General features: G+C 63.0%; 55 protein-coding genes (1 of these 55 only partly in view). 32 read left to right on the top strand and 23 right to left on the bottom strand.

Annotated features, from left to right (window positions below):
- Together FJ434_RS15425 and FJ434_RS15420 are read right to left on the bottom strand one after the other, a co-directional pair.
- Positions 1-408 carry the 5' portion of a DNA polymerase III subunit chi gene (locus FJ434_RS15425; protein ID WP_140749330.1) on the bottom strand. 42 nt of this gene lie to the left of the window's left edge, so 408 of the gene's 450 nt are visible here — the first part of the coding sequence; the start codon lies at positions 406-408; its stop codon lies beyond the left edge, outside the window.
- Positions 409-417: 9 nt separating this feature from the next.
- Positions 418-1,950, bottom strand: coding sequence for a leucyl aminopeptidase (locus FJ434_RS15420; RefSeq protein ID WP_140749333.1), 1,533 nt, complete (start codon positions 1,948-1,950; stop codon positions 418-420).
- Positions 1,951-2,313: 363 nt separating this feature from the next.
- On the opposite strand from FJ434_RS15420, the gene lptF reads away from it, so the two are divergent.
- The 7 genes from lptF (at position 2,314) to FJ434_RS15385 (ending at position 10,289) form a co-directional block, all read left to right on the top strand.
- On the top strand, positions 2,314-3,516 hold the full coding sequence (gene lptF, locus FJ434_RS15415) for an LPS export ABC transporter permease LptF (protein WP_140714033.1): 1,203 nt from the start codon (positions 2,314-2,316) through the stop codon (positions 3,514-3,516).
- Entirely contained in the window at positions 3,513-4,598 is a 1,086-nt protein-coding gene (lptG, locus tag FJ434_RS15410; RefSeq protein WP_181165975.1) for an LPS export ABC transporter permease LptG, read from the top strand. The genes lptF and lptG overlap by 4 nt, the downstream gene beginning before the upstream one ends.
- The gene (locus tag FJ434_RS15405) at positions 4,598-7,018 is read left to right on the top strand and encodes an LPS-assembly protein LptD (protein WP_181165967.1); all 2,421 of its coding nucleotides are present in this window, start codon (positions 4,598-4,600) and stop codon (positions 7,016-7,018) included. The genes lptG and FJ434_RS15405 overlap by 1 nt, the downstream gene beginning before the upstream one ends.
- 88 nt (positions 7,019-7,106) lie before the next feature.
- Positions 7,107-8,039, top strand: a complete 933-nt coding sequence (locus FJ434_RS15400) for a peptidylprolyl isomerase (RefSeq protein ID WP_181165968.1) — start codon at positions 7,107-7,109, stop codon at positions 8,037-8,039.
- A 13-nt stretch (positions 8,040-8,052) separates the two neighbouring features.
- The gene (pdxA, locus tag FJ434_RS15395) at positions 8,053-9,069 is read left to right on the top strand and encodes a 4-hydroxythreonine-4-phosphate dehydrogenase PdxA (protein ID WP_181165976.1); all 1,017 of its coding nucleotides are present in this window, start codon (positions 8,053-8,055) and stop codon (positions 9,067-9,069) included.
- 25 nt (positions 9,070-9,094) lie between these two features.
- A complete protein-coding gene (rsmA, locus tag FJ434_RS15390) occupies positions 9,095-9,928 on the top strand; it encodes a 16S rRNA (adenine(1518)-N(6)/adenine(1519)-N(6))-dimethyltransferase RsmA (RefSeq protein WP_140749342.1) in 834 nt (277 codons plus the stop codon).
- Positions 9,929-9,995: 67 nt separating this feature from the next.
- Positions 9,996-10,289 (top strand): DUF1330 domain-containing protein, encoded by a 294-nt coding sequence (locus FJ434_RS15385; RefSeq protein WP_027144114.1) that lies wholly within the window; start codon positions 9,996-9,998, stop codon positions 10,287-10,289.
- Positions 10,290-10,295: 6 nt separating this feature from the next.
- On the opposite strand, the gene gmk is transcribed toward FJ434_RS15385, so the two are convergent.
- The 7 genes from gmk to fabD form a co-directional block, all read right to left on the bottom strand.
- Positions 10,296-10,952, bottom strand: a complete 657-nt coding sequence (gene gmk / locus FJ434_RS15380; RefSeq protein ID WP_140509905.1) for a guanylate kinase — start codon at positions 10,950-10,952, stop codon at positions 10,296-10,298.
- Between the two features lie 21 nt (positions 10,953-10,973).
- Positions 10,974-11,864, bottom strand: a complete 891-nt coding sequence (locus FJ434_RS15375) for a YicC/YloC family endoribonuclease (protein ID WP_140509852.1) — start codon at positions 11,862-11,864, stop codon at positions 10,974-10,976.
- Positions 11,865-12,019: 155 nt separating this feature from the next.
- Positions 12,020-13,303 carry an endolytic transglycosylase MltG gene (gene mltG / locus FJ434_RS15370; protein WP_140749345.1) on the bottom strand — a complete coding sequence of 428 codons (1,284 nt, stop codon included), beginning with the start codon at positions 13,301-13,303 and terminating at the stop codon, positions 12,020-12,022.
- A gap of 101 nt (positions 13,304-13,404) precedes the next feature.
- On the bottom strand, positions 13,405-14,667 hold the full coding sequence (gene fabF / locus FJ434_RS15365) for a beta-ketoacyl-ACP synthase II (protein ID WP_140509849.1): 1,263 nt from the start codon (positions 14,665-14,667) through the stop codon (positions 13,405-13,407).
- A 34-nt stretch (positions 14,668-14,701) separates the two neighbouring features.
- Positions 14,702-14,938 carry an acyl carrier protein gene (locus FJ434_RS15360; protein ID WP_006203723.1) on the bottom strand — a complete coding sequence of 79 codons (237 nt, stop codon included), beginning with the start codon at positions 14,936-14,938 and terminating at the stop codon, positions 14,702-14,704.
- A gap of 222 nt (positions 14,939-15,160) precedes the next feature.
- Positions 15,161-15,898, bottom strand: a complete 738-nt coding sequence (gene fabG / locus FJ434_RS15355; protein WP_140509847.1) for a 3-oxoacyl-[acyl-carrier-protein] reductase — start codon at positions 15,896-15,898, stop codon at positions 15,161-15,163.
- Between the two features lie 57 nt (positions 15,899-15,955).
- A complete protein-coding gene (fabD, locus tag FJ434_RS15350) occupies positions 15,956-16,909 on the bottom strand; it encodes an ACP S-malonyltransferase (protein WP_140749348.1) in 954 nt (317 codons plus the stop codon).
- Positions 16,910-17,154: 245 nt separating this feature from the next.
- Between fabD and FJ434_RS15345 the strand changes: the two genes are divergently transcribed.
- Positions 17,155-19,116: an LTA synthase family protein gene (locus FJ434_RS15345; RefSeq protein WP_181165969.1), complete on the top strand. Its 1,962-nt coding sequence runs from the start codon at positions 17,155-17,157 to the stop codon at positions 19,114-19,116.
- Positions 19,117-19,158: 42 nt separating this feature from the next.
- Here the strand turns inward: FJ434_RS15345 and FJ434_RS15340 are convergent, their stop codons facing one another.
- Complete coding sequence (locus tag FJ434_RS15340; RefSeq protein ID WP_140749351.1) at positions 19,159-20,799, bottom strand: pilus assembly protein; 1,641 nt, start codon at positions 20,797-20,799, stop codon at positions 19,159-19,161.
- A 464-nt stretch (positions 20,800-21,263) separates the two neighbouring features.
- Between FJ434_RS15340 and rpsF the strand changes: the two genes are divergently transcribed.
- From rpsF to FJ434_RS15280, 12 genes are all read left to right on the top strand, one after another.
- Complete coding sequence (rpsF, locus tag FJ434_RS15335) at positions 21,264-21,752, top strand: 30S ribosomal protein S6 (protein ID WP_027144123.1); 489 nt, start codon at positions 21,264-21,266, stop codon at positions 21,750-21,752.
- Entirely contained in the window at positions 21,752-22,000 is a 249-nt protein-coding gene (rpsR, locus tag FJ434_RS15330; RefSeq protein ID WP_006203718.1) for a 30S ribosomal protein S18, read from the top strand. Before rpsF ends, rpsR begins: the two co-directional genes overlap by 1 nt.
- Before the next feature lie 214 nt (positions 22,001-22,214).
- Positions 22,215-22,799 carry a 50S ribosomal protein L9 gene (gene rplI / locus FJ434_RS15325; protein ID WP_015318509.1) on the top strand — a complete coding sequence of 195 codons (585 nt, stop codon included), beginning with the start codon at positions 22,215-22,217 and terminating at the stop codon, positions 22,797-22,799.
- Positions 22,800-22,960: 161 nt separating this feature from the next.
- Complete coding sequence (locus FJ434_RS15320; RefSeq protein WP_140749354.1) at positions 22,961-24,289, top strand: cyclopropane-fatty-acyl-phospholipid synthase family protein; 1,329 nt, start codon at positions 22,961-22,963, stop codon at positions 24,287-24,289.
- Positions 24,290-24,378: 89 nt separating this feature from the next.
- Positions 24,379-24,702, top strand: a complete 324-nt coding sequence (locus tag FJ434_RS15315; protein ID WP_140749357.1) for a YnfA family protein — start codon at positions 24,379-24,381, stop codon at positions 24,700-24,702.
- A 3-nt stretch (positions 24,703-24,705) separates the two neighbouring features.
- The gene (locus FJ434_RS15310) at positions 24,706-25,671 is read left to right on the top strand and encodes a small ribosomal subunit Rsm22 family protein (RefSeq protein WP_140749360.1); all 966 of its coding nucleotides are present in this window, start codon (positions 24,706-24,708) and stop codon (positions 25,669-25,671) included.
- A gap of 241 nt (positions 25,672-25,912) precedes the next feature.
- Positions 25,913-27,403 (top strand): replicative DNA helicase, encoded by a 1,491-nt coding sequence (locus FJ434_RS15305; protein ID WP_027144128.1) that lies wholly within the window; start codon positions 25,913-25,915, stop codon positions 27,401-27,403.
- A gap of 125 nt (positions 27,404-27,528) precedes the next feature.
- Positions 27,529-28,932, top strand: coding sequence for a DNA repair protein RadA (radA, locus tag FJ434_RS15300; protein WP_027144129.1), 1,404 nt, complete (start codon positions 27,529-27,531; stop codon positions 28,930-28,932).
- Between the two features lie 47 nt (positions 28,933-28,979).
- A complete protein-coding gene (locus tag FJ434_RS15295; protein ID WP_140509835.1) occupies positions 28,980-29,639 on the top strand; it encodes a CvpA family protein in 660 nt (219 codons plus the stop codon).
- 105 nt (positions 29,640-29,744) lie between these two features.
- Positions 29,745-31,214 carry an amidophosphoribosyltransferase gene (purF, locus tag FJ434_RS15290; protein WP_140749363.1) on the top strand — a complete coding sequence of 490 codons (1,470 nt, stop codon included), beginning with the start codon at positions 29,745-29,747 and terminating at the stop codon, positions 31,212-31,214.
- Between the two features lie 48 nt (positions 31,215-31,262).
- A complete protein-coding gene (locus FJ434_RS15285) occupies positions 31,263-32,003 on the top strand; it encodes an SDR family NAD(P)-dependent oxidoreductase (protein WP_140509832.1) in 741 nt (246 codons plus the stop codon).
- Positions 32,004-32,259: 256 nt separating this feature from the next.
- Positions 32,260-32,478, top strand: coding sequence for a hypothetical protein (locus tag FJ434_RS15280; RefSeq protein WP_015318519.1), 219 nt, complete (start codon positions 32,260-32,262; stop codon positions 32,476-32,478).
- A gap of 49 nt (positions 32,479-32,527) precedes the next feature.
- On the opposite strand, the gene FJ434_RS15275 is transcribed toward FJ434_RS15280, so the two are convergent.
- On the bottom strand, positions 32,528-33,031 hold the full coding sequence (locus FJ434_RS15275; protein WP_140509830.1) for an OsmC family protein: 504 nt from the start codon (positions 33,029-33,031) through the stop codon (positions 32,528-32,530).
- 192 nt (positions 33,032-33,223) lie between these two features.
- Between FJ434_RS15275 and FJ434_RS15270 the strand changes: the two genes are divergently transcribed.
- From FJ434_RS15270 to FJ434_RS30230, 4 genes are all read left to right on the top strand, one after another.
- Positions 33,224-34,741: an alpha/beta hydrolase gene (locus tag FJ434_RS15270; RefSeq protein ID WP_140749366.1), complete on the top strand. Its 1,518-nt coding sequence runs from the start codon at positions 33,224-33,226 to the stop codon at positions 34,739-34,741.
- 183 nt (positions 34,742-34,924) lie between these two features.
- Positions 34,925-36,031, top strand: a complete 1,107-nt coding sequence (gene aguA / locus FJ434_RS15265; RefSeq protein WP_140749369.1) for an agmatine deiminase — start codon at positions 34,925-34,927, stop codon at positions 36,029-36,031.
- A 69-nt stretch (positions 36,032-36,100) separates the two neighbouring features.
- Positions 36,101-37,063 (top strand): extracellular solute-binding protein, encoded by a 963-nt coding sequence (locus FJ434_RS15260; RefSeq protein ID WP_246678308.1) that lies wholly within the window; start codon positions 36,101-36,103, stop codon positions 37,061-37,063.
- Entirely contained in the window at positions 37,063-37,203 is a 141-nt protein-coding gene (locus FJ434_RS30230; protein WP_246678309.1) for a hypothetical protein, read from the top strand. Before FJ434_RS15260 ends, FJ434_RS30230 begins: the two co-directional genes overlap by 1 nt.
- 18 nt (positions 37,204-37,221) lie before the next feature.
- Here FJ434_RS30230 and FJ434_RS15255 read toward each other — a convergent pair whose 3' ends face one another.
- The 3 genes from FJ434_RS15255 to FJ434_RS15245 form a co-directional block, all read right to left on the bottom strand.
- Positions 37,222-37,977, bottom strand: a complete 756-nt coding sequence (locus FJ434_RS15255; RefSeq protein WP_140509823.1) for a LuxR C-terminal-related transcriptional regulator — start codon at positions 37,975-37,977, stop codon at positions 37,222-37,224.
- A gap of 118 nt (positions 37,978-38,095) precedes the next feature.
- Complete coding sequence (locus tag FJ434_RS15250) at positions 38,096-38,950, bottom strand: glutathione S-transferase family protein (RefSeq protein ID WP_140749372.1); 855 nt, start codon at positions 38,948-38,950, stop codon at positions 38,096-38,098.
- 26 nt (positions 38,951-38,976) lie between these two features.
- On the bottom strand, positions 38,977-39,558 hold the full coding sequence (locus FJ434_RS15245) for a VOC family protein (RefSeq protein ID WP_140714006.1): 582 nt from the start codon (positions 39,556-39,558) through the stop codon (positions 38,977-38,979).
- 335 nt (positions 39,559-39,893) lie between these two features.
- Here FJ434_RS15245 and FJ434_RS15240 point away from each other — a divergent pair, with 335 nt between their 5' ends.
- Positions 39,894-40,781, top strand: coding sequence for a DMT family transporter (locus FJ434_RS15240; RefSeq protein WP_140749375.1), 888 nt, complete (start codon positions 39,894-39,896; stop codon positions 40,779-40,781).
- A gap of 53 nt (positions 40,782-40,834) precedes the next feature.
- Positions 40,835-41,743: a DMT family transporter gene (locus FJ434_RS15235; RefSeq protein WP_140749378.1), complete on the top strand. Its 909-nt coding sequence runs from the start codon at positions 40,835-40,837 to the stop codon at positions 41,741-41,743.
- A gap of 244 nt (positions 41,744-41,987) precedes the next feature.
- Here the strand turns inward: FJ434_RS15235 and FJ434_RS15230 are convergent, their stop codons facing one another.
- Positions 41,988-42,851, bottom strand: a complete 864-nt coding sequence (locus FJ434_RS15230) for a LysR substrate-binding domain-containing protein (RefSeq protein ID WP_140749381.1) — start codon at positions 42,849-42,851, stop codon at positions 41,988-41,990.
- 111 nt (positions 42,852-42,962) lie between these two features.
- On the opposite strand from FJ434_RS15230, the gene FJ434_RS15225 reads away from it, so the two are divergent.
- From FJ434_RS15225 to FJ434_RS15210, 4 genes are all read left to right on the top strand, one after another.
- Entirely contained in the window at positions 42,963-43,370 is a 408-nt protein-coding gene (locus tag FJ434_RS15225) for a 4-oxalocrotonate tautomerase family protein (protein ID WP_140749384.1), read from the top strand.
- A 103-nt stretch (positions 43,371-43,473) separates the two neighbouring features.
- Positions 43,474-45,696: an AMP-binding protein gene (locus FJ434_RS15220; RefSeq protein WP_140749387.1), complete on the top strand. Its 2,223-nt coding sequence runs from the start codon at positions 43,474-43,476 to the stop codon at positions 45,694-45,696.
- Between the two features lie 204 nt (positions 45,697-45,900).
- Positions 45,901-46,701 (top strand): NAD(P)H-binding protein, encoded by an 801-nt coding sequence (locus tag FJ434_RS15215; RefSeq protein WP_140749390.1) that lies wholly within the window; start codon positions 45,901-45,903, stop codon positions 46,699-46,701.
- 78 nt (positions 46,702-46,779) lie between these two features.
- On the top strand, positions 46,780-47,373 hold the full coding sequence (locus tag FJ434_RS15210) for a TetR/AcrR family transcriptional regulator (protein WP_140718538.1): 594 nt from the start codon (positions 46,780-46,782) through the stop codon (positions 47,371-47,373).
- Here FJ434_RS15210 and FJ434_RS15205 read toward each other — a convergent pair.
- From FJ434_RS15205 to FJ434_RS15190, 4 genes are all read right to left on the bottom strand, one after another.
- A complete protein-coding gene (locus FJ434_RS15205; protein ID WP_027144146.1) occupies positions 47,370-48,188 on the bottom strand; it encodes a phosphatidylcholine/phosphatidylserine synthase in 819 nt (272 codons plus the stop codon). The two genes, FJ434_RS15210 and FJ434_RS15205, sit on opposite strands and share 4 nt — an antisense overlap.
- A gap of 2 nt (positions 48,189-48,190) precedes the next feature.
- Positions 48,191-48,889, bottom strand: a complete 699-nt coding sequence (locus FJ434_RS15200) for a phosphatidylserine decarboxylase (RefSeq protein WP_140505931.1) — start codon at positions 48,887-48,889, stop codon at positions 48,191-48,193.
- 170 nt (positions 48,890-49,059) lie between these two features.
- Positions 49,060-49,938 carry a hypothetical protein gene (locus FJ434_RS15195; RefSeq protein ID WP_140749396.1) on the bottom strand — a complete coding sequence of 293 codons (879 nt, stop codon included), beginning with the start codon at positions 49,936-49,938 and terminating at the stop codon, positions 49,060-49,062.
- Positions 49,904-50,329, bottom strand: coding sequence for a DUF4375 domain-containing protein (locus FJ434_RS15190; protein ID WP_140505935.1), 426 nt, complete (start codon positions 50,327-50,329; stop codon positions 49,904-49,906). Before FJ434_RS15190 ends, FJ434_RS15195 begins: the two co-directional genes overlap by 35 nt.
- A 237-nt stretch (positions 50,330-50,566) precedes the next feature.
- Between FJ434_RS15190 and FJ434_RS15185 the strand changes: the two genes are divergently transcribed.
- Positions 50,567-51,433, top strand: a complete 867-nt coding sequence (locus FJ434_RS15185) for an SMP-30/gluconolactonase/LRE family protein (protein WP_140749399.1) — start codon at positions 50,567-50,569, stop codon at positions 51,431-51,433.
- On the opposite strand, the gene FJ434_RS15180 is transcribed toward FJ434_RS15185, so the two are convergent.
- From FJ434_RS15180 to FJ434_RS15165, 4 genes are all read right to left on the bottom strand, one after another.
- Complete coding sequence (locus FJ434_RS15180; protein ID WP_181165970.1) at positions 51,430-51,783, bottom strand: antibiotic biosynthesis monooxygenase; 354 nt, start codon at positions 51,781-51,783, stop codon at positions 51,430-51,432. The genes FJ434_RS15185 and FJ434_RS15180 overlap by 4 nt on opposite strands.
- Before the next feature lie 90 nt (positions 51,784-51,873).
- Positions 51,874-53,757, bottom strand: a complete 1,884-nt coding sequence (locus FJ434_RS15175; RefSeq protein WP_140749402.1) for an ABC transporter ATP-binding protein/permease — start codon at positions 53,755-53,757, stop codon at positions 51,874-51,876.
- 25 nt (positions 53,758-53,782) lie between these two features.
- Positions 53,783-54,130: a metalloregulator ArsR/SmtB family transcription factor gene (locus FJ434_RS15170; protein WP_181165971.1), complete on the bottom strand. Its 348-nt coding sequence runs from the start codon at positions 54,128-54,130 to the stop codon at positions 53,783-53,785.
- A gap of 77 nt (positions 54,131-54,207) precedes the next feature.
- Positions 54,208-55,680 carry a LysM peptidoglycan-binding domain-containing protein gene (locus FJ434_RS15165; RefSeq protein ID WP_140749405.1) on the bottom strand — a complete coding sequence of 491 codons (1,473 nt, stop codon included), beginning with the start codon at positions 55,678-55,680 and terminating at the stop codon, positions 54,208-54,210.
- 126 nt (positions 55,681-55,806) lie between these two features.
- Here FJ434_RS15165 and FJ434_RS15160 point away from each other — a divergent pair, with 126 nt between their 5' ends.
- Positions 55,807-56,418: a TIGR00730 family Rossman fold protein gene (locus FJ434_RS15160; protein ID WP_140718533.1), complete on the top strand. Its 612-nt coding sequence runs from the start codon at positions 55,807-55,809 to the stop codon at positions 56,416-56,418.
- The last annotated feature ends 75 nt before the right edge of the window (positions 56,419-56,493 follow it).

Raw genomic sequence — 56,493 nt, 5'->3', positions numbered from 1 at the left:
ATAGGTGACGGCGTGGCCCGCGTCCTTCATCGTCTTCCAATGCGCCCGGGCCATCTCGACCTGGGCCGCGTCATGGCCATCGAACAGGAACACCGCACGCTCGTAGCCGCGAAGGTCGGGCGGCACCGCGCCGTCTACCAGGAACCTGACCCTGGCTTCGTTGGGATTGCCGTCACCAGTGGTCAACAGGATTGGTTGTTCACCGGGATAAGCTTCGCGATCGGTCGCGTGCGCCAGGAAGGAATCGTCGCGGAAAGTCCACAGATGCTGGTCGAGCGCGTCGCGCCGCTCCTCGGTGCCGGTCTGCACCACGGCGCGCCAGCCTCGATCGATGCTGCGCTCGAGCAGGCCGGGCAATGCATCCTCCAGCGTCGATTCGGTCAGATGGTAGAACAGCACATCGGCCATGGATCGACGTCAGCTCTCGTAGTGATCACGTACCAGCCGGTCCAGCAGCCGCACGCCGAAACCCGAACCCCATGACTGGTTGATCTCGTTCAATGGCGAGCCCATCGCGGTACCGGCAATGTCGAGATGCGCCCAGGGCGTGTCCTTGACGAAGCGCTGCAGGAACTGCGCGGCGATGATCGCGCCGCCGTAGCGGCCACCGATGTTCTTCATGTCGGCGTTCTTGGAATCGATCAGCTTGTCGTATTCGGCGCCGAGCGGCATGCGCCATAGCCGTTCCTGCGTTGACTGTCCGGCCGCGGTCAGCCTTTGCGCCAGTTCGTCGTTGTTGGAGAACAGGCCGGCATAATGCAGGCCGAGCGCAACCATGATGGCGCCGGTCAGCGTCGCCAGGTTGACCATGAATTTCGGCTGGAAGCGGTCGTTGCAGTACCACAGCGCGTCGGCCAGAACGAGGCGCCCCTCCGCATCGGTGTTGAGCACCTCGATAGTCTGTCCCGACATCGAGGTGACGATGTCGCCCGGGCGCTGGGCATGACCATCGACGGCGTTTTCGACAAGACCGATGATGCCGACAACATTGGCCTTGGCCTTACGCGAGGCGAGCGCATGCATCAACCCGGTCACGGCGGCAGCGCCGCCCATGTCGCCTTTCATGTCCTCCATGCCGGAGGCCGGCTTGATCGAATTGCCGCCGGTGTCGAACGTGACGCCCTTGCCGACGAAGGCGACCGGGCTGTCCTTGGGCTTGCCGCCGTTCCATTGCATGACCGCCATGCGGGCGCCTCGGGGCGAGCCTTGCGCGACACCCAGCAGCGAACCCATGCCAAGCTTCTTCATCTCCTTCTCGGTCAGGATCTCGACCTTGACGCCGAGCGCCTCGAGGTCCTTGGCGCGGGCGGCGAACTCGACAGGTCCCAGCACGTTTGCCGGTTCGTTGACGAGATCGCGCGCCAGAAGCACACCGTCGATCACCGCCTCGGCATCGGTGAAAGCTTTCTTGGCGCCTGCCGGGTCGGCGGTATGGATGGTCACCTTGACCGGCTTTTTCGGATCGGCCTTGCCGCCCCCCTGGCCGCTCCCCTGGCCGTCGTCCTTATCCTTCCTGGTCTTGTACTTGTCGAAGGAATAGCCGCGCAAAAGAATGCCCGCTGCGAGGTTCGCGGCGTCCTTGCCATCGGGCGAGGCACCGGCCAGGTCGAGGACCACGGCCACGTCGGTTGCCTTGCGCAGCGATGCCGCAATAGTGCCGCCGAGCTTCAGCCAGGCATATTCATCGAGCCCCGACACCCTGCCGGCGCCGATCGCGACCAACCTGTCGAGCGATGTTGCTTCCGGCGCCAGGATTTCGACAGTGCCGGCGAACTTGCCGGTAAACTCGGCGACCGGGAAAGCCCGGTCGAGCGTCTTGCCCGGATCGTAAGCCCTGGCCGCATCGCTCAAGCCATCATCCGCCGACAGCACGAAGACCGTGCCCTTTCTGTTCGCCGCCGACTGGGGCGCGACGAATTTTGCAAAGGCGATCGATGGTCTCGGGTTCATCATGTCCTGCTTTCGGGGGTTGCGCGATGATGCGCGAAGCGGTTTGAAGCGATCCGCGACATTTGGTCGTTTTCCGGCATTTGGCAAGACTTTGCCAAAATGGCTACCCATATGAGACATGGAATCGATGGCGATTCGTCGCGGCACGGCCCGCTTAATGCCGCAACTTGTTGTTAACCATCGATGTTCGTCCTTTCTTATCCATTGCCGCCGACACTCCGGCCTACTGCGGCACGCGACGTGGGACGGGAACCGGCTCGCCTGCCCGACGCAGCCCAACGGAGCCAGTTGTGCGGGCGTCGCCGGACAGCTACCTTTGGCGTGGTGGCATGATGCCGTTCGAGAAAATCGAGTAAAGCCTTCATGAAGGTCGTTGAACGCTACATCATGCGCCGCGCGTGCGTGGTCTTCCTGGCAGCACTGGTCTGGACGCTGGCCATCGTGTGGACGACGCAGGTACTGGCCAAGATCAACCTGGTCACCGACAGCGGTCAGTCAGCCTTGACCTTCTTCGAGGTCGCGTCCCTTATTCTCCCCTCCATCGTCCCGATCGTCGTGCCTTTCGCGCTCGTGGTGGCTGTCGCCCAGACACTCAGTGTGATGAATTCGGATTCGGAACTCGCGGTGGTCAACGCATCGGGCGCCTCGCGCTGGACCATCGTGCGGCCGATCATGCTGCTGGCGCTGGCCGCCAGCGTCTTTTCATTCGCCGTGGACAACGGCATCGACCCCTATGCACGACAGAAGAACCGCGCCCTGGTGGCGGAGTCGCGCGCCGACCTTTTGTCGCTGATCATCCAGGAAGGCACGTTCCGGAAAATCGAGGACGGACTGTTCCTGCAGATTGGCGAGCGGCTTCCCAACAACCGGCTGGGTGGCATCTTCGTCGCCGATTCGCGCGAGGAAGGCGTCAATCTCGTCTATTATGCGAAGACCGGCAGCATCATCGAACGCGGCGGCGAAAAGGTGCTGATGATGAATGACGGCGTCATCCATCGCAAAACGCTGACGGGCGACCTCAGTGTCATCCGGTTCACGTCCTATGCCTTCGACATGTCGGCCTTCATGTCGGCGGCCAACCAGGTGACGCTCCTGCCAAAGGACCAGACGACCCAGTACCTGCTCAATCCAAGCCCTAACGACAAGAACTATCAGCAAAATCCGCAGGAGTACCGGGCCGAGGTCGACCAGCGGTTTTCGGAATGGACATATTCCATGGTTTTCGCCCTGATCGCGCTCGCGGTCGCGGGAGACGCACGTTCGCATCGCGAGGCGCGCGTCAATCCGCTGATCACGGCCATCGCGATATCGCTGTTCGTGCGCTGGCTGGGTTTCTTCGCCGCGAGCAAGGCCGACGAAGTCCCGCAATATTCCTATGTGGTCTATGGCGTGCCGATCGTGGCTTCCGCGGTGGCGATCTGGTTCATCGTGTCGAACCGGACCATGGAACTGCCGGTTGCCTGGGCGGACTGGATGACAAACCTGGCCAGCCGCATCGGTGAGGGCTGGAATGCCCTCAAGTTGCGTCTATCCAGGCGCGACACCTCAGGCCAAGGAGCCGGCTGATGGGCTGGACGCTGGGCCGTTACTTCTTCTTCCGCTACGTCGCGATCACGATCTGGTTCTTCCTCGGCCTTCTGGCGCTGGTATTCCTTATCGATTTCACCGAACTGTCCGGCCGCACCACCGGCCTGCCGGGGTTCACCTATGGCACGGCGATGGCCATTTCAGGCCTTCGCATGCCGATGATCATGCTGCAGACGGTGCCGTTTGTCGGCTTGTTCTCGGCGATGGCGACGCTGGTGTCGCTCAACCGACGTTACGAACTCGTCATCGCGCGCTCCGCGGGCGTTTCCGCCTGGCAGTTCCTTTTGCCATGCTGCATCGGCGCACTGCTGTTCGGCGCCGTATCGGTCGGGATCATCAACCCGCTCGCCGCGCACGCCTTCTCCTTGTCCGAACAGATCGAGACCGAGTTGCGCTCTGGCAAATCCAACACGGTTTCGGCCGATGCCGCTCCCTGGATCCGCCAGAAAACCAGTTCCGGCGACACGATCATCGGCGCGCGCGCCATCCTCGGCCAGGGTCTGGAGATGTCCGACGCGGTTTTTTTCATCCTCGACCAGCAAGGCAATATCGTCGAGCGCAAGGATGCGGCGCGTGCTTACCTGCGCGACGGCTATTGGGAATTGCAGGATGTGAAGATCTTCAGGAACGGCACCATCCAGCCCGTCGCGAACGATCGTGTGCCGACCAATCTGAAGCCGGAATTCGTGCAGGAGCGGCTGGCGCGCCCGGAGACGATTCCCTTCTATGACCTGCCCGGAAAAATCGAGGTTGCCCGTTCCTTCGGCCTCAAGGCAAATGCCTTTGCCATGCAGTTTGATTCGCTGGTGGCGTTGCCATTCCTCCTCGTCGCCATGACGCTGATTGCGGCAACAGTTTCAATGCGATTTGCGCGAATGGGGCAGTCGGCAACGATGATTCTGGGTGGCGTCGTTGCCGGGTTTCTGCTTTATGTCGTTTCGGTTCTGGTGAAGGCGTTCGGCGTGGCGGGGTTCGTGCCGACTGCCATAGCCGCCTGGGTGCCGGTCGTGGTAGCTATGTTCTTCGGGGTGACTTTCCTGCTATACAAGGAAGACGGCTAGTGAGGGAGGCGTTTTTGCCCAGCGACAGGCAGGCCCGTTTGGCGCGCCTTTATGCGGCGAGCGCCTTGGCGTGCCTGGTCGCCTGCGGCGTCCCGCTGCCGGCGTTCGCGCAGGATGTCGGCAACATGGCGACCACGGTTCCGTCCGGCTCGCAGATGCTGCTGGCGGCAGACACCCTGGAATATAACAACGACAACCAGACCGTGACCGCCATCGGCGGCGTGCAGATCGACTATGGCGGCAACCGCCTCGTCGCCCAGAAGGTTGTGTACGACCGCAAGACCAAGCGGATGGTTGCCAGCGGCAATGTCGAGATCGTCAACAGCGACGGCACCAAGATCAATTCGCAGCACATCGACATCACCGACGATTTCGCAGACGGCTTCGTCAACGCGCTGCGCGTTGAAACCGTCGACAAGGCCTATTTCGCCGCCGAAAGCGCCGAACGCATGGGCGGCGTGCTGACCACTTTCCACAATGGTGTCTACACCGCCTGCGAACCGTGCGAGGACAAGCCCGACAAGGCGCCGACATGGCGCGTCAAAGCCAGGAAGATCATCTGGAACGGTGAGAAGAAGACGGTTCGCTTCGAGAGCGCGAATTTCGAGTTCTTCGGCTTTCCGCTGGCCTACCTGCCAGCATTCGAGATCGCAGACCCGACGGTGAAGCGCAAGAGCGGCTTCCTGATCCCCAGCATCGGCTACAACAGCCATCTGGGGTATAGCGTCAAGGTCCCCTACTATTTCGCTCTTTCCCCAACATATGACCTGACGGTGACCGGAAGCGGCTACACCAAGCAGGGCTTCCTCGGCGAAGCCGAATGGCGCCAGCGCTTCAACAATGGCGAATACACTTTTAAGGTCGCCGGGATCCAGCAGCAGAATCCCGACGCCTTCATCGACAGCGCCGGCCGCAACATCGATTCGGGCGCGGCTGGCGATTCCAACAAGTTCCGCGGCATGATGGGCACGCAAGGGCAGTTCGCGATCAACGAACGCTGGAATTTCGGCTGGGACGTGCTGTTGCAGACCGACAAGGATTTCTCGCACACCTACAACATCAACAAGTACAACGAATACGTCCACCAGTCGTCGGTCTACCTGACTGGTCTCAATGACCGTAACTATTTCGACGTGCGTGCCATGCATTTCGAAGTCCAGGAAAATACGCTCAACGACAATGTCGCGGCGAGAAGCGGCCAGCAGCCCTGGGTGCTGCCCTCGCTCGACTATGCCTATATCCCCGACGCATCGGTCGCCGGCGGCCAGTTGTCGCTCAATGTCAATACGCGCGTCATCCGCCGCGAAGATCTCGACGAGACATATTTCACCCCTTACTACCCCCCGTCAGGTACGCAGCGCGTGCGCGGCATCGAAGGCGAGTCCAGCCGTCTTACCGCCGAGGCCGAGTGGAAACGGAGCTTTGTCACCGATGACGGGTTGGTGCTGACACCGTTGCTGGCGCTGCAAGGCGACGTCGACTATGTCAGACCATCATCGGCTTCGCTCGCCGCGATCAACCAGATGGCGACGAATCTGGGCGAGCAGGACGACATGCGCTCGTCCTTTGCCCGCTACATGGCGACCGCCGGGCTCGAGATGAGCTGGCCCCTGTTGTTCTCGCTGGCCAGCGGGTCGAGCCACGTTTTCGAGCCGATGGCTCAGGTGTTCCTGCGCCCGAACGAACAGTATGTCGGCGGCCTCTCCATTCCGAACGAAGACGCGCAGAGCATGGTTTTCGATGCGACCACGCTGTTCGAACGCGACAAGTTCTCCGGCTACGACCGCATCGAGGGCGGCTCGCGTGCCAATGTCGGGCTGCGCTATTCCGGCTCTTATATCAATGGCTGGGGCACCAATGCGATCTTCGGCCAGTCCTATCAGATCGGCGGCGAAAACTCCTTCGCGGCACCTGATCTGGTCAATGTCGGCGCAAATTCGGGGCTCGAGACCACCAAGTCCGACTATGTCGGCCTGTTTGGCATAACCAGCCCCAATGGATTCGCGGCCTCCGTCAGCGGCCGTTTCGACGAACAGAGCTTCGAGATCCGCCGCGCCGAGTTTAAAGCCGCCTATTCCGGCCTACCGGTGTCGTTGAGCGCCAAGTATGCCTTCATCCAGGCCCAGCCGCTCTATGGTTTCACGACCGACCGTCACGAGGTCACGCTCGGCGCATCGACGCATCTTGCCGAGAACTGGCGCGTGTTCGGAACAGGAACCTACGATTTGCAGGAAGGCCTGCTGGTCAAGGACGGGGTGGGCTTCGCCTACAACGATTCCTGCTTCACTTACCTGATGACGTACGCGCAGTCGCGTGACCTGAACACCAGGGAAGTGACGCAGAGCATCGGATTCAACCTGTCGTTCCGTACCCTCGGCGACTTCGGCTCGTCGACCAACGCAGTCGACACCATCCAATAAGCGGCGACATCGTTTCGCCGCATAGGGCTGGCACGGATTCGCGTATCCGGAAGGGGACGGAATTGGGCGGAGCCGGGATAGAATTGGGATGCCAACGATGAGGAAATACCTCTTTTCAGCAGGGTTCGCGTTGCTTGTGGCGGCGACATCCGTGTCGATGACAGTGATGACGCCGCCGGCTTTCGCCAGCGAGATCAAATACGTCGTCAACGACATAGCAATCACCACTGGTGATATCGCCCATCGTGCCGCCTTCCTGAAGCTGCAGCGCAAGAAGGGCGACGCTGCCCAGGAAATGATCGACCAGACGCTGCGCATGGCCGAGGCCAGACGGCTTGGCATCCGTATCAGCGATGCCCAGGTCGAGGCCGCCTACCAGCGCTTTGCCACCAACAACAAGATGCAGCTCGTCCAGCTCAACGGCGTCATGGAAAAATCCGGCGTCGGCAAGGATCATTTCAAGGAGTTCATTCGCGCCCAGATGGCCTGGAACCAGGCCCTGAGCGCCCGTTACCGTTCCGGCGAAGGTGGCAGCGTGACCGAACAGGACGCGGTGCGGCGCATGCTTGACAAGGGCGGAGCCAAGCCGAGTGCCATGGAATACATGCTGCAGCAGGTCATCTTCGTCGTGCCAGCGGCCGAACGCAGCGCGACGCTGGCCAAACGCAAGCGCGAGGCCGACGCCATGCGTGCCCGCTTCAACGGCTGCAACACGACGCGCGAGTTCGCCAAAGGCCTGATCGACGTCACCGTCCGCGACCTCGGACGGATTCTGGCGCCGCAACTGCCGCCGGACTGGGCGGAGCAGATCAAGGCGACCAAGGTCGGTGGCGCCACCGTCACACGCGAGACCGAACGCGGCGTCGAATTCATCGGCATCTGCTCGTCGCGCGAAGTATCCGACGACAAGACGGCCCAGATGGTGTTCCAGAGCGAAGGCTCCAGCGACAAGGCCGCCGACGATCTTAGCAAGAAATATGTCGACGAGCTGAAGGCGAAAGCCCGCATCGTCAAGCGCTGACGTGAGCAGCACGATGACCGCGCTGGCGTTGAGCGTCGGCGATCCGTCCGGTATCGGCCCTGAAATCGCCATCGCCGCCTTCCTTGCGCGGAACGCCGTCGGCTTGCCCGTCTTCTACCTGCTGGCCGACCCGGCCGTGGTCGCATCGCGAGCACGCCACCTTGGCCTCTCGCTGCCTGTCGAGGAAGTGACGCCGGTGCAGGCGATCGAGGTCTTTGGCCGCGCCTTGCCGATCGTTCCCCTGACGGCGCGCTTCATCGACAGCCCCGGGCGACCCGACCCGGCCAATGCAGCCGGCACCATCGAAGCGATTGACCGCGCGGTCGCCGCCTGCCTTGCCGGCGAGGCCGCTGCCGTGGTGACCTGCCCGATAGCCAAGAAACCGCTCTACGATGCCGGCTTCCGTTTTCCCGGCCACACCGAATATCTGGCGCATCTGGCGGCTCGGCACAGCGGCGTCGAGGCGATGCCGGTGATGATGCTGGCAGGCCCCGACCTGCGCACGGTTCCCGTCACCATCCACATCGCTCTGGCCGAGGTGCCGAAGGTCCTAAGCACCAAATTGATCGTCGCGACCGCGCGCATCACGGCGGCCGACCTTGCCAGCCGCTTCGGCATCGCCAGGCCGCGGCTCGCCATTGCGGGCCTCAATCCGCATGCCGGCGAAGGCGGCTCCATGGGCCTGGAAGACGAGCATATCGTGCGCCCGGCGGTCGACATCCTGCGCGCTGAAGGCATCGATGCTTTCGGGCCCTTGCCCGCCGACACGCTGTTCCATGCCCGGGTGCGGGCAGGCTACGACGCTGCACTGTGCATGTATCACGACCAGGCATTGATCCCGGCCAAGGCGCTGGCCTTCGACGAGGCGGTCAACGTCACGCTGGGCCTGCCCTTCATCCGCACCTCGCCCGACCACGGCACCGCCTTCGACATCGCCGGCAAGGGCGTGGCACGACCCGACAGCCTGATCGCGGCGCTGAAGCTCGCCAGAAGACTGGCTGACGTCGACGCAAAGGCTGGCACCGCATGAGCGCTTTCGCTTCCGGTCTTCGCGCATGAGCATCGATGGGCTGCCGCCGCTGCGTGACGTCATCGAGCGCCATGGGCTGCAGGCGAAAAAGGCGCTCGGCCAGAACTTCCTGCTCGATCTCAATTTGACCGGCAAGATCGCACGCAGCGCCGGCGACCTGACGAATGCCATGGTGATCGAGGTTGGGCCCGGGCCTGGAGGGCTGACAAGGGCGCTGCTATCGAACGGCGCCCGCCGGGTCGTCGCCATCGAGCGCGACGAACGCTGCCTGGCGGCGCTTGCCGAGGTGTCCGCTCACTACCCAGGTCGGCTGGAGGTGATTTCAGGCGACGCGCTGAAGATCGACTTCGCCGCCCTCGCCTCGGGAACCGACCACGCTCCGGTCCGGATCGTGGCCAATCTGCCCTACAACATCGGCACCGAACTGCTGATCCGATGGCTGACGGTCGCGGACTGGCCGCCCTTCTATGCCTCGATGACGCTGATGTTCCAGCGTGAGGTGGCGCAGCGCATCGTCGCCGCACCCGACAGCGATGCTTATGGCAGGCTGGGTGTGCTCGCCGGCTGGCGCACGCAGGCCAGGATCGCCTTCGACGTCCCGCCTCAAGCCTTCACGCCACCGCCCAAGGTCACCTCCTCGGTGGTGCATCTGGAACCACGCGCGACGCCCCTGCCCGCCGAGGTGAAGAAACTCGGCCGGGTCACGGAAGCCGCCTTCGGCCAACGCCGAAAGATGCTGCGGCAGAGCGTGAAAAGCCTCGGCGGCGAGGCCTTGCTCGAAAGAGCGGGGATCGACCCGACGCGACGTGCCGAAACGCTCAGCGTCGAGGAGTTCGTGCGGCTGACCAATGCGGTCTAGCGCCGGCAGGTCTGGAATTGTGATGACCGAGGCATAGGTAGTCTGGCAACATGCCGGAGAACCAGGAATGCCCGCCTATGTCATTTCCGATGTCACGGTCCGCGACGAAAAGGCGTTGCAGACATACCGCTCCCGCGCCGCGGCCTCGATCGCCCGGCATGGCGGGCGTTATCTGGTGCGCGGCGGCCAAGTGCAGACGCTGGAGGGTGATTGGCATCCTGGTCCGCTGATCGTCGTCGAATTTCCCGACATCGAGCGGGCAAGGCGCTGGTACGCATCCGCCGAATATGCGGCGGCGCTGGAGGTACGCGATGCCGCGCTCAGCCGACATCTGATCCTGGTCGAGGGCATGGCGCCCTGACGCCAGTCACACGGTCTTTTCGTCCAACAATCCCGACACGAAATCGAAGAGACCGGGCCGGCGGTCGCGCCGCAGCCGCTCGGCCACGACGATGCCGCGAACCTCGGCGAAGGCACGGTCGAGATCGTCATTGACGATGACGAAGTCATATTCCTTCCAGTGCTCGATCTCGTTGCGGGCGTTCTTCAGCCGCGTCTCGATCACCGCTTCCTGGTCCTCGGCGCGCCGCTTCAGCCGCGCCTTCAATTCCTTCATCGACGGAGGCAGGATGAAGATCGAGACGATGTCGGCACGCATCTTCTCCTTGAGCTGCTGGGCGCCCTGCCAGTCGATGTCGAACAGCATATCGCGGCCCTGCGCCAGCGCCAGTTCGGCCGGCTCGCGCGGTGTCGCATAGCAATTGCCGTGCACTTCCGCCCATTCGAGGAGCGCGTCGGAATCTCGCAATCGCTCGAATTCGCGCATCGTGCGGAAGTGGTAGTGAACGCCCTCGATTTCCGAACCACGGCGTGGCCTCGTGGTGACCGAGACCGACAGTTCAAGGCTGGAGTCGCTCTCCAGAAGGTTGCGCGCGATCGTCGACTTGCCGGCACCCGATGGTGACGACAGGACGAGCATCAGCCCCCGGCGGCGGATGCGGGATCCCATATCCCTGGGAACCATCGGTTCCTTGGCGACCATCGGCTACTCCAGATTCTGGACCTGTTCACGAAACTGGTCGACGACCGCCTTCAGTTCCAGCCCGATCGCGGTGACGGCGGCGGCATTCGACTTCGAACACAGCGTATTCGATTCGCGGTTAAATTCCTGTGCCAGAAAATCGAGCTTGCGGCCGACCGCGCCGCCGCCCTCGAGCAAGGCCCGGCCAGACGCGACATGCGTTTTCAGCCGGTCGATCTCTTCGCGAATATCGGCCTTGGTGGCAAGGAACGCCGCCTCCATGTGCAGCCGGCTTGCATCCAGATTGGCGGATGCGTCCATCAGCAGCCGGACCTGCTCGGCAATGCGTTCGCGGATCGCCGCGGTATCGCGTGACGGGTCGGCTTCCGCGCGCAGGGTCAGTGTCTCGATGGTGTCGATATGGCCGGACAAAAGCACGGCCAGCGCGGCGCCCTCGCCTTGCCTGGCCTGTTCCAGGCCGTTCAGCGCCACGTCCAGCGCGGCCATGATGGCGGTATCGAGCGCGGCCCGCACTTCTTCGGTTTCGATGGTTTCGGCAACGTCGAGCACGCCACGCAGCGACAGCAATCCGTCAGCCGTCGCGGGCGCAACGCCGAACTGTTCCTGCAGCCGCTTGGCCAGACCGGCGAGATCTTTCAAAAACGCCTCGTTGACGACAGGTTGCGTCTGCGCGCTGGCGGCGCGGCCGATGGTCAGCGTCGCCTGGAAATTGCCGCGGGCGAAACGCTTCTGCAGCGTTTGCCTGACCACAGGCTCCAGCCGCTCGAATCCCTGAGGCAGCCGCAGGCGAACCTCGACGCTCTTGCCATTGACGGATTTGACTTCCCAGGCAATCGCGGTGCCGTCATACTCGGCGACGACGCGCGCAAAACCGGTCATGCTCTGCAAATTCATGTCGCCCTGTACACCCCTGGCGCCTTGCCCCGAAACGGTTTTCCGGAGGGGCAAGCGCGGCTTAAAATGACCACACCGCGAGTGCGTCGAAATCGGACGCCCGGCGTTCCTTCAAATGTCAGGCCGCCGCCTTCCAGGCAACGCCTTTCTTCACCTTACTGGACCGCGCCCGCATCACCGCCGGCATTGCCGTTGTCGCCACCGGTGCCGTCGCTGTCGTCAGCAGGCTTGTCGGAAGCAGGGTTGTCGGCAGCAGGCTTGTCGGCACTGCCGCTGGTACCGGCGGCAGCGGCGGCCTTGGCTGCTTCATCGGTCTGCTTCTTCTGCAGCGCGCGATAGCGGGCGACGTTTTCATTATGCTCGTTCAGGGTCGACGCAAAGACGTGACCGCCCGTGCCGTCGGCGACGAAATAGAGGTCGTCGGTCTTCGACGGATTGGCCACGGCCTCGAGGGCCGCGCGGCCTGGATTGGCGATAGGCGTCGGCGGCAGGCCGCTGATCACATAGGTGTTGTAAGGCGTCTGCTTCTGGATGTCGGACTGGTAGATCGGGCGGTCCACCGGCTTGCCCTTGCCGCCAAACAGACCATAGATGATGGTCGGATCGGACTGCAGGCGCATGCCCTTGGCCAACCGGTTCAGGAAGACAGCAGCCACCCGTGAGCGTTCATCGCCCTTGCCGGTTTCCTTCTCGACGATCGAGGCCAGGGTGACAAAGTCCTCGACGTTGGCCAGGGGCAGATCCGGCGCGCGCCGCTGCCACACCTCATCGACCAGTTTCTTCTGATCGGCGAGCAGCTTGTCGACCATCTGCTGACGCGTTGCGCCACGCGTGAAGCGTAGCGTGTCGGTGGCAAGGCTGCCCTCGGGGGGCGTCTTCGCCGGCATATCGCCGCTCAGGGCGGGTTCGTCGGCGATGCGCTGCAAGGCCTGCTCGACCGTCAGCCCTTCGGGAATAGTCAGCGAGTACATCACCGACTTGCCGCTCTTCAGGAGTTCCATGATGTCGCGCATGGATGCCCTGGGCTTGATCTCGTATTCTCCGGCCTTGAGTGCGGAATCGTTGCCGAAGGCACGCACGCCGAGGCGGAAAACGCGGGCGTCGCTGATTAGTCCGCGGCGCTCAAGCTGGTCGGCGATATCCTGGACGCCAGTGTTGGGCTTGACGAGGAAAGTGTCGCCATTGGCGGATGGGCCGGGTTCGGTAAACTCCTGCTTGCCGAAATAGAGAGCCACGCCCGCCGCCAGAACGACCAGCATCACCGCGGAGATGACGAAGTTCATGAACACGACGACCTGGCTGCGCGAGGCGCGCGAGCGTTTCGGCGGCGGTGTTCCGGCTTCCGGCCGCAGCGCCTCGCTGGCCGTCTTCGGCACGATCGGCCCGGTATTCGCCGGCCTTTGCCCGAATTCTCCGTTGTCTGACGGATTTGTGTTCATTTCGCCCTACCGTTCGATCTCTCAACGAATCCCCTGCGGCAGAGTAGGGGCGAATATGGCAAAATTGACGGCACGCCAAAGCATTGCCGGTAGCCGGACCGTCAGCCATTATACCGCTGGAAGACGAGCGAGGCGTTGGTGCCGCCGAAGCCGAAGGAATTGGACAGGGCTACGTCGATCTGGCGAGGGCGTGGCTTGTTCGGCACAAGGTCGATCGCGGTTTCGCGTTCGGGATTGTCGAGGTTGATGGTCGCCGGTGCGATATTGTCGCGGATGGCGAGGATCGAAAAGATCGCTTCGGCCGCGCCGGCTGCTCCCAGCAAATGGCCGATCGACGACTTGGTCGACGACATTGAAATCTTGGACGCCGCATTGCCGACCAGCCGCTCGACAGCGCCGAGTTCGATCGTATCGGCCATGGTCGAGGTGCCGTGCGCATTGATGTAGTCAACATCGGCTGGCGTAAGCTTTGCCCGGTTCAGCGCCGCCGTCATGCAACGGAAGGCCCCGTCGCCATCTTCTGCCGGTGCGGTGATGTGATAGGCGTCGCCGGTCAGGCCGTAGCCGGTCACCTCGGCATAAATCTTCGCTCCACGCGCCTTGGCATGCTCGAGCTCTTCCAGCACGACGACACCGGCGCCCTCGCCCATGACGAAGCCGTCGCGGTCGCGGTCGTAAGGCCGCGAGGCCGTTTGCGGGCTATCGTTGCGCTCGGTCGAGAGTGCCCGGCAGGCGGCGAAGCCGGCGAGCGAAAGCCGGGTCACCGGCGATTCGGCGCCACCGGCCAGCATGATGTCGGCATCGCCGAAGATGATCAGCCGGGCGGCGTCGCCGATGGCGTGCGCGCCGGTCGAGCAAGCAGTGACCACAGCGTGGTTGGGGCCTTTCAATCCGTGCCGGATCGAAACCTGGCCGGACACGAGATTGATGATATTTCCGGGAATGAAGAACGGGCTGATGCGGCGTGGGCCGCGTTCCTTGAGGATGATCGCGTTCTCGGCGATGCCCTCAAGACCGCCGATGCCGGAGCCGATCAGCACACCAGTGGCGCAACGCTCCTCCTCGGTTGAAGGCTGCCAGCCGGAATCCTTCAGCGCTTCATCGGCGGCCGCGATCCCGTACAGGATGAAGTCGCCGATTTTGCGAAGTTCCTTCGGCTCAAGAATGGATTCGGGATTGAGCGTACCGTTGGAGCCGTCGCCACGCGGAATGACGTGGGCGATCTTGCAGGCAAGATCGTCCACCTCGAACTCGGTGACGCGCTTGGCAGCGCTGCGGCCGGTCAGCAGTTCCTTCCAGCCGTGCTCGAAGCCCATGCCGAACGGTGAAACCAGGCCAAGGCCCGTGACGACGACACGCCTCATCGCAGGTCCTCCCCGGTGATGACTGCCGAAAGCGTCAGGCCGAAGCCTTGTCAATATACTTCACCGCATCGCCGACGGTCAGAATGGTCTCGGCTGCGTCATCGGGGATCTCGACACCGAATTCTTCTTCGAACGCCATGACCAGTTCGACCGTGTCGAGGCTGTCAGCGCCCAGATCATCGATGAAGCTCGCCTGCTCCGTCACTTTGTCGGCATCGACGCCAAGGTGTTCGATGACGATCTTCTTGACGCGCTCTGCGGTGTCACTCATTTGGGCATCCTCGTCTTTTGTTTGTCTGTCTTCGTTAGCGGGCGGAATGCCGCTAATCAAGCTGAAAGATGGTCCTGCCGGAAACGCAACGGCCACGGACCGGTTTTTGCCCGAACCGCCGGGTTGCGGGCCGCATTACACGAAAAATAGCCAAGGTCCAAGCCGAAATGGTGGGTTTTCACAGCGCGGCGATGTTACCGCGGACCTCGCTCAGATCCTCGCTCAGATCATCGCCATACCGCCATTCACATGAATGGTCTGCCCGGTTACGTAGGCGGCCTCGTTCGAAGCCAGATAGGCAACGGCGGACGCCACTTCGGCACTGGTGCCCATGCGCTTCGTGGGGATCGCCGCCATGATCGCCTCTTTCTGCTTGTCGTTGAGCTTGTCGGTCATCGCCGATTCGATGAAGCCCGGAGCGACGCAGTTGACGGTGATGTTGCGGGTGGCGATCTCCTGCGCCAGCGACTTCGACAAGCCGATCATACCGGCCTTGGAGGCACAGTAATTCGCCTGGCCGGGATTGCCGGTCACGCCGACCACCGAAGTGATGTTGATGATGCGGCCATGGCGGCGGCGCATCATCGGGTGGGTCAGTTCACGGGTCAGCCTGAAAACGGCGGTGAGGTTAACCTCCAGCACCGTATCCCAGTCGGCGTCCGACATGCGCACGAACAGGCCGTCCTTGGTGATGCCGGCATTGTTGACCAGAATGTCGACGCCCTCGAGATCGGCCTCCGCCTTCTGGCCGAGTGTCTTGACCTCGTCGCGGTTCGACAGGTTGGCCGGGAACAGCTTGACCCGGTCGCCCAGTTCGGAGGCCAGCGTTTCCAGTTTCTCGAGGCGCGTGCCGTGCAGGCCGACGATCGCGCCCTGCGCATGCAGCACCCTGGCGATCGCCTCGCCGATGCCCCCCGTTGCGCCGGTGACAAGCGCCTTGCGGCCGGTCAATTCGAACATTTTTGTCTCCAGGTTGAGAAGAGGGCACCCCGCATAGGGATGGTATCAAATGGCGTTTTATGCAAGCGCCGCCAATGCCGCCTCGACCTCGGCCGCGGAACCTACAGAGGCGGTGGCGATGTCGCGGTTGATGCGCCGCGCCAGGCCCGAAAGCACCTTGCCGGCGCCGATCTCGTAAAGCGTGGAGACGCCGTTGGCGCCGAACCATTCCACCGTTTCGCGCCAGCGCACGCGGGCAACCACCTGTTCGACCAGACGCCGTGCGATCTCATCGGGGTCACTAGTCGGAGTGACGGTGACGTTGGAGACGATGGGCACCACCGGCGCGGCCCTCGCGACGCTCGCCAGCGCCTCGCGCATGATCTCGGCCGCCGGTGTCATCAGCGCGGAATGGAAAGGCGCCGAAACCTGCAGCATCAGGGCCCGTTTGGCACCCTTTTCGGTGCACAGTCTCGCCGCCAGTTCCACCGCGGCTCTCGTGCCTGATATGACCAGCTGACCGCCGCCATTGTCGTTCGCCACCTGGCAGGCAGCGCCCTTGCCAGCGCCCAGGGCTGCCTCGGCACAGGCAGCTTCGACATCGGCCTGCTCCAATCCGATGATCGCCGCCATGGCGCCCTCGCCGGCCGGCACCGCCGCCTGCATGGCGTTGCCGCGAATGCGCAGCAGACGGGCGGCATCGGCAACGGAAACGAAGCCGGCGGCGGCGAGTGCCGAATATTCGCCCAGCGAATGGCCGGCGACATAGGCGACCTTGTCCTTCAGCGAGAAACCGCGCGCTTCCAGCGCCCTGATCGCCGCCAGCGATACCGCCATAAGGGCCGGCTGCGCATTGGCCGTCAGCGTCAGGGTCTCTTCGGGACCTTCCCAGATCAGCTTCGACAGGTTTTCGCCAAGAGCGTCATCGACTTCCTGGAAGATCCTGCGCGCCTCTGGAAAGGCATCGGCAAGATCCTTGCCCATGCCGACAGCCTGGCTTCCTTGTCCTGGAAAGGTGAATGCGACGGCCATGCGAGGGCTCCCCAGACTTGTTTTGCTTGCCTGATACTACGAATTTTCCCTGCCTGTGACGCAAGGCAGGCCGCCAAGTCAAGCCCGGTTCAACCCGGCGCCTAATCCGAACCATGCGCCGAGCGCCTGTTCCCAAAGGGCTTTGCGGCGATCACACCTGATGAAAACCGCTCACGAATCGTTTGCTGGCTCTTCTTATTTTCGTCACAGGCGCTAGCTTTGCGTGACAATTATATGACAATCGAATGACATGGATTGTCTTGGGGTGGGAAGTTAAAGTGGCAAAGAGCTCCAAACGTGCCGGCAACGCCGTGCCGCAGTTCCTGGAAGACGATCCGTCCACCGGCTATCTCCCGGGCCGGCGATGGCCGGTCGTCCGTTACGGGCTGATCAGCCTGGCGATCTCGGCCGTGCTGGTGTTCGCCATCGAACTGATCGTGCGCGGCGATGTTGCCGGCACCGTTTCCTTCTTCCTGCAGCCGTTCAAGCCGGGCTGGACAACCATCGTCGTGTTCGCGCTGGTCCTGATCGGTCTCGACGCGGTCCTCGGGCGCAGTCATCAGAGCCTGATGATCGTGGCGCCGCTGACCCTGTCGCTGGCCTTTGTCGGCCACCAGAAGTCGCATTATCTCGGCGATCCGCTCTATCCGACGGATTTTCTCTATGCCCGCCAGATCTTCGCCCTGCTGCCGCTGCTGGTGCGCGAGCGGCCTATGACCGCGCTCGCCATGGTCGCGGGCATCGTCGCCGGCCTGTCCCTGCTCGTCTACGGTTGGCGGCTTTGGCGCCGCGAGGTTCCAGCCCTCAGCCACAAGGGCCGCCTTGCCCGGCTGACGCTGGCGGTGCCGCTGCTCGCCTTCTTCGTCTCGATCATGGACTACGCCACTTTCTCGTGGACGCGGGACCGGCTGCAGATCATCCCCATCATGTGGGACCAGAAGGAAAACTATGCCTCCAACGGCTTTGCGCTCGCCTTCGCGCTCAACGTCCCGATGGCGCATGTCTCGGCACCACCAGGCTATTCCGACAAGGCAATTGCGGCCATTGACCGAACCAATGTGACGGCCTCGGTACCTACCGAGAAGCCCGACATCATCGTCGTCATGAGCGAATCCTTCTGGGATTCGACCAAGCTGCCCGGCGTCACCATCACCCCCGATCCGATCCCCAATGTGCGGGCGCTCCGCTCGGGCTCGATGTTCTCGCCTGAATTCGGCGGCATGACCGCCAACATCGAATTCGAAGCGCTTACCGGGTTCTCGAACGCCTTCCTGCCGGCCGGCAGCATCCCCTACCAGCAATATGTACGCACCCCGACGCCGTCGATGGCGACCTTCCTGAAGAGCGAAGGCTATAGGGCACGCGCCATCCATCCAGGCACAAACTGGTTCTGGAATCGCGGCGCGGTCTATGCCGATTTCGGCTTCAACGACTTCAAATCGGAAGAGACGCTGCCGCCCATGGAAAAGCGCGGACCGCTGGCATCCGACGCCGCGATGACCGACGAGATCATCCGGGAAGCCAACGCCAGCGACGACCCGGTCTTCTTCTTCGCCGTCAGCCTGCAAAACCATGGCCCGTATGAACCGAACCGCTATTCAAACCCGACCCACTCGGTGCAAGCCCCGATCAGCCAGTGGGCGCGTGACTCGCTGATCTCCTACGCCGAGGGTTCAGCCGACGCGGACCGCGGCCTCGAGCGGCTGATCGAATGGGCCAAGACGCGCGAGCGGCCAACGATTGTCGCCTTTTTCGGTGACCACCTGCCGCCGCTCGGACCGGTCTATGTCGAGACCGGCTTCCTGAAGGACAATGTCGCGCCACGCAAGGAACCGACACCGGAGGCGGCTCTCGAACACCACGCGACACCGCTGATCATCTGGTCGAACCGCTCGGGCCCGGTCGAGAATCTGGGGACGGTGAGCCCTGCCTTCCTGCCCTATCATATCCTGACCGCCGCAGGCATTACCCACCCCTACTACACCGGTTTCCTGGGCGAGATGCGGGAGCGCTATCGCGTCGTCGACCGCAACTTGTTGCTGACGCCGACGGGCGAGGCGACGTCCGACTGGGCTCGGCAGAAGGAGATCGACCCGGCGATTCGCGATTTCCGTCTGTTGCAATATGACATGATGTTCGGCAAACGCCTCGCGGCACCCGACTTCTTCCCTGAAACGGTCGACAAGGTTGTCTCCCATACGAGTTGAGCCGACCGGTCGGCTCAGGCCCGATGCTCTCGGGCCATCGGTTCAATTCGTCAATTGCAGCTTCGAGAACTTGTTGGCGATCTGCAGGAACACGTCCGGCAGTTTGGTCGGGTCATTGACGGCATAATAGTTGCTCGGGTCGGAAGCGCAGGCGCTGTAAAGCGTGCGGTTGGCGGGCGTGTCGGATTGCAGCACCAGAGTATAGATTTGCACGCCCTCGTTCTTCAACTGCGTGCAGACGCTCTTGGTCCAGCCGTCGACATTGCGGGCCGCCGTGGCCTGGTTATCCGACCCGAAGCGGCCACCCGCCAGATAGCCATAGGATGTGTAGTCGGATTTCGTCGGCTGTTCGCTAGCACCATAGACGACATTCTCACCGTCGGTGAGCAACAGCACGATTTTGCTGATGCCAGGCGTCTTCCACGGCGCCCCGTCGGTATAAGGCGGAGCGGGCGACAGCACACGCATGCCCCACGACAGGCCCTCCGACACGTTGGTGCCCGAGCCGTTCCACTCGGTCATCTGGCTTGCCGCCTTGCGCAGCTTGTCGAAATCTTCGGTCAAGGGAACGACAGGGGTCGGGCAGGAACGGTTCGGGCCAACGGTGATGGAAGTTCCTGTCTCGGTGATAAGTTCCTTGTCTGGCGCCACATATTTGGCGACTTTTTCCTTGGTGGCTTTGTCGGGATCGCTGCCGAGGCCGCTGAAGTCGATGCCGAGCCGGTTGTTGCCTTTCTGTTTGTCCAGCTTGATCGTGTCGCCGGTGTCGGCGAGATAAGAATTGTTGTAGTATTTTGCCTCATTGCCATAGGTGCTGGACGGCATCTGCGCATCTCCGGGATCATCCGGCGCAAAATAGGGAACGAACAGCGTGTCGGGCTTGGTCGGATCGGGCGGCGTGTCGGAAATGTTGTAGGCGCCGGGCCGCGCCTCCACGCAGCCCTTCCATCCCGTGTCGTTCCATCCGGGCTCGGCCCATCCGGTGTCCTTGAGCTGCTTGAACAGCGCCATGTGGTTCGGGCGTTTGCCGTCGATGACGGGGAAATTTATGCCGTTGGTCGAGGATTTGCCGTCCATATCGATCCAGGACGGGTCGAACCCGTCGCCATTGACGTTCACGGCCGTGACGAATGGCACCAGTGAGGCACGGACCTGGCGCGTCGGCGATTTTGTCGATTCGAGAGTATCGAGCAATGATTTGGTCGCGGCCCTGAGCGCCGTCATACGGGCGCCGCGCATCGAGCCAGTATTGTCCAGCACCAGCACGACTTCGAGCTGATTGTTCGATTCGACCGCCGAGGCATCGACCACGATGTGCTTGCTTTGGCCAAACAGGAAAGCGAAGTTCAGATTGACGTCGGCCGAGGCGACCGCCTTGGTCTTGATGAAATTGACGCCCTTGTCGGCGGTCAGCGTCGCCTGCGCGTTGACGAGTTCGCCATGCCCGGCGATGTTTGCCTGGAAATAGCGGTTGAAGGCGTCGGTGCGGGTAATGTCCAGATCGCCAAGATGCGACGAGGCAAGGTTTGCGGAATCGAGCGCGTTCTGCAGGTTGCTCTTCGCCCGCATCATGGTCGAGACATCGGTCGCGAAGGCCACGGCTGACAGAATGGCTGGCAGCCCCAACCCCATCAGAAGCGCGAAATTGCCGCTCTTCGAGCGCCAGAATCTGTTGAGAAGCATCCTTACCCCCGGAAATGCCTGCCGCTTGATATGCGCGGTTGCCCGGTCTTCTGCATGTTGCATGATGAATCGACCGTTGACGGTGGGGCTCAACCCGGCGCAGGCTGACATTGTGGTTAAGCGCCAGTTGCCGGGAAAATCGCCAGGTCTTGCGCGCGCCGCAGCTTGATTTTGCGGTGGCTGCGACATCGGGGATGCCGCTTGCCCTTGCCTTATCAGCGGATTGCTGTATAGACGCCGCCAATCTGCCGGTCCCAGCTGGGGGCTGAACGGAGGGCCGGAGGTTTTTTCTAGAACCTTCGTGTGATGCCAGAAGCGCTTCCGCCTCCCGTGTCTCCGCTCTCGACCGTCTCGTCATGCTCCTTTCTTCCCCGCGCCGTTCGAGGCACACGCGGGTCAGAGAAGTTGCAGAGGCTTTTGCCGCCGGGAACCGGGAGAGAAACGAAGAAAGGCACTGATACATAATGGCTCTTTACGAACATGTGTTTCTTGCCCGGCAGGACCTCTCGCAGCAGCAGGTCGATGCGCTTGTCGAACAGTACAAGGGCGTCATCGCAGCAAATGGCGGGTCCGTCGGCCGGGTCGAGAACTGGGGACTGAAGTCCCTCACCTACCGGGTCAACAAGAACCGGAAGGCATACTACACGCTGATGGACCTCACCTGCCCGCCGGCGGCGCTCAACGAGATGGAGCGCCAGATGGGTCTGTCCGAGGACGTGCTGCGTTTCCTGACCATCAAGGTCGAGGCGCATGAGGAAGGCCCTTCGGCCATGATGCAGAAGCGCGAAGAGCGCTCCGAGCGCGGCGGCTTCGGCGATCGCGACCGTGGCGATCGTCCGGCGCGCAGCTTCGGCGACCGCGGCGATCGTGGCCCGCGTTCGTTCGGCGATCGCGAAGGCGGCGATCGTGGTCCGCGCCGTCCGCGCGAAGGTTTTGAAGGGGGTGCAGAATAATGGTCGACATCAACCAGATCCCGACCCGGCGCCCTTTCCATCGCCGCCGCAAGACCTGCCCGTTCTCCGGCGCCAACGCACCGAAGATCGACTACAAGGATGTGCGTCTGCTGCAGCGCTACATTTCCGAGCGCGGCAAGATCGTGCCGTCGCGCATCACCGCCGTCAGCCAGAAGAAGCAGCGCGAGCTCGCCAAGGCGATCAAGCGCGCCCGTTTCCTCGGCCTGCTGCCCTACGTGGTTCGCTAATTCTTCCGAACGGGCGGTTCGCCGCCCGTTCCTATCATCGGCCATGACGGGCATGACCGATTAGCATCAAATCCCGAGTTGAGGTCAAAACCTCTAACTGCCGCGACAGGCAGGACAGCGACACCGGCGGCAACGCCCTTTTTGCTTCCTGACCTGTTCCAGAGAATTCGGCGTCGGCCTTGTGGACGGACGCCCAACCAAAAGGAACATAATCATGGACGTCATCCTTCTCGAACGCGTCTCCCGCCTCGGCCAGATGGGCGATACCGTCAAGGTCAAGGACGGTTTTGCCCGCAACTTCCTGCTGCCGCAGGGCAAGGCGTTGCGCGCCAACGAAGCCAACAAAAAGAAGTTCGAAGGCCAGCGCGCCCAGCTCGAAGCCCGCAACCTCGAGCGCAAGTCTGAAGCCGCGGAGGTTGCCGAAAAGCTCGACGGCAAGAGCTTCATCGCCGTTCGCTCGGCCGGTGAAACCGGTCAGCTCTACGGTTCGGTGTCGACGCGCGACATCGCCGACCTGCTGACCGCGGAAGGCTTCACGGTCAACCGCAACCAGATCCAGCTCAACCAGCCCATCAAGACCATCGGCGTCACCAATGTGGCGATCGCGCTGCATCCGGAAGTCGAAGTCACCATCACGCTCAACATCGCCCGCACGGCTGACGAAGCCGAGCGCCAGGCCAAGGGCGAGACGCTGACCACCGCCGAAGCCATTTATGGCGACGACATCAACGACAATGCGCGGCCGGAAAACTTCTTCGATCCGAATGCCGAGTTCGAAGGCGGCGAAGAAAACGCCTGATCGCACAGGTCCGAGCCACTCGGACCACGGCTTTCCAGCCATTTCTGGACCAATGCCCGGGCCTCTCGCCCGGGCATTTTTGTGCCAAAAGGAACTTTTCGAAACCCTATATATTGATGCAGAGTAGGACAGCCTGTCTGACCGCGAGGGGACATCGGACAATGAATATTCTGTTGAAGCGCGTTCTCGACCGCCTGGTGCGCACGGGCAATCTCAAAGTAACCGGGCCGCAGGGTTCGACATTCATCTTCGGCGACGGCAGCGGCGAGCCGGTGCATATGCACATCAAGACCCGGCATGCAGAGCGCGCCATCACCTTCGACCCGATGCTGGCGGTGCCTGAATCGTACATGGACGGCGAGCTGGACATTCTTGAAGGCGGCGTGCTCGGACTGATGCGCATTGCCTTCCAGAACATGGGCAGCGGCGGCATCGACGCAACCTGGTCGAAAGCCATCGAGGGCCTGCGCCACGCCTTCCGCCGCCTGCAGCAGATCAACACCGCCTCGCGCTCGCGCCGCAACGTGCAGCGCCACTACGATCTGTCGGGCGAGCTCTACCGGCTCTTCCTCGATGAGGACATGCAGTATTCCTGCGCCTATTTCGAGCAACCGGACATGACGCTGGACGAGGCGCAGGCCGCCAAGAAGCGCCATATCGCCGCCAAACTCCGGCTGAAGGCCGGCCAGACGGTGCTCGACATCGGCTCCGGCTGGGGCGGGCTTGGCCTCTACCTCGCCAAAGCCTTCGACGTCGACGTACAAGGCGTGACGCTGTCGACCGAACAGCATGGCGTCGCCACCGACCGGGCGCATGCGCAAGGGCTGGAGAACCACGTCCATTTCGAGCTGAAGGATTATCGCGAGCTCAACGAACGCTTCGACCGCATCGTCTCGGTCGGCATGTTCGAGCATGTCGGCGTCAACCATTACCGGACCTTCTTCGACAAGGCGGCAACATTGCTGAAGCCTGATGGTGTCATGCTCCTGCACACGATCGGCCGCTCCGGCGTGCCATGGGCGACCAGCGCCTTCATCCGCAAGTATATTTTCCCGGGCGGCTACATTCCGGCAATGTCCGAAGTACTGCCGGCGATCGAGAAGTCCGGCCTCGTGGTCACCGACGTCGAGATCCTGCGGCTCCACTATGCCGACACGCTGAAGCACTGGGGCCAGCACTTCGCCGCCAACCGCGACAAGGCCAAGGCTATCTATGACGAACGCTTCTGCCGCATGTGGGAGTTCTATCTGGCCGCCTCGGAAGCCGCCTTCCGTTGGCAGGATCTGGTGATTTTCCAGTTCCAGATCACCAAGACGAACGACACGCTGCCGATGACGCGCGACTATATGGCCAAATGCGAAAAAGCTCTGGAAATGCGCGACATGGGGCACCGTGAAGATATGGGGCACCGTGAAGATATGGGCCGCCGCGAGGCGGCTCCCGCCGAGAAGCCCGCCAAGCCCGCCCGCCGACGCAAGGTGGCGGAATAGGAACGGCGCTGTCAGGACGCGTTATTGGTGCTTGCCATTGCCGGCTCCTGCCCCGAAAAGGGCCTCGTGATCGAAGCGAGGCCTTTTTCATGACCTATCTCCTCTACACAGCCGCGGCGCTGGCCGAGATCGCCGGCTGCTTTTCGGTGTGGGCGTGGTGGCGACTGGAGAAGTCGCCCCTCTGGCTGGTGCCGGGCTTTGCCTCGCTGCTTGTGTTCGCCTGGCTTCTGGCATTGGTCGACATCAGTGCGGCCGGCCGCGCCTATGCCGCTTACGGCGGTATCTACATCGCTGCCTCGCTCGCCTGGTTGTGGCTGGTCGAGGGCGTGCGGCCCGATCGCTGGGACCTTGCCGGTGCGGCGCTCTGCATGGCCGGCGCCTCGATCATCCTGCTCGCACCGAGAGGGGCATAGGCCGTGGAACTGCCGGCCACTCTTCGACAGGCTGTCGATCGCATTTTGGAAAAGGTGCCGCTGCCGGACCTGAAGCAGGCAGCAAAAATCCTGTCCGACCGCTACCGCGCCGAACTGCGCGACGGGCGCCTGCACATGGCGCAGGACATGGCGGTCAAGGCGTATCTGACGATGCGGATGCCGGCGACCTACGCGGCGGTCCGCGCCAGCCTCGATGCGCTCGCCGAAGCCCGGCCGGATTTCACGCCTGTGACCTTGCTCGACGTTGGCGCCGGCCCTGGTACGGTGCTTTGGGCCGCCAGCAATCTCTGGCCTGAACTGGAACTGGCAACGTTGTTGGAGGCGAGTGCCGCGGTGCGCAAGATCGGCGAGACGCTCGCGGCCGGCGCAATCGCGGCTCGGACCATCTGGCAGGCCGGCGATGTCACGACAGACCTTGCCGATCTTCAACCGGCCGACCTCGTCACATGCGCCTATGTGCTGGACGAGATCGTGCCGGCATCTTTGCCCAAAATGGTCGATCGGCTATGGCAACTCACGACGGACACGTTGCTGATCGTCGAGCCGGGAACGCCGGCGGGCTGGCTGCGAATTCTGGCGGTGCGCCAGCAACTGATCGCCGCCGGCGCGCATCTGCTGGCGCCTTGCCCGCACGAAGCACCCTGCCCGCTCAACCCACCCGACTGGTGCCACTTTGCCCGCCGCGTCGCCCGCTCGCGCCTGCACCGGCTGGCCAAGGACGCGGAGGTGCCGTGGGAAGATGAGAAATTCATCTATGTCGCTGCTTCGCGCCAGCCGGCTGCCTCCCCCGCCGCACGGGTGATCGCGCCACCGAAGTCAGGATCCGGCAAGGTGTCGCTGAAATTATGCGAGGCAGACGGCAATGCCGACGAAAAGCTCTTCACCAAACGCGACGGCGACGCCTTCAAGGTGGCGCGGCGGCTGGACTGGGGCGATGCGCTGGCGTGAGATGAAATGAAGACGCTCTGCAATCCGGTGTCAATCATCGCCCACTTTCCTGTTTTGTTCTCCTTCGAGAAACGCTAAACTCGCAACTCTCGATTCGAGTCAATTGCGATTCTTTCCACGGAAAAATGTTGGCTGTGAATCGCGAGCATCAAGGCCGCTTCGACACGAGCTGTTGCAGAAAAGTCAGCATCGACTTGTCCAGTTCTGATATCGAAAGGCCGGGATCTAAATCGGGGACATCATGGCAGAGGCAGCGCGAAAATTCGGCGTCGCGGAGCAACCGCTCTATCGCGAATCGCCCAACAACATCGAGGCCGAGCAGGCGCTGCTTGGCGCCATCCTCGTCAACAACGATGCCTTCTACCGAGTGTCCGACTTCCTGAAGTCCGGCCATTTCCATGAACCCCTGCACCGCAAGATCTTCGACGTCGCGGCCGAGTTGATCCGCATGGGCAAGGCGGCGACGCCGATCACGCTGAAGACCTTCCTGCCGGCCGACGAAAAGGTCGGCGACATGACGGTGGCGCAATATGTCGTGCGGCTGGCGGTGGAAGCCGTCACCGTCGTCAACGCCACCGATTACGGCCGCGCCATCTATGACTTGGCGACGCGCCGGGCGCTGATCACGGTCGGCGAGGACATGGTCAACATCGCCTATGACGCACCTGTCGACATGTCGCCTTCCGAACAGATAGAGGACGCCGAGCGCCGCCTGTTCGAGCTGGCTGAAACCGGGCGCTATGACGGCGGCTTCGAGAGCTTCACCGACGCGGTCAAGACCGCGGTCGACATGGCCAACGCCGCCTATATGCGCGACGGCGGTCTGTCGGGCCTCGCCACCGGCTTGCGCGATCTCGACCGCCGCATGGGCGGCCTGCAGTCGTCCGATCTGATCATCATCGCCGGCCGTCCAGGCATGGGCAAGACATCGCTCGCCACCAACATCGCCTTCAACATTGCCGAGATGTACGAGCCGGCGCAGCAGGCCGACGGCTCGTTCAAGGCGGCCAATGGCGGTGTCGTCGGGTTTTTCTCGCTCGAAATGTCGTCCGAACAGCTCGCAACCCGTATCATTTCCGAACAGACGGAAATCTCTTCCTCGAAGATCCGCCGCGGCGAAATCAGCGAAATGGATTTCGAAAAGCTGGTCGCCTGTTCGCAGACCATGCAGAAGATCCCGCTGTTCATCGACCAGACCGGCGGTATTTCCATTGCCCAGTTGTCTGCCCGCGCGCGTCGCCTGAAGCGCCAGCGTGGCCTCGACCTGATCGTCATCGACTATATCCAGCTGATGCAGGGCTCATCCGCCAAGTCTTCGCAGAACCGCGTGCAGGAAATCACCGAGATCACCACGGGCCTGAAGGCGCTGGCCAAGGAACTGGCCGTGCCGATCATCGCGCTGTCGCAGCTCTCGCGTCAGGTCGAAAGCCGCGACGACAAGCGCCCGCAGCTCTCCGACCTGCGCGAATCCGGTTCGATCGAGCAGGACGCCGACGTCGTCATCTTCGTCTATCGCGAGGAATATTACCTCAAGAACCGCGAGCCGAAGCTCGGCACCGAGGAATACGTCAAGTGGGAAAATGACATGAACGAGATGCGCGGCAAGGCCGAGGTGATCGTGGCCAAGCAGCGCCACGGGCCGACCGGCTCGGTCACGCTCGCCTTCCACGGCGAATTCACCCGCTTCTCGGATTTGGCGGAAGAGCACCACATCGCGGAGAGGTTTGAGTAGCCTCTTGCCCGCGGTCGCAACAGAAATACGGAAGCAAGGCGTCCTACGACGCTTCCCTCTGTCCGGCAGGACAGAAGGGGGCGCGGAGGATCGCGGCGTCCGCAAGCGCGCGGGAAGGTAAAAGCGTGGCCAAATCCCGCGTCCAGTTCATCTGCCAGAATTGCGGTTCGGTGCACCAGCGCTGGGCCGGCAAATGCGATGCCTGCGGCGAGTGGAACACGCTGGTCGAGGAAGGCACGTCAGGCGGCATCGGCTCGGGGCCTGCCAACACGCGCAATGCCCGCAAGGGCCGGGCCGTGGTGCTGACCACGCTTTCGGGCGACATCGAGGACGCACCGCGCATCGTCTCGGGCATCGGCGAACTCGACCGCGCCACTGGCGGCGGCTTCGTGCGCGGCTCGGCACTGCTGGTCGGCGGCGATCCCGGCATCGGCAAGTCGACGCTGCTCACCCAGGCCGCGGCCGCTCTTGCCTCCAAGGGTCATCGCATCGTCTATGTCTCGGGCGAAGAGGCCGTTGCCCAGATCAGGCTGCGTGCGCAGCGTCTCGGCGTCGCGTCGGCGCCCGTGGAACTGGCGGCCGAGACCAATGTCGAGGACATCCTCGCCACGATCGCCGACGGCAAGCGGCCGGATCTGGTTATCCTCGATTCGATCCAGACACTGTGGACCGATCTTGCCGATTCGGCGCCGGGCACGGTTACCCAGGTACGCGCCGCCGCGCAGGCAATGATCCGCTACGCGAAATCCACGGGCGCCGCGATCGTGCTGGTCGGCCATGTCACCAAGGAGGGCCAGATAGCGGGTCCGCGCGTGGTCGAGCACATGGTCGACGGCGTACTCTATTTCGAGGGCGAAGGCGGCCACCACTTCCGCATCCTGCGCACGGTGAAGAACCGCTTCGGACCGACCGACGAGATCGGCGTCTTCGAAATGTCGGACAAGGGTCTGCGCGAGGTCTCCAACCCGTCCGAACTTTTTCTTGGCGAACGGCACGCGAAATCGCCGGGAGCGGCGGTTTTCGCCGGCATGGAAGGCACCAGGCCCGTTCTGGTCGAGATCCAGGCGCTGGTCGCACCCTCCTCACTCGGCACGCCGCGCCGGGCGGTGGTCGGCTGGGACGGCGCGCGGTTGTCGATGGTGCTGGCGGTGCTGGAGGCGCATTGCGGTGTCCGTTTCGGGCAGCATGACGTCTATCTCAACGTCGCCGGCGGCTATCGCATCAGCGAGCCGGCGGCCGATCTCGCGGTCGCCGCCGCACTGGTTTCCTCGCTCACCGGTCTTGCCCTTCCCGCCGATTGCGTCTATTTCGGCGAAATCAGCCTTTCGGGAGCGGTGAGGCCGGTTGCGCATGCGCAGCAGCGCCTCAAGGAAGCCGAAAAGCTGGGTTTTGGTAGCGCGGTTCTGCCCTTGGGCAGCGAGGAACTTGCCGGAGGGATCGGGGCCGGCGCTTTCCAACCCACCGAGCTTGCCGACCTCGTGGCGCGCATAGCCGGCTCACGGCGCAGCCGTGTCGACGATGAAGAGTGACGCGGCTCGCCGAGCCGTGAAAATGAGATCGGAGTGGGGCCAAAGACATGCCGATTACGCTGCTTGACGGAATTCTCGTCGGCTTCACCCTGGTCTCGGCGATGCTCGCCATGGTTCGCGGCTTTTCGCGCGAGGTGCTTTCGGTTGTTTCGTGGGCGGCGGCGGCCGCGGCCGCCTTCTTCTTCTACAAACCGGTCCTGCCCTACCTGAAGCCCTATATCGACAACGAAAAGATCGCCATGGCGGCGGCTGCCGGCGTCGTCTTCATCATCGCGCTGATCGTCGTGTCGGTCATCACCATGAAGCTCGCCGACTGGATCATTGATTCGCGCATCGGCGCGCTCGACCGCACGCTCGGCTTTCTCTACGGCGCCGCGCGCGGCATCCTGGTCGTCGCGGTGGCGCTGCTGTTCTTCAACTGGCTGGCCGGCGCCAAGGCCCCGGCCTGGGTCACGGAAGCCAAGTCGCGGCCGCTGCTGGAACAGATCGGCGCCAAGCTCGAAAGCCTGCTGCCAGAGGACCCGGAAAACGCCATCCTCAAGAAGCTCAATCCGAATCAGCCGGCCGCCGAGACGCCCGCCGCGCCGGACGCACCGGCGGCGGATGCTCCAACCGGTGGCGACGACGCCAATGCGCCGGCGCCCGACGACAACGACGCCGGTCCTGCCGACAACACGGCCAAGCCGCAGCCTGCGCCGGCGAACTGAGGCCCCAAACTGGACGTCGGACGGTCGATCCATGTGAACGACCGCACGCAGTGCGTTGCTTTCGACGCGCGACGGCCTTATATGGCGATTTTAGCGGAGCTTAAGATGGCAGACGCAAACGACGTGCTTTCCGCCGAGGCTGACGATCATTTCCATGACGAGTGCGGCGTGTTCGGCATCTTTGGCCGGCAGGATGCGGCAGCCATCGTCACACTTGGTCTGCATGCGCTGCAGCATCGTGGCCAGGAAGCGGCCGGCATCGTCTCCTATGACGGCACCCAGTTCCATGTCGAACGCCATGTCGGCCTGATCGGCGACACCTTCACCAAGCAACGCGTCATCGACAGCCTGCAAGGCAACCGCGCCATCGGCCACACGCGCTACGCCACCACTGGCGGCGCCGGCATGCGCAACATCCAGCCCTTCTTCGCGGAGTTGGCCGATGGCGGCTTCGCCGTCGCCCATAACGGCAACCTCACCAACGCCATGACCGTGCAGCGCGCGCTGCAGCAGCAAGGCGCGATCTTCTCCTCCACTTCCGATACCGAGACACTTTTGCACCTGGTTGCGACCAGCAAGGAACGGGATCTCAACTCGCGCTTCATCGACGCGGTGCGTCAGGTCGAGGGCGCCTTCTCGCTGGTGGCGATGACGGCCAAGAAGATGATCGGCTGCCGCGATCCGCTCGGCATCCGCCCGCTGGTTCTGGGCGATCTCGACGGCGCCTGGATCCTGGCCTCCGAGACCTGCGCGCTCGACATCATCGGCGCCCGTTTCGTGCGCGACCTGAAACCCGGCGAGATGGTCGTCGTCACTTCCAAGGGCATCGAGAGCCTGTTCCCGTTCGAACCGCAGAAGACCCGCTTCTGCATCTTCGAATATGTCTACTTCGCCCGGCCCGACTCTTCGGTCGAAGGCCGCAACGTCTATGAGGTGCGCAAGCGCATCGGCGCCGAACTGGCGCAGGAAAATCCGGTCGAGGCCGACATCGTCGTGCCGGTGCCGGACTCCGGCACGCCGGCGGCGATCGGCTTTTCCCAGGCGGCGGGCATTCCCTTCGAGCTCGGCATCATCCGCAACCACTATGTCGGCCGCACCTTCATCCAGCCAGGCGATTCGATCCGCCACATGGGCGTCAAGCTGAAGCACAACGCCAACCGCCGCATGATCGAGGGCAAGCGCGTGGTGCTGGTCGACGATTCGATCGTTCGCGGCACCACCAGCCAGAAGATCGTGCAGATGGTGCGCGACGCCGGCGCCAAGGAAGTGCACATGCGCATCGCCTCGCCGCCAACCAGCGCGTCGTGCTTCTACGGCGTCGACACGCCGGAGAAGTCGAAGCTGCTGGCTTCGCGCATGTCGGTGGAAGAGATGGCCGAGTTCATCCGCGTCGATTCGCTCGGCTTCCTCTCGATCGACGGGCTCTACCGTGCCGTGGGCGAGGCCGGCCGCGACGACGACCAGCCGCAATTCTGCGACGCCTGCTTCACCGGCCAATATCCGACCCGCCTGCTCGACTTCGAAGGCCACGACAATGTGCGCACGCTGTCGCTGCTGGCTAACAATGGGGCATAGGATTGCCGGACCGTCCTTAGCTCCAGCCATATCTGCGGAAGCCATCGCATGACCCTCGACCTTACCGGCCGCGTTGCGGTCGTCACCGGTGCCTCGCGCGGCATCGGCTATTTCATCGCCAGGGAATTGGCGGCCGCCGGTGCGCATGTCATCGCGGTTGCCCGCACCGTCGGCGGGCTGGAAGAACTCGACGACCAGATCAAGGCGGCCGGCGGCCAGGCGACGCTGGTGCCGCTCGATCTCGCCGATATGGCCGGCATCGACCGGCTAGGGGGCGCCATCAACGAGCGCTGGGGCAAGCTCGACATTCTCGTGGCCAATGCCGGCGTGCTCGGCGTCATCTCGCCGATCGGCCATGTCGAGGCCAAGACCTTCGAAAAGGTGATGACCATCAATGTCACCTCGACTTGGCGGCTGATCCGCTCCGTCGACCCGCTGCTGCGGCTTTCGGATGCCGGCCGGGCGATTATCCTGTCTTCCAATGCCGCGCATTCGGCGCGCGCCTTCTGGGCGCCTTACGCTGCATCGAAGGCGGCGGTCGAGACCATGATGCGCTCCTGGGCGCATGAGACACAAAGCCTGCCGCTGCGTGTCAACGCCGCCGACCCCGGCGCCACGCGCACCGCGATGCGCGCGCAAGCCGTGCCCGGTGAGGATCCCGAGACATTGCCGCACCCCTCCGAGATCGCCAAACGCATCGTGCCGCTGGCCAGCCCGGATCTCAAAGAGACAGGGCTGATATTCCAGGCCAAGCACAACCGCTTCGTCGCCTACCGGCAACCGGAATAAACTCGAGCCTTTGACGGTGCTGAAGAGGCGGCCATGATGGATCATCACGACCGTACCGTTCTCGACGCCTCGGCGGCTGTTCTATTGCTTTGCGACCGATTGAGTGGCGACTGCAACACGCCCAGCCCGAAAACCTGCAGAATCATGACGCGACTGTGATCTAAGGCGGCGGTCATGCTTTCGTCATTTCCGAGGAGTTGTTAGCATCGGACGACTCCCACACCAAGCGCCCTGCCGGGCAGACAAGGAAAACTCCATGGCTACGACCGCAGCATTGGTCTGGTATCTGGTAATCGCCGGTCCGCAGGGCGGCATGGTCGTGCTGCCCAGCACCTTCGACAAGCGCGAACAGTGTACCGCCGCCATCACCGAGTATCAGAAGCAGCCGACACCCGCCGGCTGGTCCGTGCAGTGCGTGCCGAGCGCCTCGCCCTTCACCGACGAAGGCGACGCCGAAGAGCCGGCAGCTCAGTAAGCATAGGTATCACAAGGCCCGCTGCCATTGCTGCGGGCCTTGTGATTCATCACCGCGCGCTCACCGTCAGTTCCGGCTTCTGGTTGATGGTCTGGAACACCACGCAATAGCGCTCGGTCAGCTTCAGCAGCGAATCTATGCGCTCCTGCGGTTCCGGCGTGTCGAGACTGAAATTGAGCCGGATGGCGCGAAAGCCTACCGGCGCGTCCTTGGCGACGCCGAGTGTGCCGCGAAAATCAAGGTCGCCTTCGGCTTCAACGGTCGCGGCGCCGAGCTTGAACTCGAGCGCCGTGGCCACCGCCTTCAGCGTCACCCCGGCGCACGCCACCAGCGCCTCGAGCAGCATGTCGCCGGAGCACAGTTCGAGCCCCGAGCCGCCTGTTGCGGGATGAAGGCCGGCGATTGCCAACGCCCTGCCCGTCTCCACCTTGCAGGCCACCGACTGTTCGTCGATCGAGCCCTTTGCCCTCAGCGTGATCAGTGCTTGCGCGGCGTCGTCGCGGTAGGCCTGCTTCAGCGGCGCCTGCATGGCCTTGAGCTCGGTTGCGTCCATTTTCGTTCCTTCCGAACGGCTTTCTGCCTTGATAGCACGGCCGGGCAAGACGTGTGAGCAAATCCGAGCAGGACGTCCCAAGCTATCAGGAACTGGTGTCGGCGGGACAGCAGGAGGCTCGCCGTCCTGTATTCCCTTTGACTTCATTCGCCTCGGCCATACCTATGCGGGTGTCGTTCCCGCGGAGGCCTCATGCGTTCCAAGCTGAAACTCGTCCCCCTTGTCCTCTTCATGCTTGCCGGCTTCGCGCAGCCTGTTCTGGCTGAAACGCCAGAGCGGCCGGCGCCCGCAGGCGGCGTGCTGTCGCTGCTGCCGCCGCCCGCGATCACCGACCATTCGATCAGCATTGGCGGGCGCAGCCTGCAGTACCAGGCAAAGGCCGGCACGCTCCCGCTGCTCTCCGGCAAGGGCGAGGTCACAGCGGAAATCTTCTATGTTGCCTATACGCTGAAACGGCGGGAGAGCGTCGCGACGGAAGCACCGCGGCCGATCACCTTCGTGTTCAACGGCGGCCCGGGCGCCGCATCAGCCTATCTGCATCTCGGCGCGCTCGGACCGCGCATCGTGGCAACCGGAGCCGACGGGGAATTCCTCCCTTCGCCGCAAAAGCTCGTCGATAATTCCGACAGCTGGCTCGACATGACCGACCTCGTCTTCGTCGACCCGGTGGGAACCGGCTACAGTCGCGAGGCTCCTGGCCAGGACACGCACGACTTCTGGGGCGTCAGCCAGGACGCCAGTTCGATCGGTGCCTTTATCCGGCTCTATCTCGCCCAAAGCGGCCGCACGGGATCCCCGCTGTTCCTCGCCGGTGAGAGCTATGGCGGGTTCCGGGCGGCACTGCTTGCCAGGACACTGCAGGAAGATATCGGCATCAGCCCGAGCGGCGTCGTGCTGATCTCACCGGCGCTGGAATTCACCCTGGTGCAGCCCGACGAATTCGAGCCGCTGCATTGGGCTCTCGAACTACCCTCGCTCGCGGCGGTCCGCTTGCGCAGTGAAGGTGTCAACGGCGATACACTGCGGAAAAAGCTCGCCGAGGTCGAGCATTATGCACTTGGCGAGTACCTCACCGCGCTCACCAGCGGGCTGGAGCAAGGCGGGCGGCTGGCGAGCGATCGCGTGGCCGAGATCACCGGCCTGCCACCCGACCTCGTTCACCGCAACTTCGCCCGCGTCCCGACCTCGCTCTTCGCAAGGGAGTTTGCCCGTGCCACGGGCAAGGTGCTCAGCCCCTATGACGGCATGATCGCGACGGCGGACATCGCTCCCCAGAGCGCCCGCATCGCCGGTCCCGATCCGGTGCTGGACCGCAGTGTGCCGGCGCTGACCTCGGCCTTTGTCGGTTACGCGCGCGACGAACTGAACTTTCGCACCGATGTCAGCTACCGCTTGCTGAACGGTGATATCAGCCACAACTGGGACTATGGCACGAGCACCTCGCGCCAGGGCTATGCCGGTGTGATGGACGATTTGCAGCGAGCGCGCTCTCTGAATCCCGCGCTGGGCGTCGTCATCGTCAATGGCTACACCGATCTCGTCACTCCTTATCTGGCGTCACGTTATCTGGTCGGCCAGATCCCGTCGCTCGCCGGCGCCAGGCCGATCCGCCTCGACGTCGTTGAAGGTGGGCACATGATGTATCTCAAGCCGGACGGCCGGCGCGCGCTGAAAGAGGCCGCTTCGGAACTTTACCAGGCGACGCAGTAAACGACTGAGACATCGAACTTACGGGCAACCAAGGCCCGGCACCAATGGTGCTCGCCCCAGCCGAACGCAGGCCAGTTGCTAGCGCAGTGATCAAGGTATCCCAAATGGGACATTGACGAACAAGGCCCTAAAACCATCTGATCCGGAAAAAGTTTCGTCGTCCCATTTTCCGGTAGTCCCACAATGTCACATACGCTCTCGACCACACCGAGACAGGATGGTTTTCGCGCCCCTGGCGAATTCGAACCCAAATCAGGCTGTTGGCTGATCTGGCCAGAACGGCCGGACACATGGCGTCTGGGTGCCAAGCCCGCGCAGAAGCTGTTCGCCAATGTCGCGGCGGCGATCGCACAAAGCGAGCCGGTGACCGTGGCGGCATCCAGCCGCCAGTGGCGGAATGCCAGAGCGCGATTGCCTGCCGACGTGCGCGTCGTGGAAATGTCCACCAACGATTCCTGGCTACGCGACAGCGGCCCCAATTTCGTCGTCAATGATCGAGGCAGCGTTCGCGGCGTCGATTGGGTCTTCAACGGCTATGGCGGTTTCGACGGCGGGCTCTACTCGCCATGGGACCTGGACGACCTCGCGGCGCAAAAGGTCCTCGAGGTTGAGAGGATGGACCGCTACCGCGCGCCGCTGGTCGCGGAGGGTGGCGGACTGCAATGCGATGGCAAGGGAACGCTCATCACGACCGAGCAGTGCCTGCTCAATCGCAATCGTAATGCCCATCTGGGAAAGGCGAAGGTGGAACAGCAGCTTGGCGACTATCTCGGCGTCGACAAAATCATCTGGCTGCCGCGCGGTTTTGCCTTCGACGAGACGGATGGCCATGTCGACGACCTCTGCTGCTTCGTGCGCCCTGGCGTGGTCGCGCTAAGCTGGACCGAAGACCGGGACGACCCGCAATATGAGATCGTGCGCGAAGCCGAGGAGGTGCTGTGTTCGGCCCGTGATGCGCGTGGCCGTGGTCTTGAGGTTCATCGGCTTCCTCACCCCCTACCGATCGAAATGACGATGGAGGAGAGCGAGAGCGTGGACCGGGTCGATTCGACCTGGGCACGGCCGGCCGGCAACCGGATCGCGGCGAGTTACATCAACTATTATCCAGGCAACAGCGTTGTGGTCGTGCCTGAGTTCGGCTGCGATCTCGATCGCAAGGCAAAGCAACAACTGGCCACGCTGTTTCCCGACCACAAGGTGGTCGGCATCGAGAACTCCCGCGAAATCCTGCTCGGCGGCGGCAACGTCGCCTGTATCACCTTACCGGTTTACGCGCCGCAACGGCGTTGAGCGGCAAGCGTGCCGAAGTGAAATCAGAACGGTGCGCCGCATCGGCCCGCCAGGCAAAAGGAGATACTCATGCGCGCTCTGCTCTTCCCAATCCTGACCGCCGCGCTTGCCTGCGGCATCAGCTTCGGCGTCGCCCGGGCGGACGATGAGAAGGTGGTCAACGTCTACAACTGGTCCGACTATATCGCGCCGGACACGGCTGAGAAATTCGAGAAGGAGACAGGTATCAAGGTCCGCTACGATGTCTATGACGGCAACGAGGTCCTTGAAACGAAACTGCTCACCGGCGGCTCAGGATATGACGTGGTCTATCCCTCGGCCTTTCCATTCCTGAAGAATCAGGTGAAGGCTGGCGTTTTCCTGCAGCTCGATAGATCGAAGCTTTCAAACCACTCGAAGATCGATCCGCAAGCCTTGTCGCTGATCGCGGGCGCGGATCCGCAGAATCTGCACGCCGTGCCTTACATGGCCGTCACGGATGGCATCGGCTACAATGTTGCTGCCATCAAGCAACGGATGCCGGACGCGCCGACAGATTCCTTCGCCATGGTCTTCGACGCCGACGTCGTCAAGAAATTCTCCGATTGCGGCGTCGCCATGATCGATGCCCCGGCGGAGATCATTCCGATGGCTATGAACTACCTGCACATCGACCCCAGGTCGACCAGTCCGGACGACCTCGCCAAGGTCGAAGAGCTGATGGGCAAGGTGCGGCCCTATATCCGTTACTTCCACTCGTCGAAATACATCAACGATCTGGCGAATGGCGACATCTGTGTCGTGCTGGGCTGGTCGGGCGACATATTGCAGGCCAAGACCCGTGCGGCGGAATCCGCCAAGAAGCTGGAAATTGCTTATTCCATTCCCAGGGAAGGCACGCTGATAAACTTCGACACGATGGCGGTGCCAAAGGATGCGCCACATCCGGAGAATGCCGAGGCCTGGATCGATTTCAATTTGCGGCCGATATCGCAGCGGCCAATTCCAGTTATGTTTCCTACGCCAATGCGATTCCGGAATCCCTGCCGCTGATGGATCAGGCTGTAGCCAAGGATCCCGGCGTTTTCCCGCCCGATGACGTAAAAGCCAAGCTGTTCGTGGCCGAGAACAACGACGCAAAGTTGCTGCGACTGCAGAACCGCATGTGGACACGCGTCGTGACGGGGCAGTGAAGCTGGCGAACGAAACCGTCAGTCGCGCGGGGCCTCCCAGCCGGCGGCCAGCAACTCGACCTGGGAGTGCACACCGAGCTTGCGGTAGATCTGTTTGATGTGGTTGCGCACGGTGCCGGGTGAAATCGACAGGTTTCGCGAAATCGTCTTGGCGCTGCCGCCCTCGATCAGGAGCCGTGCGATCTGCCTTTCCCGGGCGCTGAGGTGTGACCCTGCGGCTTCGATTGCGGCCCCCTTGTCCCGAAGACGGCACAAATGAAGCAGCCTTTGCAGAATAAGCTTTGTGGCGCTGCTCGCCGCGCCGGCCACCGCCAGATCATGCTCGCCAAAACGCGGCGCGCCATCGCGGCGCAGAAAGGTCACATAGCCGGCGGTCAGTCCGTCGAGGTTGAACACGCCGGTTATTTCATCGAAGCTGCCGGACGGCCCGTAGAATTCGCGATAATACGGCGTGCGCTGGAAATCGCCGTGGCTGAGAGCCGACAACGGCAGCAGGAAATCCTGTCTGGTGCTGGCGAACCTCTGGAAGAAGGGATCCTGGCGATAGATGCGCGCATCATAGTCGCGGTTCCAGTGATCGGGTCCGGCCTCGTCGATTGTCAGGGACGTTATGTCGCGACGATAGAAACCGACATAGGCGCGATCCGAGCCAAGCAGCATGCTTGCCGCCGCGCTGAAGCGGGCCGACAAGTCTTCGGGCGTTGCCGCCAGGGCCGCGGCGACCACGCCACCGCTCCAGCGTCCAAGCCGGTCGAGAGAAAAATTCGACTGCATGCGCGCCCAGACTAACGCAAGCCCCGCCAACTTCAAGCTGGCGGGGAATCACGACGCCACCGGCGAAATCAGTCCTGCGGCCGCCTCCGCAGATCGTCGCCCCATCGACTGGTTGGAATCACGCCTGGGCTTGCGATCTCACATGGGCGATGTAGCCGCGCACGTCGCCGGCCGAGCCGGCATAGGCCTTGCCGAGCTTCTTCTCCATTGCCGCCATGTATTCCTTCGCCCATTTGGGCAGGGCGTAGTCGATGACGGCGAGGAACTCGAGGGTCGCCGCAAGGCGGATGTCGGCGATCGACGGGCTCTTGCCGCCGATGAACGGCTTGCCGTCGCGGAAGAAGGAGTGGAAGACCTCGAGCGGTTCGGCAATGGCGGCGACCGCGGCCTTCTGCGCCTCCGATTTCCTGTCCGGGTGGGCGTCGCTGTGCCCGACCTCGCCGGCATATTGCGGGAAGCCGAGCGCCGGATAGGTGGCGCGCGCCACATAGGGATAGAGCGTGCCGATCAGATAGAACATGGCGCTGTCTATCATCGCCCGCTTGGCTGGCGCCTTGGGGTAGAATTTCTCCAGTCCATGTTTGTTGGAAAGATATTGCATGATGGCGCAGCTCTCCCAAAGCACGCCGCGCGGCAGGCCCTTCTCCTCGATCATCGGCGTCAGATGGGCCGGATTGCGCGCCATGTATTCCGGCGAGCGCGTCTGCCCCCACGCATCGGCCTCCGCATGGTCGAGCCCGGCAGCACGGGCAAAAACGCGAACGGTCATGTTGTTGACGCTCGGCTTCAGCATGCTGATTGTCAGTGTTGGTTTCTTTGCCGGTTTCGCCTTGGCCGTGGCCTTGCCGGCGGCTGCCTTTGACACCGTCTTGGCCGCGGGTTTGGCCGCAGCTTTTGCTGCAGGCTTCGCTGCGGCTTTTGACGCTGGTTTGGCCGCCGGTTTCCTTGCGCTCTTCGTCACTGTCTTTGCCACGTATTCCTCCCTTGCCTGTTCAGCCTTCAATATGGATTTTTGGGTGCCCGGTCGGCCGACAATGTCGCGCGCACGCGTTCCACCAGCGCCTGGATGGCGTCAGCCAGGTGCACTTCGGCGATGTTGTAGTCGCCACGCGCGACACGAAGCCTATGCGCCTCCATCAGCACGTCGGCATGGGTGAAGCCGGCAGGCGGCTCGAAACGGTAGGAGGCAAGCTCGATCAGCAGGCCGAGCGGATCCTCGAAATAGATCGAATCCATGAAGCCACGATCCTTGACGCCGCTGTGCTTGATGGCGCGCTCGTCGAGCCGGGCGACCGCCTGCAGGAAGGTGACGCGCGACACCGCAAAGGCGATGTGATGAACGCAGCCCGGATCGGTCGGCGTGCGGCGCTTCACAGCCGTCCGGGTCTCGTCGGTGAAGATGGTGATCAGCCGGCCGTCGCCCGGATCGAAATACAGATGGCTTTCGGTCGGCTTGTCGAGGTTGGGCTGCTCGAAGATGAAAGGCATGCCCAGCACACCTTCCCAGAAATCGATCGAGGTCTGGCGGCCGGCACCGACCAGCGTGATGTGATGGACGCCTTGCGACTGCAGTTTCTGCATCGGCCCTCTCCCCAAAATCCGCTCTGTCAGAGGCGGCCCGTCAGGCCGGACCTGCACATGCTACATCCAGCATGGGCTGAGCGCCAATTCCCTGTCCGTTCCCCGGCGTTCTGCGCGCCTGCCCTTCGGCCCCCGCTTTATGAGACGATGCTAAACCAATCAGCCGAGCCGCGCCAGAAGCGGCATCCGGGACAGGCTGTATTTAGCGCTGCCCTCCCCTGCACCAAACGCAAGCCCTGCGCTGGAGCAGCGCCGTGCGGATTTCGCCAGTATAGCTGGCAGGTGCGGGGCCGACAGGGGCTGGAGCCGCCTTCACTCAAGCAGGCTCACGCCTTATGGCCGATATCGCCATTCTCGATACACGCGAAAGGGTTCTCGCCGGCATCTTTTTGACCGGCGCCGCCTACTTGCTGTTTTCGACGCAGGATGCCTCGATCAAGCTGCTGGTTACCAGCATGACTGTCTGGCAGATCCTATTCTTCCGCAGCATCACCATTCTCGGCGCCTGCCCGGCCATAGGCGGGCGGCAGTTGTTCGCCGATACGGTGCGATCGCCGATCGTGCGGCGGATGCTGGTTCGCAGTGCCTTCACGCTTGCCGCATGGCTTTGTTATTACAATGCGGCCCGCAGCCTGCAACTCGCCGAACTGACCACCGTCTATTACGCGGCCCCGATCATCGTCACCGTGCTTTCGGTGGTCCTGCTCGGCGAAAAGGTGCCTGTCCTGCGCTGGCTGGCGGTTCTGATCGGCTTTGCCGGTGTCTTTGTCGCCTGCGATCCCGCCCATCTCGGCCTTTCGGTACCCGTGTTGCTGGTGCTGACGGCTGCCTGCCTGTGGGGCATCGCCATCGTGCTCCTGCGCAAGACGGCACTTGCCGAGCGCTCGATGATCCAGCTCCTCCTCAACAATTTCTATTTCCTGGTGTTTTCGGCGGTGCCGGCTTTGTTGTGGTGGCATACGCCGGACCCGGCGCAATTGCTGCTTCTTGCCAGCGTCGCTGCACTCGGCGGCCTGGCGCAATATCTTCTCTTCGAAGGCATGAAGCGCTCGCCGGCATCGATCCTGGCGACACTCGAATACACCTCACTGTTGTGGGCGTTCGCGCTCGGCTTCGCGATCTGGGGCGACGTGCCACGCCGCGAGGTTTTTCTGGGTGCTGCCCTTATCGTCGCCGCCGGCCTGCTGATCGTCGGCGGCGAGCATTTCCGCAAGCGGCTGTGATATTCATTATTGCTGACGCTATGATGTCAGGGGGAGTGGCGTAGTCTTGCGGTATGACTGATGTGACAGCCACCACCGACATTGTCGCCGAGCGCACGCTGGGCGTCATTCTCGTGTCATCCTCGGCGGCTGTATTCGGGCTGACCGGTGTGCTGACCAAGTCGATCCATGCCGATCCGCTGACGATCACCTGCTGGCGCGGCTTTGTCGGCGCGATTCTGATCAGTCTCTACGTGCTGTGGCGCCGCCACCGTGCCGGCAATCGTGAGCCGCTGCGGCTCGGCTGGCGCGGCTGGCTGCTGGCGGTGGAAGGCGCGCTGGCCAGCATCGCCTTCATTTCGGCATTCAAGTTCACTTTCGTCGCCAATGTCGCGGTCATCTACGCGACGTCGCCCTTCATTGCCGCCGTGCTGGCCTGGATGCTGGTGCGCGAGGCTTTCCGCCTGCAGACGATGGTGGCCGCGGCCGTGTCGCTGTGTGGGGTTGCCATCATGGTCTGGTCGGGTTTCGGCACCGGCAACCTGTTCGGCGATGGGCTGGCGCTGCTGATGACGGCCGGCAGCGCGCTTTACATGATCATGGTGCGCGCGTTCCGCGACACGCCCGTGGTGTGGGCCGGCGCGGTTTCGGCCTTCCTGTTGTTCATACTTGGCTGGTTCGTTACCGATCCCCTGGCGGTCTCAGCAAGGGACGCGGTTCTGCTTGCCGCATTCGGCGCGTCCTTCGCGCTGGCTTCCGTCCTGTGGACGGAAGGCTCGCGGCTTATCCCGGCGCCTGAATCCGGCCTGCTCGGCTCGGCGGAAGTGCCGTTCGCGATCTTGTTTGCATTTCTGTTCCTGGCCGAAATACCGCCGGTGGCCAGCATGGTCGGCGGCGCGATCGTGCTCTGCGCGGTCTTTACCCACGCCGGCCGCGACTGGCTGATGGCACGCTCCCGGCAAGCGTCGTCAAATATTTCTTAAAAAATTTCGGAAGTCACGGAACCATTACGGTGCTCGGACATTGTTGCTGCGATGGGCCACCCCCCAAGTCCCCCCAAACCCCTCGGCCCGTCTCACTCCCAAGCCGACCGCAAGGTCGGCTTTTTCTTTGCAATAGACCGGCCCGACCGCAAGGTCGGCTTTTTCTTTGCAATAGACCGGCCCGACCGCAAGGTCGGCTTTTTCTTTGCCAAGAGGCTGATGACGGAATGTGGCCTCGTTGAATTCAACCAGGCGATCCGGAGAGAGCCAGGTTGGCACCCAGCAACGCCGCCAGATCGCTCGCGGACGCATCGGCGCCGGCGCGCAGCCGGATCGCGAACTCAGCCATCGGCACCTGCGGCAGGCCAAGCTCGCGCGGTGCTTCGACAATGCCGGAATGGGCAAAGCGTGATGTTCGCAAGGTCAGCGCCACGCCGGCATTCACCGCGGTACGCAGGCCGGCCAGGCTGGCGCTGCCGGCAGCGATGCGGTAGCGGCGGCCGGCTGCATCGAGCGCGGCGAGTGCCGCCTCGCGAAACCCGCAATAGGGATCAAGCAGTGCCAGCGGCAATTCTTCCTGCCGCGAGGCCAGCCCCTTGCTCGAACACAGCCATATCATCGGCTCACACAGGACCCCGACCTCGTCCGGTGCCGCCGTCTGGCGCATGACGATCGCCAGATCGAGGCTGCCGGCCTGCAGCGCCTGCGCCAGTTCGGCGGAGCGGCCGACACGCAGTTCGATCCTGACGCGCGGATGGCTGGAGGCGAAGGCACGCAGCAGGTCCGGCAGGCCGCTATCGGCGAAATCCTGTGTCGTGCCGATGGCGACGCGCCCGGCAGCGCGTGCGCCTTTCAGCGCCAGCCACGCCTCGCGATGGACGGCAAGAATGCGCCTGGCATGGCCGACGAGGTCCTCGCCTGCCGGGGTCAGACCGCGACCTCTGCCCTGCGGCGCCAGAAGCAGCTCGCCTACAATCTCTTCCAGACGCTGCATCTGGGCCGTTACCGCGGACGGCGAGCGGCCGACACTGGCCGCCGCCCGCGCCAGCGAACCGCTGTCGACGAACGCAAGGAAGGTTCTGAGCAGGTCGGGATCGAGCGTTTCCATAATTCGATATTATCGAATCTTGAGTTGAAAACAATTCGATTTTTTTGATTCTAGAATGATGGCACGGTCTCTCCAACGGCGACCGACGCCGGTCAAATCAGGAGAAGAAAAATGCCCATCGTCAATGTCAGCGTCACCGGCAAGCCAGACGCCACCCTGTCCGCCGAGATCGCCAGGGAAATAACCGAAATCACCGCCGCGCACCTGCGCAAGGACCCGACGATCACCGCGGTGGCCGTGTCCTATCTCGATCCGCAGCACTGGTTCGCCGGCGGCAAGTCGCTCGCCGAGCACGGCACCAACACGTTCTGGCTCGACATCAAGGTGGTCGACGGCACCAACACCAAGCTCGAACTGGAAGCGTATCTCAAAGCGATCTTCGACGCCTTTGGCCGCCTGCCGGGCGGCGTGCACCAGGAAAGCTATGCTTTCGTGCACGAGGTTCCGGCAGCCGCCTACGGCTATGGCGGCAAGACGCAGGAGTTCCGTTTCATCAGCGGACGGCTGAAGCCGGCGTGAGGGCGCCCCTTCCGCATTGACCTTGCCCCGACTTCCGCTAGGCTCTGCTCCCGAAGCGGCCGTACAAGAGCCGCAATGACAAAATCGTTGGGAGAGACGCGGCATGGTCCTGACACTGGCGCTGCTTGCGGGTCTGGTTGTGGCCTGGCTGCTGATCGGCGTGATGGAGAAATTCCGCCTCGGCCTGCGCTTCACCCAGACGCTGCTCTACGTGCCGTTCAAGCTCGCCTACCGGATCAGCGACAATCGCATCAGGCTCGCCCGCAGGGCGCAGGTGCCGGTCATCTATGTCATCTCGCACCAGTCGCGCTTCGAGCCGGCGCTGATGCTGTCGCTGCTGCCCGACGACACGCTGCATATACTCGACGAGGTTTCGGCGCGCTCGCCATGGCTCGAGCCATGGCGCGAACTCGGCCGCACCATTGCCTTCAACGCTGAACATGTCTTCGTCAGCCGCCGGCTGGTACGCGTGCTGAAGGGCAAGGGCCGGCTAGCCGTCTATCTGCCGGACGCGGTCGAGCCCGACGTCAAGACGTTTCGGCTGTTTCGCGCCGTTACCCGCATCGCCATGCAGGCCGATGCCCGCATCGTGCCGATCTTCGTCGCTGGCGCACGCAACCTGCCGGTCTCGCTGACGCCTAAGGAAAAGGCACCCCGTCACTGGTTCCCACGGCTGTCGATCAGTGTTCTGGAGCCGATGACGATCGCCGAACTGGTGGCGCGCAATCCGGACCAGGCCTCGAACACCAATGCGCTGTTCGACCGGGTTGCCGAAGCCCGGCTTTTCGGCACCGACCTCGACCGAGGCCTGTTCCTGGCCATGCGCGATGCCGCTGACCGTGTCGGCGCCTCGCACACCATCATCGAAGATGTGATCTCGGGGGCCTTGAGCTACCGCAAGATGTTCATCGGCGCCCGCGTGCTGGGCAGGCGCTTCGAGGCGGTGACGGCGCCGGGAGAGGCTGTTGGACTGATGCTGCCCAACGCCAATGGTGTCGTGCTGTCATTCGTCGGCCTTCTCTCGGCGAGGCGGGTGGCGGCGATGATCAATTACACGGCCGGGCCGGCAAGCGTCACCGCAGCGGTGCGCACGGCCGTCATCCGCACCGTTGTTTCTTCGCGTGCTTTCGTCGAGAAGGCCGATCTCGCCGATATCGTCGCCGCGGTCGAAAAGGGCGGCGCCAGGCTGCTGTGGCTGGAAGACGTACGCCAGAGCGTCACCGCGCTGGACAAGCTTGCAGCCGCGTTGCTGTGGCGTCTGCCGCTGCAGCGACAGGATGCGGCCAAGCCGGGCGTGATCCTGTTCACCTCGGGTTCGGAAGGCACGCCGAAGGCGGTCGTCCTGTCGCAGAAGAACCTTTTCGCCAATGCCATGCAGGCCGAGGCGCGGATCACCATCTCGCCGGCGGACATCCTGCTCAACGTGCTGCCGGTGTTCCATTCGTTCGGCCTGACGGGCGGGTCCATTCTGCCGCTGGTCACCGGGGTGAAGCTGTTCCTCTATCCCTCGCCTCTCCACTACAAGATCATCCCCGAGATTGCGCGCAAGGTAAAACCGACCATCATGTTCGGCACCGATACGTTCCTCGCCAACTATGCCCGCACCGCCAAGGACGGAGATTTTTCCAGCCTGCGCTTCATCGTCGCCGGCGCCGAGGAGGTGAAGCAGGATACCCGCCGCGTCTATCGCGAACGCTTCCAGGCCGAGATCATCGAAGGTTTCGGGCTTACCGAGGCGGCGCCCGTGGTTGCCGTCAACACCGCGATCCACGGCCGCGACGGCACGGTCGGGCGGCTGCTGCCGGCCATGCGCATGAAGCTGGAGCCGGTCGAAGGCATCGATGATGCCGGCCAGTTGTGGCTCGACGGGCCGAACATGATGATGGGCTACATGACCGCGGACCGACCCGGCGAGCTACAGCCGCTGACCGGCTGGCACGACACCGGCGACATCGTCGCCGTCGACCGCGAAGGCTTCATCACCATTCGCGGTCGCGCCAAGCGCTTCGCCAAGATCGCCGGCGAGATGGTGTCGCTGGGCGCGGTCGAGATGCTGGTGCAGTCGCTTTGGCCGGAAGAGCGCCATGCGGCGGTAGCGGTGCCGGACAAGAGGCGCGGCGAGCGCATCGTGCTGGTTACCACCGCAGACGAGGCAAGCGCCGAGGAGCTGCGACAGTTCGGCAAAAAGGCTGGAGCGGCCGAACTGATGGTGCCCAACGACATCGTCAAGGTCGAAGAAATCCCGGTGCTCGGTTCGGGCAAGACCGATTATGTATCGACCAGGAAGTTGGCGATCGACCGGCTGGGGCTTGGCGTGGCGGCTTAGAGCCGTTCAGAGTTTGATACAATCGCTGAATAAACTACTCCTTTCGAGATCGCCCGACCCATGATTGCGCCGTCGTGCCGCAGCGATTCAGATGGACAAATCTTAGGTGAGAGAGTATTCACTTACGACGGAAAGAGACGCTGAGCATGCCTGTTTCCAGCCGGCGCGACATGACACCTCCTTTGCACGGCAAGGAGATCCTGAATGGCAAAAATCCTCGTCACCGGCGGCACCGGACATCTCGGACGCGATCTCGTGCCGGCACTGACCGCTTCCGGGCACGCCGTCAGGTTGCTGGCCAGGAAAGCTGGGCTGGACCGCTCCGTGGAATGGGCGCTCGGCGATCTCGCAATGGGCGAAGGCATCGATGAAGCCCTTGGCGGCATCGATACGGTCATCCATGCGGCGACGCTGTCGCCGATCGCCAGGCGCGGTATGCGGCCGATCGATTTCTTCTCCAGTCCATCCGATGTCGACGTCGAGGGCACGCGGCGGCTGCTTGCCGCATCGCAGCGCGCAGATGTCTCGCATTTCATTTTCGTGTCGATCGTCGGCCTCGACTTCAGCACCCTGCCCTATAGCCGCGTGAAGCTGGCCGGCGAGCAGCTTGTGCGGACGTCGCCGCTTTCGTGGTCGGTCATCCGCGCGACGCCATTCTTTTACCTTCTGGCGCAGATGCTGACCGGGCTGAAATGGCTGCCGGTCTGGCCGCTGCCGACCTCGCCCTCAAATCCCGTCGATACGCGCGACGTCGCCAGCTATCTGGCCCAGGCTGTCAGCGATGGGGAACGCGGCGTCCGCCCGCAGATCGGCGGACCCGAGGTGATGCCGTTCTCGACATTCGCTAGACAGTACCGCGATGCGCTCGGGCTGCGGCGTCTCATTCTGCCGTTGCCAGTCAGTCAAAAGATAAGCCTTGGCCTGGGTCTGGTTGAAACCAGCGAGCGGCTGGGAGAAAGAACATGGAAGGCATGGCTTTCCGAGCAGGGTGGAAGCGCGCGGTGAGCGAGCCCTGATTTCGCACCGGGATGGTGTTGTCGAGCGCTAACCCCCGCCGCCAGGATCGGGTGAACAGGAATAGCCATGAGGCCGCCATCCGCAGGACGCGAGCGCATTTTACGCGAAGCCATCCGCCTGTTCGCCGAGCGCGGCTATGACCGGACCAGCGTTCCCGAAATTCAGGAGGCCGCCGGCCTGTCGCGTGGCTCGGGTGCGCTCTACAAGCACTTTCCCTCGAAGGAAGCGCTGCTTGCCGCGGCTATCGACCGGTTTGTTGGAACGGCACGGGAGGGACGGGCCGAACTGGGCGAACAGGTGCTTCCTGCCGATCAGGGGGCACGGCGGATCGTGGAGGGTATGCTGGAAAAACTCGGCGCGAATCGCGACATGCTCAGAATCCTGTGGCGCGATCTCGAGCACTTCCCGGAATTGAAAGCCTCGGCGCGTGGCGAGATCATGCAGAGCACCTACCACGCAGTCGCCGAATGGCTGCGGGAGCGCCAGCGCCAAGGCGAACTGCGCTCCCATGACAGCGACGCGGTCGCCGCCGTCATCGTCGGCAGCGTCGCCATGTTCCGCGTCTTCGAAGCGATCTGGACCCAGCGCTCGATCGAGGTCAGCGACGAACGCTTCGCGTCCGCCTGGACCGATTTGCTGATCCGGGGCCTGCGGCCCTAACCTATATCCGAAGGCGGCACCTTCTCGCCTTCCAGCTTGGCGCGCTTGGAGTAGGCGCGCACGGAAAACGGCAGGAAGATCAGGTAGCCCGCGACCGATGCCGTCAGCGTGTACCAGGGATAGGTCATCAGCAGGAGGACGTATAGGACGACGGCGAGGATGACCGGCAGCACCCTGTCGCCAGGGATCTTGACGTTCTTGCCGGAATAAACCGGCAACCGGCTGACCAGCAGGAAGGCGACCAGGATGGTGAAGCCGGTGGCGACGAAGGCGGCCGGCCGGCTGGGCTCAACCCCAAGGCGAAGGAAATAGAGGTAGAGCGGCAGCATCACCAGCACGGCACCCGCCGGCGCCGGCACACCGACGAAATATTCGGTCTGCCATATCGGGCGCTCGGCTTTCTCGTCGTCGAGTACGTTGAAACGCGCCAGCCGCAACCCACAGGCGATCGCAAACAGCAGTGCCGCGATCCAGCCCGGCGAGCCGGCACGGTCAAGCAGGAAGGCATAGAGCACCAGTGCTGGCGCGACACCGAAATTGACGATGTCGGCCAGCGAATCCATCTGCGCGCCGAATTTGGAGGTCGCCTTCAGCATCCGCGCCAAGCGGCCGTCTATGCCGTCGAGGAAAGCAGCCAGCAGCACCATCACCACCGCCGGCTCGAAACGCCCCTCGAAGCCGAAGCGGATGCCGGACAGGCCGGCGCAGATAGCGAGCACGGTGACCAGGTTGGGCAACACCATGCGCATCGGGATCTCGCGGATGCGCGGACCGCCGCTGGCATGGGCTTCGAATTTTTTATACTGCGTGCCCACCGTCAGGAAATCCGCACGAGGGGCGTGCCGACGACGCCGCCGAACTCGGCCAGCACGGTTTCGCCGCCGACCGCCGTCTGGCCAACGGCAACACGCGGCGTGGCGGCCAAAGGCAGGAATACGTCGACGCGCGAGCCGAAACGGATCAGGCCGAAACGCTCGCCGGTGCCGATGGAAGCGCCGGCCTCGGTCCAGCAGACAATGCGGCGCGCCACCAGGCCGGCGATCTGGACTGCCGCCACCGTGCCGTTGGGGCTCTCGATGACAAGGCCGTTGCGCTCGTTTTCGGTGCTCGCCTTGTCCAGTTCGGCATTGAGGAACTTTCCGGGCCGATGTTCAATCTTGGTGATGCGGCCGCGAACCGGAGAGCGGTTCACGTGGCAGGAAAAGACATTCATGAACACGGAGATGCGGGTCATCTCGACATTGCCGAGGCCAAGCTCGCGCGGTGGCACGGCCGGCCCCACCGCCGAGATTATGCCATCGGCGGGGCTCACCACCAGGCGGTCGTCGACAGGCGTGACGCGCTCGGGGTCGCGGAAGAAATAGACGCACCAGGCGGTCAGGATCAGGCCGATCCAGAACAGGATCGAGGAGAAATAGCCGAGGAAGAGCGTCGCCGCGCCAAAGGCCGCGATGAAGGGATAACCTTCGCGATGGATCGGTACGAACGCGTTCTTGACCGTGTCGACAAGGCTCATGGGGCGGTCCCTGTTTCAGGTCCGGCCTCAATAGCGGAAACACCCCCTGCCCGCAACGCGACAATGGGCGGCGCGGGTTCGTCTTCAGCTTCCGCCGCGATGGCGGGCGCGCTGGCCGTCGAGCAGAGCGGCATCGGCAAGGACGATCGCGCAGAGCCGCCACAAACAATCTATTCGCCAGCTGCTACCGTGAGGTCAAAATACTCCTCAAGCTCATTTCGATCAGCCTCTGCCAGACTTTCCTCGTTATCGCCGCGGAGCAGCACACCACGCTCCGGATACGACTGGAAGAGAAAAGCGTGACCACCAGCCATCACCACCCACTTCACAACCGGCCCTTCCTCGCGCTGGGCAACGGAATTCGCCGATACGACAGCCTTCATCGGATCGAGCCCAACCTTTCGCAACAGGAGATCGACGGCAACCGGCGCGTGGTACTCCTCCGCCAGCTCAATCAATTTTGCCACCAATTGCCCGTCCACCTGCCCGAGCCTGCGGCCAACACGAGGCGCGCCGGCCGCTAATATATTTTCACCTGGGCGAGCAATCGACGGTGTTTCGGGAGCTCCGCATTCATAAACAGCCGCATGGCTTTCCGTAGCCACGCACAGGCGAGGCTCATTCGCATTGGTCAGCAGTTGAAAAACCAGTTGCTTCTCGCCATCGACATCCAACATCCTCACCATGCCAATCGATAACTTGACTTCGGGTGGCGCTGCATTGGCGCAAGCGAGACCTACGCCAACATGGCGCTTGCTGATCATCTGGCCGACGAGCTCGGCGACCGACCGGTGGAGAAGCCGAGATTCGCGACGGGGATTGGCCATTGCCAACTGAAGTATGGCTTCATCGCAGACCTCGTCTTCCACAACTCGAAGGTCAGGCCATGACACGATCCAGCGCGCCAGCAGGTCGCACATCGGCGAAGCTTCGTCGGCGACGTAGAAGGCATCGTCAAGTGTGTCGAGAAAATCGGCGCGGCCACCCTCGAAGCCAGTCTGTTCCTCGGCCTCGTCAGGGTTCGGAGACCCAGGTGGACATCTTTTCAAGAGTCGCCAACTGCCCTTTTGCTCCAATGGCCGTGAGACCGGCACGAGCGTTTGCAACCATAGTGTCGAACGCCCCGCCGGCATTATGAATGAATTGACTATGGCCGCCGTTCGCTATCTCCGTCGAATACAAATCAGCATGGGAGACCTGCATCGCCTTCGGGTTGAGCTCCGATTTGCGGTAGAGCCCCTCCGAAACAATGCTGTGGATGAATTTCTGGACAGCAAAAACGATTTCAAAAGGCTTTTCGTTCGCCTGATCCACAGTCGACCGAGGCACGATCACCGGCAACAAGGACTCGGCGCGCGATTCATGCGCCGCAGCGGGAGATTGAACTCCTGAGGGAATTTTGGGACTTCTCTTGGATTTTCGCGAGAAGAAGTCAAACATCCAAAAATTTTCCTAGGTGCCACGAGTAAGTTTCAGTGAATTATTGTGATGAAACAATATCAGCAGCACAAGGGATAATGGACCTAGAGCCTGATCCATCGCACTTCGCCATAGAAAGGAGTGGACAGCATTCCGGTGCATAAAAATTGCCGTGATCATGTCGGGACATTCGTCCCTTACTCGTCCTTGGGAGGCGGCGACGTCCGGTACGACTGTCGCGCAACAAGGAGTCTCGCCATGCAGAACCAATCTCCTCCTCCAGCGCGTGTCGTGGTTGACGGTCTCGCCTTCGGCGAATCGCCGCGTTGGCATGACGGACGCCTTTGGGTCTGCAACTGGGGCACCGGCGAGATCATTGCCGTCGATGCGCACGGCAACAGCGAAGTCATGCTCAGGGTTCCGGCTGTCCTGCCCTACTCCATCGACTGGCTGCCGGATGGTCGTCTGCTGGTTGTCTCAGGCCGCGAGGGCCTGCTGTTGCGGCAGGGAGCCGGTGGCTCGCTCGTCAATCATGCGGATCTGCGCGGCCTCTCGAAAAGCCCGTGGAACGAGATCGTCGTCGATGGGCGGGGCAATGTCTATGTCAATGGCGGCGGGCCGGCTCCGGCGGCGGGCCAGCATTTCGGCCCCGGCACCATCGTCTTGGTCACACGGGATGGAAAGGTCAGGCAAGTGGCGGACGCTATCGCCTTCGCCAACGGCATGGCTGTGACCCCTGATAACAAGACGCTGATCATTGCCGAATCCCATGCCAACAGGCTGACCGCTTTCGACATTGCCTCCGACGGCTCCTTGTCCAACCGACGCATCTGGGCCGATCTCGATGGATACCCTGACGGCATCTGCCTCGATGCCGAGGGGGCGGCCTGGTATGCCGACGTTCCCAACAAGCACTGCGTGCGGGTGCGCGAAGGCGGTGACGTCTTGCAAACCGTCGCCGCCGATCGCGGCTGTTTTGCCTGCATGCTGGGCGGTGCGGACAGGAAAACGCTGTTCATCACCGCCGCCCAGTGGCGCGGCTTCGAGCACATGACAAGCGACGCCCGCACCGGCCAGGTGCTCGGCATCGAAGCGCCGGCACCTGGCGCGGGTTGGCCTGGTTAGAGTCCAGGCACGCGCTGATAGTTGGCGATATCAGCCCGAACTCCGAGCCGGGCGATCGTCTCCTGCGGGTTGAAGGCTATGCGCTCGTACGCCGCCTTGACGATCGGCACGACCTTGTCGACGGCAGCCTGGCTTTCCCATTCGACGATGGTGACGAGGTTGAACTCGCCCGGCCCGGAGAATTGCTCAAGCAGGAAGTCCTGGACGAAGCCTTGCTGCAGACGCAGCAACTCATGCGTCGTCTTCACCTTTGTGAGGATCTCGTCGCGGGCATCGGCGGGTACGACGAACTTGTCGACCCTGAACACGCTGCCGCCATTAACGTCTTGATTCGTAAAGCTGATATCCATTTGATTCCGTCCTCGAGGATGCTGTCTTTCGGCTCTCGGGCGACGGTCTACAATCTCAACTTAGGTTGAGGTCAAGCGGCTTTTTATGAGCTACGACATCTCCGACGTGCGCCTGCGCACGACGACACCCAGTTCGTCGCTTTCGCGGGCAATGCGCAGCCGCTCCTCGGCTTCGGTCGCCTCGCGCTGGCGGTCCCACATCGAGGCGTAGAGGCCGTGCTTTCGCATCAGCTCGACATGGGTGCCGCGCTCGGCGATCTGCCCATCCTTGAGCACGATGATCTCGTCGGCCGAAATCACCGTCGACAGGCGGTGGGCTATGACGATGGTGGTGCGGCCCTTGCTGACCAGGTCGAGCGCGGCCTGGATCTCCTGCTCGGTGTGGCTGTCGAGCGCCGAAGTGGCTTCGTCGAGCATCAGGATCGGCGGGGCCTTCAGGATGGTGCGGGCGATCGCCACGCGTTGCTTCTCGCCACCGGAAAGCTTCAGCCCGCGCTCGCCGACCATCGACTTGTAGCCGTCGGGCAGCTTCTCGATGAACGGTCCGATCTGGGCGAGTTCGGCGGCCTTGCGCACCTCCTCCTCACTGGCGCTGACACGGCCATAACGGATGTTATAGGCGATGGTGTCGTTGAACAGCACCGTGTCCTGCGGCACCATGCCGAGCACCGCGCGCAGGCTGTCCTGCGTCACGTCCTTGATATCCTGGCCGTCGATCAACACCTGGCCACCCTGTACGTCATAGAAGCGGAACAGCAGCCGCGAAATGGTCGACTTGCCCGCGCCCGACGGCCCGACAATGGCAACCGTCTTGCCGGCCGGCACTTCGAAGGAGACGCCTTTCAGGATCTTGCGGTTCGGATCATAGGAAAAGTGGACGTCGCGGAACTCGACCTTGCCGGCGCTGACGGCCAGCGGCTTGGCGTTGGGCTTGTCGACGATCTCCTGCGGAACGTCGAGCAGGTCGAACATGTGCTCGATGTCGGTCAACCCTTGCCGGATTTCGCGGTAGATGAAGCCGATGAAGTTGAGCGGCACCGAAAGCTGCACCAGCATGGCATTGATGAAAACGAAATCGCCGACGCTCTGGGTACCGGCCTGCACCTCCAGCGCCGACATGCACATGACGACGACCGTGCCGACGCCGAAGATGAAGCCCTGGCCAAAGTTCAGCCAGCCGAGCGAGGTCCAGGTCCTGGTGGCGGCGATCTCGTAACGCGCCATCGAGCGGTCGAAGCGCTCGGCCTCCATGCGCTCATTGGTGAAATACTTGACCGTCTCGAAATTGAGCAGCGAGTCGATCGCCTTGGTGTTGGCGTCGGTGTCGCTGTCGTTCATGTCGCGGCGGATCGAGATGCGCCAGTCGCTCGCCTTGACGGTGAACCAAACGTAGACGCAGACGGTGATCGCCACGACGGCCACATATTTCCAGCCATAGGTGAAGCCGAATATGCCGGCGGTCAGCGCGAATTCGAGGATCGTCGGCGCCGTGTTGAGCATGATGAAGCGCACGATCGTCTCAATGCCCTTGGTGCCGCGCTCGATGATGCGCGACAGGCCGCCGGTGCGGCGCTCCAGGTGGAAGCGCAGCGACAGCTGATGCATGTGCACGAAGGTGCGGAAGGCAAGCTGACGCACCGCATGCTGGCCGACACGGGCAAACAGCGCATCGCGCAGTTGGTTGAAGCCGAGTTGGACGAGCCTCAGCACATTATAGGCAACGACCAGCATCACCGGGGCGAGCATGAACGACGGCAGCGGCGGGGGTGTTTTGAAGCCGCCCGCCAGCGCATCGGTTGCCCATTTGAAGAAATAGGGACCGGCGACCAGCGTCACCTTGGCCACGACCAGCAGCAGCGTCGCCCAGGTCACCCGTGCCCTGAGGTCGGCGCGGTCGGCCGGCCACATATAGGGCCAGAGATTGCGCAATGTCGCGAGTGTCGAGGTGTCGGCGGAGACGGTTTTTTCGGCCACTTTTCTTGCCTTTTGGGTGAGAGGGTCAGCGGCCGGAGCAGCAGGAATTGATGAGTGCGCCCAGCGATGCCGATACGTCGGCAAGTGCCGCGCGATCGACCGCATAGCGCGATCGCTGACGGTCGGGCTCGAACCGGACCAGGCCGGCCTCGACCAAGATTTTCAGATGCTGTGAGATGGTCGACTGCGCCAGATCGAAATGATCGACGACCTCACGGCAGCAGCAGGAATTGCTGGCGGACAGATGCTTCAGTATCTCGATCCGGGCCGGATGCGAAAGTGCTGCGAACCGCGCCGCGACAGCGCGACTGTCCGGCATGCGGCCGGACGGTGCCGAGACGGCGTGGTCTGGTATGGGGAAGCACTCTGTCATCGTTCATCGGCGATAGACGATGACCGATGACAGGGCAAGCTAGGCCGATGGGTAGATCGCCCGAATTGCCGGTCTCCCTACTCCGTCTTCGTCGCGGTGGTCGCCTGTTCACCCATCGCCTTGAAATCGGCGGCTTCGCCTTCCTTCGACTTTTCCGGGACTTTGAACACCTGCCCCGGCCAGATGCGGTTCGGATTCCTGATCTGGTCCTGGTTGGCGAGGTATATGGTGGAGTAGCGCGTGCCGTGACCATAGACCCTCCGTGAAATCCGCCACAGTGTATCGTTGCGACGGATGATGACGGCGCCATCGGCATGTTCGAGCTTGGGCCATACGATTTCGGGCACTTCGCTTGGCGGCGTGGCTGCTGCGACGACGGCCGGAGCCTCGGTGGCCGGTGCGGTCTCCGCTGGAGCAGCGGCGGCAACAGCAGGCGCCGGAGCGGCTGGTGCTTCCGCAGCAGGTGCAGCGGGCTTGGTCTCGGCGGGGGCAACAGCGGCGACCGCCTCGCCCGGCTCGCGCTCGAAGGGCACGGCGGCGCGAGCCACCACCTTCACGCCATCGGCATCGAGGCCATCCACATGAATGGTATAATTGCCGACCGGAATGTCGCGCGTCGCCTCGACCAGGAAATGGCCGTCCGACGAGGTCTGTGCGTCGCCAAGCAGAATGTCGTTGGCGTAGGCGCGCACCTTGCGGCCCGGATCGGCGAGACCGGCGACAAAGATCTTGTTGCCTTCGATCTCGACCGCCTCGACGACGATCTTAGGTTCGGCCACAGCTGCCGCGGGCGCGGCCGGTGCCGCCGGATCCGGTTTTGCTTCAACCACGGCTGGCGCGGTCGCCGCCGGCGCGGCGGTCGCTGGAGCGACCGTCGCGGGTGCTTCAGCAGCCGGAGCGGCGGCCTGGTCGCCGGTTGCCGGCGCAGGCTTTGTCTCGGGCGCCGGGACCGTCAGCAGTTCGGCCGGCTTGCCTGGCTCCTCGACCATGGCCAGCACCTGGCCAGCCGCATTCGCGGGCACCGAGACCACGGCGGTCTGCGTCGAGGCGGTCACGACCGTGCCGACCGTCGAACGCAAGGCGATTGTATAGTCGCCGGGCTTCAGCGGATCATCGAGCACGATGACAAAGGCACCATCGGGGCCAGCCACCGTCGAGCCGATCACCATCGTGCCGTTGAGGATTTCGACCTTCGAGTTGGGCGCCGCGTTGCCGGCAATGACGATCGAGCCGTTGCCCTCAACGCGAACGACGTCGAAAGTCGGGGCGATCGGACCCGCCGTCGCGGGCGCCGCAGGCGCCGCATCGGTTGCGGGCGCTAACGGAGCTGTCGCCTGGGATGCTGTGGCCGGAGCGGCCGGCACCGCCGGAGCCGGCAGGCGCCCTTCCGTGGCCGGCTTCGGCGCCGCGGGCGGCGTCAAGGCCGCGACTTCCGCCGGCGGCGTTGGATGAAGATACGGGTCGAGCGCGCCCGATACATAGGCGGTTCCCACGGCCGCGACGGTCCCACCCGCCGCGAACAGGAACGCCTTCAGTGGATTGATTGCCATATTTCCCTACCCCTTAGCCACCTAACGCCGGTCTAGCGTGTTTTGCCACGACCGACAAGAAAAAGCCCGGCCTTCTCAGCCCTTGGGGCTTGACCCCGCTTTCAGACCCAATCACCAATCATCGGCATGAACACGATTCGATCCGTCTGCGTCTATTGCGGCTCGTCTCCGGGCCGCGATGAAATCTATGCCAAGGCCGGTCACCTGCTTGGACGCTCAATTGCCAAGGCAGGACTGCGGCTGGTCTATGGCGGCGGCACCAAAGGCATCATGGGCGCCGTCGCCGAAGGCGCACTCAAGGCCGGCGGCAAGGTGACGGGCATCATTCCGCGCTTCCTCATCAACAAGGAAGCAACCGAAACCGCGCTTGACCGGCTCGACGAGTTGTTGATCACCGACAACATGCACGAGCGCAAACATAAGATGTTCGAGAAATCCGACGCCTTTGTGGCGCTGCCTGGTGGCATCGGCACAGTCGAGGAGATCGTCGAGATCATGACCTGGGCGCAACTTGGCCATCACCGCAAGCCGATCGTCTTCGGCAATGTCAACGGATTCTGGGACCCGATGACGGCGTTGCTTGATCACATGGCGGCAGAGGGCTTCATTCACACCGCGCAGCGTGTGAAGCCGCTGATCGTCAACGATCCCGAGGCTATCGTCGCCGCCATCATGGTAGCCGGGTCCTCGGTCGATTCACCGACGGAAGGCGTCCAGTCGGTGATCGACAAGATGTAGAGTCACGGGAGTAGGGCAGTAGGTTTGCAGTCTCCGGAGTGTACACTTTTCCCCTACTCCCCTACTCCCCTACTC

Source organism: Mesorhizobium sp. B2-5-13, assembly GCF_006440535.1.
In the GTDB taxonomy this organism is placed as follows: Bacteria; Pseudomonadota; Alphaproteobacteria; order Rhizobiales; family Rhizobiaceae; genus Mesorhizobium; species Mesorhizobium salmacidum.
Note: the sequence above shows the minus strand (reverse complement) of the source record. Positions and strands in the feature narration are given on the sequence as shown.

Excerpts from the sequence above, each read along its gene's own strand:
- FJ434_RS15420 (WP_140749333.1), bottom strand. The coding sequence starts at position 1,950 with ATGAACCCGAGACCATCGATCGCCTTTGCAAAATTCGTCGCGCCCCAG.
- lptF (WP_140714033.1), top strand. The coding sequence starts at position 2,314 with ATGAAGGTCGTTGAACGCTACATCATGCGCCGCGCGTGCGTGGTCTTC.
- FJ434_RS15400 (WP_181165968.1), top strand. The coding sequence starts at position 7,107 with ATGCCAACGATGAGGAAATACCTCTTTTCAGCAGGGTTCGCGTTGCTT.
- pdxA (WP_181165976.1), top strand. The coding sequence starts at position 8,053 with ATGACCGCGCTGGCGTTGAGCGTCGGCGATCCGTCCGGTATCGGCCCT.
- rsmA (WP_140749342.1), top strand. The coding sequence starts at position 9,095 with ATGAGCATCGATGGGCTGCCGCCGCTGCGTGACGTCATCGAGCGCCAT.
- FJ434_RS15385 (WP_027144114.1), top strand. The coding sequence starts at position 9,996 with ATGCCCGCCTATGTCATTTCCGATGTCACGGTCCGCGACGAAAAGGCG.
- gmk (WP_140509905.1), bottom strand. The coding sequence starts at position 10,952 with ATGGTTCCCAGGGATATGGGATCCCGCATCCGCCGCCGGGGGCTGATG.
- FJ434_RS15375 (WP_140509852.1), bottom strand. The coding sequence starts at position 11,864 with ATGAATTTGCAGAGCATGACCGGTTTTGCGCGCGTCGTCGCCGAGTAT.
- mltG (WP_140749345.1), bottom strand. The coding sequence starts at position 13,303 with ATGAACACAAATCCGTCAGACAACGGAGAATTCGGGCAAAGGCCGGCG.
- fabF (WP_140509849.1), bottom strand. The coding sequence starts at position 14,667 with ATGAGGCGTGTCGTCGTCACGGGCCTTGGCCTGGTTTCACCGTTCGGC.
- FJ434_RS15360 (WP_006203723.1), bottom strand. The coding sequence starts at position 14,938 with ATGAGTGACACCGCAGAGCGCGTCAAGAAGATCGTCATCGAACACCTT.
- fabG (WP_140509847.1), bottom strand. The coding sequence starts at position 15,898 with ATGTTCGAATTGACCGGCCGCAAGGCGCTTGTCACCGGCGCAACGGGG.
- fabD (WP_140749348.1), bottom strand. The coding sequence starts at position 16,909 with ATGGCCGTCGCATTCACCTTTCCAGGACAAGGAAGCCAGGCTGTCGGC.
- FJ434_RS15345 (WP_181165969.1), top strand. The coding sequence starts at position 17,155 with ATGACATGGATTGTCTTGGGGTGGGAAGTTAAAGTGGCAAAGAGCTCC.
- FJ434_RS15340 (WP_140749351.1), bottom strand. The coding sequence starts at position 20,799 with ATGCTTCTCAACAGATTCTGGCGCTCGAAGAGCGGCAATTTCGCGCTT.
- rpsF (WP_027144123.1), top strand. The coding sequence starts at position 21,264 with ATGGCTCTTTACGAACATGTGTTTCTTGCCCGGCAGGACCTCTCGCAG.
- rpsR (WP_006203718.1), top strand. The coding sequence starts at position 21,752 with ATGGTCGACATCAACCAGATCCCGACCCGGCGCCCTTTCCATCGCCGC.
- rplI (WP_015318509.1), top strand. The coding sequence starts at position 22,215 with ATGGACGTCATCCTTCTCGAACGCGTCTCCCGCCTCGGCCAGATGGGC.
- FJ434_RS15320 (WP_140749354.1), top strand. The coding sequence starts at position 22,961 with ATGAATATTCTGTTGAAGCGCGTTCTCGACCGCCTGGTGCGCACGGGC.
- FJ434_RS15315 (WP_140749357.1), top strand. The coding sequence starts at position 24,379 with ATGACCTATCTCCTCTACACAGCCGCGGCGCTGGCCGAGATCGCCGGC.
- FJ434_RS15305 (WP_027144128.1), top strand. The coding sequence starts at position 25,913 with ATGGCAGAGGCAGCGCGAAAATTCGGCGTCGCGGAGCAACCGCTCTAT.
- FJ434_RS15295 (WP_140509835.1), top strand. The coding sequence starts at position 28,980 with ATGCCGATTACGCTGCTTGACGGAATTCTCGTCGGCTTCACCCTGGTC.
- purF (WP_140749363.1), top strand. The coding sequence starts at position 29,745 with ATGGCAGACGCAAACGACGTGCTTTCCGCCGAGGCTGACGATCATTTC.
- FJ434_RS15285 (WP_140509832.1), top strand. The coding sequence starts at position 31,263 with ATGACCCTCGACCTTACCGGCCGCGTTGCGGTCGTCACCGGTGCCTCG.
- FJ434_RS15280 (WP_015318519.1), top strand. The coding sequence starts at position 32,260 with ATGGCTACGACCGCAGCATTGGTCTGGTATCTGGTAATCGCCGGTCCG.
- FJ434_RS15275 (WP_140509830.1), bottom strand. The coding sequence starts at position 33,031 with ATGGACGCAACCGAGCTCAAGGCCATGCAGGCGCCGCTGAAGCAGGCC.
- FJ434_RS15270 (WP_140749366.1), top strand. The coding sequence starts at position 33,224 with ATGCGTTCCAAGCTGAAACTCGTCCCCCTTGTCCTCTTCATGCTTGCC.
- aguA (WP_140749369.1), top strand. The coding sequence starts at position 34,925 with ATGTCACATACGCTCTCGACCACACCGAGACAGGATGGTTTTCGCGCC.
- FJ434_RS15260 (WP_246678308.1), top strand. The coding sequence starts at position 36,101 with ATGCGCGCTCTGCTCTTCCCAATCCTGACCGCCGCGCTTGCCTGCGGC.
- FJ434_RS30230 (WP_246678309.1), top strand. The coding sequence starts at position 37,063 with ATGGATCAGGCTGTAGCCAAGGATCCCGGCGTTTTCCCGCCCGATGAC.
- FJ434_RS15255 (WP_140509823.1), bottom strand. The coding sequence starts at position 37,977 with ATGCAGTCGAATTTTTCTCTCGACCGGCTTGGACGCTGGAGCGGTGGC.
- FJ434_RS15245 (WP_140714006.1), bottom strand. The coding sequence starts at position 39,558 with ATGCAGAAACTGCAGTCGCAAGGCGTCCATCACATCACGCTGGTCGGT.
- FJ434_RS15240 (WP_140749375.1), top strand. The coding sequence starts at position 39,894 with ATGGCCGATATCGCCATTCTCGATACACGCGAAAGGGTTCTCGCCGGC.
- FJ434_RS15235 (WP_140749378.1), top strand. The coding sequence starts at position 40,835 with ATGACTGATGTGACAGCCACCACCGACATTGTCGCCGAGCGCACGCTG.
- FJ434_RS15230 (WP_140749381.1), bottom strand. The coding sequence starts at position 42,851 with ATGGAAACGCTCGATCCCGACCTGCTCAGAACCTTCCTTGCGTTCGTC.
- FJ434_RS15225 (WP_140749384.1), top strand. The coding sequence starts at position 42,963 with ATGCCCATCGTCAATGTCAGCGTCACCGGCAAGCCAGACGCCACCCTG.
- FJ434_RS15220 (WP_140749387.1), top strand. The coding sequence starts at position 43,474 with ATGGTCCTGACACTGGCGCTGCTTGCGGGTCTGGTTGTGGCCTGGCTG.
- FJ434_RS15215 (WP_140749390.1), top strand. The coding sequence starts at position 45,901 with ATGGCAAAAATCCTCGTCACCGGCGGCACCGGACATCTCGGACGCGAT.
- FJ434_RS15210 (WP_140718538.1), top strand. The coding sequence starts at position 46,780 with ATGAGGCCGCCATCCGCAGGACGCGAGCGCATTTTACGCGAAGCCATC.
- FJ434_RS15200 (WP_140505931.1), bottom strand. The coding sequence starts at position 48,889 with ATGAGCCTTGTCGACACGGTCAAGAACGCGTTCGTACCGATCCATCGC.
- FJ434_RS15190 (WP_140505935.1), bottom strand. The coding sequence starts at position 50,329 with ATGTTTGACTTCTTCTCGCGAAAATCCAAGAGAAGTCCCAAAATTCCC.
- FJ434_RS15185 (WP_140749399.1), top strand. The coding sequence starts at position 50,567 with ATGCAGAACCAATCTCCTCCTCCAGCGCGTGTCGTGGTTGACGGTCTC.
- FJ434_RS15180 (WP_181165970.1), bottom strand. The coding sequence starts at position 51,783 with ATGGATATCAGCTTTACGAATCAAGACGTTAATGGCGGCAGCGTGTTC.
- FJ434_RS15170 (WP_181165971.1), bottom strand. The coding sequence starts at position 54,130 with ATGACAGAGTGCTTCCCCATACCAGACCACGCCGTCTCGGCACCGTCC.
- FJ434_RS15165 (WP_140749405.1), bottom strand. The coding sequence starts at position 55,680 with ATGGCAATCAATCCACTGAAGGCGTTCCTGTTCGCGGCGGGTGGGACC.
- FJ434_RS15160 (WP_140718533.1), top strand. The coding sequence starts at position 55,807 with ATGAACACGATTCGATCCGTCTGCGTCTATTGCGGCTCGTCTCCGGGC.